Source organism: Sphingomonas sp. H160509 (genome assembly GCF_024124765.2).
Classification (GTDB): domain Bacteria; phylum Pseudomonadota; class Alphaproteobacteria; order Sphingomonadales; family Sphingomonadaceae; genus Sphingomonas.
Map to the genome: position 1 here is coordinate 1,747,989 of NZ_JAMXSR020000002.1, position 57,671 is coordinate 1,805,659.

A 57,671-nucleotide genomic window follows, 5' to 3' on the forward strand; every position below is an offset into this window, starting at 1 on the left:
GGACAGCCGCGTCACCGCCGGCCTGCTCCGCCATATCGGCACCACGACGCCAATGGTGCCGTATCACGACCACAGCGCGGAAGGCGTGCGCCCCGCGTTGATCGCGCGGATGGCGACGCAGGCGGTGGCGCTGGTGTCGGATGCGGGGACGCCGTTGATTTCCGATCCCGGGTTCAAACTGGTGCGCGACGCGCGCGCGGCCGGGCATCTGGTGGTGACGATCCCGGGGCCGTGTGCGGCGGTGGCGGCGCTGACGCTGGCGGGGTTGCCGACCGACCGGTTCCTGTTCGTCGGATTCCTGCCGTCGAAGCTGCACGCGCGGGCGGAGGCGATCGCCGAAGTCGCGACGATCCGCGCGACTCTGGTGATGTATGAGTCCGGGCCGCGGTTGGGGGCGTGTCTGGCGGCGCTGCTCGAAGGGCTCGGCGACCGAGAGGCGGCGGTGACGCGCGAGATCAGCAAGAAGTTCGAGGAGGCGGTGACCGGCACGCTCTCGACCCTAGCGGCGCGTTATGCGGATGCGCCGCCGCGGGGAGAGATCGTGATCGTCGTCGCACCGCCGGGCGAGGCGCCGCCGGCGAGTGCGGAGGACGGGGATGCGGCATTGGTCGAAGCGCTAACGCGATTGTCGACCGGGCAGGCTGCGAGTGAGGTGGCGAAGAAGCTCGGCCTAGACCGCAAGGCGCTCTACGCTCGGGCACTGGAGTTGAAGCCCAAGCCCTGATCTCCCCTCGCGCTTGCGGAGGCGCGCCATTCTCCCCTCCCGCTTGCGGGAGGGGTCGGGGAAGGGCATGCCATGGACGTGCCGCCCCCCGCCCTCCCTAGCCCCCTCCCGCAAGCGGAAGGGGAACACGCTCGACCGCCAGGTTGCGGAAGCGACGGGTCGGCGCGGCGAGCGCTTGGCCGGCTGGTGGCTGCGCCTCAAGGGCTGGAGCATCCTCGATCGCCGGGTGAGGACTCCTGCCGGCGAGGTCGACCTCGTCGCCCGGAAAGGCAATCTGATCGCGTTCGTCGAAGTGAAAACCCGCGCGACCGCCGCCGAACTCGACTTCGCGATCGACGAGCGCCGCCTCGCCCGCGTCGCCGCGGCGGCGGAATACCTGATGCCGCGCTATGCCGGACCCGGCGACGATATCCGCGTCGATGTGATCCTGCTCGCCCCCGGCACGCGCCCGCGCCATATCGAGAATGCCTGGATCGGGTGACGCCGCCCGGTGACTTCGCGCCCGCCCGCGCCTACATGCGCTCGACCGAACAGAAGGAAGACGCATGAGCCTCACCGTCGCCGTCCAGATGGACCCGCTCGACAGCATCAACATCGCCGGCGATTCGACCTTCGCGCTGATGTTGTCGGCGCAGGACCGTGGCCATACGCTCTTCCATTACTCGGCCGAGGACCTGAACTACCGCGATGGCAAGGTCTGGGCGAAGGCACACCCTGTCACCGTGCAGCGCGTGGTCGGCGATCACTTCAGCGTCGGCGAGCCCGTGAACCTCGACCTCGGCGACGAGGCAGATGTGGTCCTGATGCGGCAGGATCCGCCGTTCGACCTCGGCTACATCACCGCGACGCACCTGCTCGAGCGGATCGCCGACAAGACGCTCGTCGTGAACGACCCGGCTCAGGTGCGGAACGCGCCCGAGAAGGTGTTCGTCCTCGATTATCCGCAGTTCATGCCGCCGACGCTCGTCACCCGCTCGCTCGACGAAGCACGCAAATTCCTCGCGGAGCACGGCGCGATCGTCATCAAGCCGCTGCACGGCAATGGCGGCAAGGCGATCTTCAAGGTCGAGTCGGACGGCGCGAACCTGTCGGCCCTGATGGAGGTCTTCAACATGACGTGGCGCGAGCCGCACATGGTCCAGGCGTTCCTCCCCGACGTCGCGAAGGGCGACAAGCGGATCGTGCTGATCGACGGCGAGGTCGCGGGCGCGATCAACCGCCTGCCGGGCGAAGGCGAGATCCGCTCGAACCTCGCGGTCGGCGGCTCGGCGGAGAAGTCGGTGCTGACCGACAAGGAGCGCGAGATCTGCGCGGTGTTGGGGCCGGAACTGAAGAAGCGCGGGTTGCTGTTCGTCGGGATCGACGTGATCGGCGGGACGTGGCTGACCGAGATCAACGTGACCTCGCCGACCGGGATCGTCGCGATCTCGAACTTCGATGGGACGGATTTGGCCGGCATGATCTGGGATGCGATCGAAGCGAAAGTCGCGGCGCGGTAGTTTCGGCGCGCGTTGGAACTGGTACGCCCAACCGCCAGAAGGCCACCACCCCGGCGGAGGCCGGGGCCCAGTTGGCAAGGTTCCAGTAACGGAGCGTTGCCCTTCGTTATCGACGTTTCCCAACTGGGCCCCGGCCTCCGCCGGGGTGGGGCACCCGTTCGTTCGCTTGCTGAATAGAAGCCTCGCGGAACACATCCGGCATCCCGGCAGTATGTGATACCCATGACCGAATTCATCCTCGATCTCATCGCCTGGGGCGGATATTTCGGTATCTTCCTGCTGATGGCGCTCGAGAATATCGTCCCCCCGGTGCCATCCGAAGTCATCATGGGCCTGGGCGGCATGGCGGTCGCGCGCGGCGACATGAGCGTCGTGCCGCTGATCGCCTGGGGTACCGCGGGCTCGATCGTCGGCAACTACTTTTGGTATTATATCGGTTGCAACATCGGCTACGAGCGCTTCCGCCCGTTCATCGAGCGCAACGGCCGCTGGCTGACGATGGAATGGTCGGACGTCGAGAAGATCCACCGTTTCTTCATGAAGCGCGGCGGCTGGGTGATCTTCGTGTTCCGGTTCATGCCGACCTTCCGCACGGTCATCTCGCTGCCCGCGGGCATGACGCGCATGCCGATCTGGCAGTTCGTGATCTGGACCGCGGCGGGCAGCGCGATCTGGAACACCGTGCTCACCTATGCGGGTATCCTGCTCGGCTCGCATTTCGAGGAACTCGACCGCTATGTCGGGCCGGTCGCAGTGGCGACGTTCGTGGTGATTATCATCGGCTATGGCTGGCGCGTGCTGACCTGGAAGCCGAAGGGCTGAGACGCCGCCATGCGGGTGGGCGTTGCGATAGACGTCCATCAAATGCGCCGCATCGACTTGCGTATAGACTTGCGTCGAACTCAGGCTCGCATGACCGAGCAACTCCTGTAGCGCGCGCAGGTCCGCCCCCCCGCCCCAGCAGATGCGTCGCGAAACTGTGACGCAGCGCATGCGGCGTCGTCCGATCGCCCAGCCCCAACCGCGCCCGCGCCGACTGCACCGCCCGGCGGATCATCACCGGCGACAATGCCCCGCCCTTCGCCCCACGGAACAACGGTTCGTCGCGCGCGACAGGCCAAGGCGTTTGCGCGACATACGCGTCGATCGCCGTGCGAACCTGCGGCAGCAAAGGCACCACGCGCGTCTTGGCACGCTTGCCCGTCACCCGAATCGTCTCGCCCAGCGGCAGGATATCACCCCGCAACGTCAGCGCCTCGCCTATGCGCAGACCTGCGCCGTACAGCAGCATCAACACTGCCCAGTCGCGCGCGCCGATCCACGGCTCGGCGGCATCGTCGGCCACCTCCTCAGCCAGCGCGACCGCTTCGGCCGGCGAGATCGGTCGCGGCACGCCCGCCTTCACGCGCGGCCCCCGCATCCGCGGCTGCTCCGCACCTTCGTTCGCCCAGGCGAGAAACCCGCGCACCGCGGACAGTTCCCGCGCCGCCGACGCGTTACCCAACCCGGCTTCTCGGCGTTGCGCCAGATACGCTCGCAGGTCCGTCGCCGTCACCCGCGCCAGCGCCCCACGCGTGATCCGCTCGCCCCAATGCCCGACCAGGAACGCCGTCAGCCGCTCCGCCGATGCCTGGTAGGCACGCACCGTGTGCACCGATCGCCGGCGATCGCGCTCGAGATGCTCCGCCCAGAGCATCGACGGCGGCAGAATTTCCAGCGTCTGGTCTTTATCGGTGGGCATGTGTGGACAGTAACGCCCCGAACAGGCAAAAGAAAATTAACCCAGCCGCTATATTCGAGTTTCATGTCGCCTGTCGATCTCATCACAGACAACTTTTCAGACGAAGCACGACGCGTGGCTGCGCTTCAGGCCTTGGCGTTGCTCGATAGCGAACCCGAGCGCGAATTCGACGCATTGGTGGCATTGGCCGCAGAAATGCTGGGTTGCCCTAACGCCTTGCTAACACTCGTCGACAGCAATCGGCTCTGGATCAAGGCTGCGAGCGACGGCGAACGCGGTGAGATCTCCCGCGAAATCGGCATGTGCAATTACACGATCCTCGGCAAAGAACCGATGGTCATCGAAGACGTGTCGAGCGATTTACGATTCGTGTCCAATCCTCGGACGCAACCGCCTGACGGTATTCGATTTTACGCTGGCGCGCCGGTCAATGCGCGCGACGCGAGCGGTGAATATTATGCGATCGGCTCGATCTGCGTCGTCGATACTGTACCGCGCTCGCTGAACGACGCCGGGCGCAAGGCGCTGACCCATCTCGCGACCCTGGCCGAGGCGATGATCGCCGCGCGGTCCGCTGCACGCGAGGCCATCGCGATTGCGACGACTGCGGATCGCCAAGCGGCTGCGCTGGCCCGTCAGGACCGCGTCTTCCGACAGGCGGAACGGATGGCGGCGATCGGATCGTGGCGCGTGTCGCTGGCCGACGACAAGCTGCAATGGTCGGACGGCGTCTATCACATTCACGGCCTGCCGATCGGCGACCTGCCCGAGATGCCGGTGGCGATGGAATTCTATCCGCCGCATGCTCGCGACGAGATGAACGCATCGCTTCGGCGGACGATCGAAACCGGTGCGCCGTTCGATATCGAGGTCGATTTCAAGAACGCGCAAGGTGAACAGCGCCGTGTCCGCGTGCTGGGCGAGTGCGAGACCGTCGACGGCGAGACCATAGCGTTGGTCGGCGTCTTCCAGGACGTGACGGAACGCCACGCGCTTGAGGTCAATTTGCGGCGCTCGGCGAATACCGACTCGCTGACCGGCATCGCCAATCGGGCTGCGTTCGACCGTACGCTCGATGCAGCAATGACGCGGTCGCATGCCGACGGCACGCCGTTGTTGCTCGCGCTGGTCGATCTCGACGGCTTCAAGGCGATCAACGACACACTTGGCCATACCGCGGGCGACGACGTGTTGCGCGGCGTCGGCCGGATTCTGAAAGCGCCCTGGCTCAAGAACAGCTTTGCCGCCCGCGTCGGTGGTGACGAATTCGCGATCCTGATCGAGGACCCGGGCATGGCCGCGAACCCCGGCTATATCTCTGCCCGGCTGGAGGAAGCGTTGCGCTTTCCGATCGCGCTGAACGGCCTCGCGATGGTCAGCGCAGGCACGGTCGGCATCACCGCACTCGACCGCGACTGCCTTTCGGTGCGCGATTTCATCCACCGCGCCGATACGATCCTGTACCAGGCGAAGCGCGCGCGCGTCGGCGAGCGACGCCGTCCGAACCGCGACGCCGCGTAAGGCGGCATCGACCAACCCGACGTAAGCGGTTCACGCGGAGTCGATCTGTCCCCATATACGAACACGATGTCGTCCCGTGCCCGTGTCCTGATCCTCAACGCCGCCCTCGGGCCGCTCGACTACCGCGTGCCCGCCGGCATGGAGGTCGGACCGGGCTCGATCGTGGTCGCGCCGCTGGGGCCCCGGCAGTTGCTCGGCGTGGTGTGGGAGGCGGAGCGGATGCCGTCCGATGCGGAGGTGGGCGACAACCGGTTGCGCAATCTGCTCGCGGTCGCCGACGTGCCGCCGCTGGGGGCGCCGTTGCGGCGGCTGGTCGAGTGGACCGCGGACTATTACCTCGCGCCCGCGGCGTCGGTGTTGCGGATGACGCTGGCATCGACGTCTGCATTGGAGGGCGCGCGAACCGCTGTCGAGTATCGTTCTACCGGGGTCGTGCCACCGCGGCTCACCCCCAGCGCGAGCAGGCGCTGGAGCGGATCGGTGACCGCCAAGGCCTCATCCGCGAACTGGCAACGCTGGCAGAGGTCAGCGACGCGGTGATCCGCGGGTTGGTGAAGGTCGGCGCGATCGAGGCGGTCGAGGTCAGCATCGACGTCCCCTACCCCGTGCCCGATCCGCAGCATCATGAGCCGACTTTGTCAGAGGACCAGCGGGCAGCAGCCGATGTCCTGGTCGCTGGCGTCGCAGAGCACGCGTTCCACCCGACGTTGCTCGACGGCGTTACGGGCTCGGGAAGACCGAGGTGTATTTCGAGGCGGTGGCCCAGGCGATCCGCGACGGCCGCCAGACGCTCGTCCTGCTCCCCGAAATCGCGCTGACCGAGCCGTTCCTGAAGCGCTTTCACGACCGCTTCGGCTGCGAGCCGATCGCGTGGCATTCGGGATTGCGCTCGACCCAGCGGCGGCGCGCGTGGCGCGCGATCGCGAGCGGCGAGGCGCTGGTGACGGTCGGCGCGCGCTCGGCCTTGTTCCTGCCCTACCGCGACCTGGGCCTGATCGTCGTCGACGAGGCGCACGAGACCAGCTTTAAGCAGGAAGAGGGCGTACATTATCACGCCCGCGACGTGGCGGTGATGCGCGGCAAGTTCGAGGGATGTCCGGTCATCCTCGCCTCCGCCACGCCGGCGATCGAGACCAGGCAACAAGTCGCGACCGGGCGCTACGCAGAGCTGAAGCTGCCCGGCCGGTTCGGTGCGGCGGAGATGCCGACGATCGAGCCGATCGACCTGATCAAGGAACCGCCTGAACGCGGCCGCTGGCTGTCCCCGCGCCTCGTCAAGGCGATGCAGGAGACGCTGGAACGGCGCGAGCAGTCGCTGCTGTTCCTCAACCGGCGGGGCTATGCGCCGCTGACCCTGTGCCGGACGTGCGGGCACCGGTTTCAATGTCCGAACTGCACCGCCTGGATGGTCGAGCACCGCCTCACGCGCCGCTTGGCGTGCCACCATTGCGGCCATGCCGAACCAACGCCGCGCGTCTGCCCCGAGTGCAAGGGCGAGGACACGCTGGTCGCCTGCGGGCCGGGGGTCGAACGCATCGCCGACGAGGTGACGGCGTTGTTCCCCGAGGCGAAAACGGCCGTCGTCACGTCCGACACGATCTGGTCCCCGGCCAAGGCGGCAGAGTTCGTCGGACGGATGGAGGCCGGCGATATCGACATCGTCGTCGGCACGCAGCTGGTGACCAAGGGCTATCACTTTCCGAACCTCACCCTGGTCGGTGTGGTCGATGCGGATCTGGGGCTAGACGGCGGCGATCTGCGGGCTGCGGAGCGTACGTTCCAGCAGATCCGGCAGGTGTCGGGACGCGCCGGGCGTGGCGAAAAGCCGGGGCACGTGTTCATCCAGACGCATAGCCCCGGCGCACAGGTGATGCAGGCGCTCATCACCGGCGATGCCGACGCGTTCTACGCCGCGGAGACGGACGCGCGAAAGGATGCAGGTGCGCCGCCGTTCGGTCGGTACGCGGCGATCGTCGTGTCGTCGGAGGACCAGTCCTGCGCGCACGAGACCGCCAAACTCGTCGGCCGTAGTGCGCCCCGAAGTCGACGGCATGCACGTCTACGGCCCCGCCCCCCGCCCCGCTGGCGATGCTGCGCGGCCGGCATCGCTACCGACTGCTCGTCCATGCGCGGCGCGCGCTGGACGTGCAGGACGTTATACGGGACTGGCTGGGAAAGCTGGAATGGCCATCCAAGGCGCGGGTGACGGTGGACGTCGACCCGTATAATTTCCTCTGATCGTGCGGGCAACGCGGCCTTAACGCTCGGCCCGGTATGCGTGCCGGATGACGCCGTCCCGCATCGCACCCATCCAGTGGCTTCGCGCACTCGCAGCCACGCTCGTGTTGCTGATGCACGCGTCCGACATGATCGATTCCGGACCGGTCGCGCTGACCGGCAAGTTCGTACCGTCTGTCCCCAATCTCTCGATGTTCGGTGCGAGCGGGGTCGACCTGTTCTTCGTCATCAGCGGGTTCGTCATGGCGCAGTCGCTGGCGACCACGGACGCTGAATCGTGGCGGTTCCTGGCGAAGCGATGGTTGCGGATCGTACCGTTGTTCGCGTGCGTCAGCGCAGTCTACATGCTGATCATGCACGACCCTTTGACCGTTCCGGCAGCGTGGATGTCTATTACTGTGCTGCCCGTTCTCGACGGAGCGGGCTATCATGTTCCCGCGCTGTATCCGGGCTGGACGCTCGGGTTCGAATTCGCGTTCTATGTCATCGTGGCGGTTGCCATGCGGGCGCCGCAGCGCCGTGTCGAAACGCTGCTGGCCCTCACGGTGGCGGTGGCGCTGATCGGCAGCGTTGTTCATCCCGGCTGGGCGCCTTTGAGGCTGCTGCTGAACCCGCTCCTGCTCGAATTTGCGCTCGGCGTGGGCGTGTGGATGGCTTGGCGCAGCGGGATCAGCGCACGCTATGCGACGCCTGCGCTCGTCATCGGGACCGTGCTGCTGGTGGTCGGGATCGCCTTCGGACTGGGCGTGCCGCTATCGCTTCAGATCGAGGTTGCCGTTGCCGGTACCTCGGGCCTCGCGCGGACCTGGACGTGGGGCATTCCCTGGGCACTGGTGGTAGTCGGGGTGATCGACACATCGGCGGACGGACGGTTCGAACGGATCGTCGCGCGCGTGGGCGATGCGTCCTATTCGACGTACCTGACCCATCCCCTGCCTGATCGCGCTGCTGTGGATGGTCGGAGGCTATGCCCCAACCATGTCACCCTATCTGTTCGCGCTGGCGTTCATCGTCGCATCGACGATGCTGGGATTGGCGGTGCATCGGTGGATCGAGCGGCCGCTGCTGGCGCGGTTGCAGCGTCGGCCGTCGGTATCGATCGGGCGAGCACCGGCGCTCGCCTGACAGGCGTTACTCGCCAGCGTGTTCGGCGAGGACGGTCAGGCCCTTGGCGTTGACCTCGGCGAAACCGCCCTTGATCGCGATGATCTCGGGGGTGCCATTCTGCGTGCGGAAGATCTGGACACCGCCGTCGCGGACCGTCGACATGAAGGGGGCGTGGCCTTCGAGGACGCCGAAATCGCCTTCGGTGCCGGGGACGACGACCATGTAGACCTCCTCCGAGCGGACGAGCTTTTCTGGCGTGACGAGTTCGAAATGCAGCATCTTGTTCGCCTTCTCCCTCTCTCCCCTGCGGGGGAGAGGGTCGGGGTGAGGGGCAGTACCGGGCGAAGGCGCTTGTGGCGGCCCCTCACCCCAACCCTCTCCCCGGGGGGAGGGAGAGGGAGCTAGAAAGGCTTAAGCTTCCGCGGCCATCTTCTCGGCCTTGGCGACGGCTTCGTCGATGCCGCCGACCATGTAGAACGCCGCCTCTGGCAAGTGGTCATACTCGCCCTCGACCACGGCCTTGAACGACCGGACCGTATCCTCGAGCTGGACGAACTTGCCGCTGATGCCGGTGAAGACCTCGGCCACGTGGAACGGCTGGCTCAGGAACTTCTGGATCTTCCGCGCACGCTGGACGGTGAGCTTATCCTCTTCGCTCAGCTCGTCCATGCCGAGAATCGCGATGATGTCCTGCAACGACTTGTACTTCTGCAGCGTCGACTGGACGGCACGTGCGGTGTCGTAATGCTCCTGGCCGACGACGCGGGGCTCGAGCAGACGCGAGGTCGAGATCGAGCGGATCGACCGCCGGGTAGATGCCCAGCTCCGAGATCGCACGGTTGAGGTTGGTCGTCGCGTCGAGATGCGCGAACGACGTCGCCGGTGCCGGATCGGTAAGATCGTCTGCGGGAACGTACACGGCCTGCACCGAGGTGATCGACCCCTTGTTGGTCGACGTGATGCGCTCCTGCAGCGCGCCCATGTCGGTCGACAGCGTCGGCTGATAGCCCACCGCCGACGGGATACGGCCGAGCAGTGCCGAAACCTCTGCGCCCGCCTGCGTGAAGCGGAAGATGTTGTCGACGAAGAACAGCACGTCCTGGCCTTCGACATCGCGGAAATACTCGGCGATCGTCAGGCCCGACAGCGCGACGCGGGCACGCGCGCCTGGCGGCTCGTTCATCTGCCCGAACACCAGCGCGACCTTCGAGCCCTCCGACTGCGGATTGCCGTCGGCATCCTTGGCGATGACGCCCGCGTCGAGGAACTCGTGGTACAGATCGTTACCCTCGCGGGTACGCTCGCCGACGCCGGCGAACACCGAGGTGCCGCCGTGGCCCTTGGCGATGTTGTTGATCAGCTCCTGGATCAGCACGGTCTTGCCGACGCCGGCGCCGCCGAACAGGCCGATCTTGCCGCCCTTCGCATAGGGTGCGAGCAGATCGATGACCTTGATGCCGGTGACCAGGATCGCGCTCTCGGTCGACTGGTCGACGAACAAAGGCGCCGACGCGTGGATCGGGGCGGTCGTCTCTGCGCCGACCGGACCACGCTCGTCGATCGGCTCGCCGATGACGTTGAGGATGCGGCCGAGCGTCTTCGGGCCGACCGGCACGCGGATCTGCGAGCCGGTGTCGGTGACGGTCTGGCCGCGGGTCAGACCCTCGGTAGCGTCCATCGCGATCGTGCGGACGGTGTTCTCGCCGAGATGCTGCGCGACTTCGAGGACGAGCCGGTTGCCGTTATTGTCGGTTTCGAGCGCCGACAGAATGGCGGGCAAATTGTCGGGGAAGTGCACGTCGACGACCGCACCGATGACCTGCGAGATGCGGCCGGTGTTGTTGGTGGCCTTGGGGGCGAGCGTGGTTCCGAGGGTCTCTGGGGCGGTTGCCATTGTCTGCTTCCTTGGTACTTCGAGCGCTTCGGCGCCCGAGATGATTTCGACCAGCTCGGTCGTGATCGCGGCTTGGCGGGTACGGTTATACTGGATCGAGAGACGCGTGATCATGTCGCCGGCATTACGCGTGGCGTTGTCCATCGCGTTCATGCGCGAGCCCTGCTCCGACGCCGCATTTTCGAGCAGCGCACGGAAAATCTGGATCGCGACGTTGCGCGGCAGGAGATCGGCGAGGATCGCTTCCTCGTCGGGCTCGTACTCGACCACGGCTTCGGCGGGAGCACCCGGCTTTGCTTCCGCGCCCGGGATCGCCGACAGGGGAATCGGGATGATCTGGATGCCGGTCGGGACCTGCACCAGCGCCGAGACGAACTTCGCGTAGAACAGATGCGCGACATCGAACTGGCCTTCGCCGAAGCGCTTGATCAGGTCTTCGGAGATCTCCTGCGCGTCGCTGAATGCGAGCCGCTTGATCTGGCCCATCTCGTGATCGGCGAGGATGTCGTTCGGGAAGAAGCGCTTGATCACGCGCCCCTTCTTGCCAGCGACGTAGAACTTCACGGTCTTGCCCGCCGCGATAAGCTCCTCCGCCTTGCGGCGTGCCGCGCGGACGATGTTGGTGTTGAACGCACCCGCGAGGCCGCGCTCCGACGTCGCGATGACGATCAGGTGGACCTGGTCCTTGCCAGTGCCCGCGAGCAGCGGCGACGCGCCCGGCGCGATGCCGACGCGCCCCGCGAGGCTCGCCATCACCGCTTCGAGACGCTCGGCATACGGACGCCCGGCAACCGCCGCGTCCTGCGCACGGCGCAGCTTCGCAGCGGCGACCATCTTCATCGCCTTGGTGATCTTCTGCGTCGACTTCACCGAGCCGATGCGGATCTTGAGGGCCTTAAGTGATGCCATTCTAGTTCGTCACCGTCCCTAAACCGTCATGCCGGACTTGTTCCGGCATCCACTCCTCCACCAGTCCTACGGGATCTGAGGCACGGTGGACCCCGGAACAAGTCCGGGGTGACGGTGTGTGTATGTCGTTTTCTACGCAGCTCAGGCGAAAGTCTTCGCGAACGCTTCGAGCGCTGCCTTCAGCTTGTCCTTCGCCTCGTTACCCAGGTCGCGGGTATCGCGGATCAGCTTCAGCACGTCGGCATGGTTCGCACGCATGTCGGCCAGCAGCGCCTGCTCGTAGCGGGTCACGTCGGCGACCGGCACCTTGTCGAGATAGCCGCTGGTACCGGCGAAGATCGACACCGTCTGCTCTTCGAACGGCAACGGCGAGAACTGGGCCTGCTTGAGCAGCTCGGTCAGTCGCGCACCACGGTTGAGCAGCTTCTGCGTCGACGCATCGAGATCCGACCCGAACTGCGCGAACGCCGCCATCTCGCGGTACTGCGCCAGCTCGAGCTTGATCGAGCCCGACACCTTCTTCATCGCCTTGGTCTGTGCCGCCGAACCGACGCGCGACACCGACAGGCCGACGTTGATCGCCGGGCGCACGCCCGAGAAGAACAGGTCGGTCTCGAGGAAGATCTGGCCGTCGGTGATCGAGATCACGTTGGTCGGGATGTACGCCGAAACGTCGCCCGCCTGCGTCTCGATGATCGGCAGTGCGGTCAGCGAGCCGCCGCCATTCGCGTCCGACATCTTCGCCGCACGCTCGAGCAGGCGGCTGTGGAGATAGAACACGTCGCCCGGATACGCCTCACGGCCCGGAGGACGACGCAGCAGCAGCGACATCTGGCGATACGCGACCGCCTGCTTCGACAGATCGTCGTAGCAGATCAGTGCGTGCATGCCGCGATCGCGGAAATACTCTCCCATCGCGACGCCGGTGTACGGCGCGAGATACTGGAGCGGTGCGGGGTCCGACGCGGTCGCGGCGATGACGATGGTGTATTCCATCGCGCCGTTCTCTTCGAGCGTCTTGACGAGCTGTGCGACGGTCGAGCGCTTCTGGCCGATCGCGACATAGACGCAATACAGCTTCTTCGACTCGTCGTCGCCGGCGTTGGCGATCTTCTGGTTGATGAACGCGTCGATCGCGACGGCGGACTTGCCGGTCTGGCGATCGCCGATGATCAGCTCGCGCTGGCCACGGCCGACCGGGACGAGTGCGTCGATCGCCTTGAGGCCGGTCTGGACCGGCTCGCTGACCGACTGGCGCGGAATGATGCCCGGTGCCTTCACTTCGACGCGGCTGCGTTCGGTGGTGTGGATCGGGCCCTTGCCGTCGATCGGGTTGCCGAGACCATCGACCACGCGGCCGAGCAGCTCCTTGCCGATCGGCACGTCGACGATCGTGCCGGTGCGCTTGACGACGTCGCCTTCCTTGATCTCGGAATCGCTTCCGAAGATCACGACGCCGACGTTATCGGCCTCGAGGTTGAGCGCCATGCCCTGCACGCCGTTCGAGAATTCGACCATCTCGCCGGCCTGGACGTTGTCGAGGCCGAAGATGCGCGCGATGCCGTCGCCGACGCTCAACACCTGGCCGGTCTCGCTGACCTGGGCCTCGGTGCCGAAATTGGCGATCTGATCCTTGATGATCTTCGAGATTTCTGCGGCGCGGATATCCATTAGCTTAGCCCTTCATCGCGTGCGCGAGAGTGTTGAGACGCGTCTTGATCGACGAATCGATCATCTGGCTGCCGACGCGGACGACGAGTCCACCTAGCAACGATGGGTCGACGCTGAGGTCGACGGAAACTTCACGGCCGACGCGCTGGCGGAGCTGATGCTTCAGCTCGATCACCTGCTCGTCGGTCAGCGGATGCGCGGACGTCACCTCGGCCGCGATCTCGCCGCGATGCTGCGCGGCAAGTGTCCGGAATGCCTTGATGATCTTCGGCAGCGCGCCGAGCCGGTGGTTCTCGGCGAGGACGCCGAGGAAGCTCTTGGTGGTCGCATCGACGCCGAGTTCGTCGGCCACCGCTGAGACCGCCTTCACGGCCGCGCCACGCGACACCATCGGGCTGGACGTCAGCGTGCGGAAGTCCTCCGACTGCGCGAGTGCGTCGCGCACGTTCGCCAGGCTCGACTCGACCGCGTCGATCGTCTTGGCGTCACGGGCGAGTTCGAACAGGGCCAGCGCATAACGCCCGCCCAAGCTCGCCTGAATGGCGCCGCCGACATTACCGGGGGATGTCTCCACGGACCTTTGAATCCTCGCCTGAAACCGAAAATAGTGCCGCCCCATGGGGGAAGAGGGCGCGAAAGCACCTCTCATGGGACGCGGCGCGGGTAGCATCGGGATCGCGGATTGGCAACCCGGCCGGAGGGTCGTGGCGGCGGGTTTGTGACTGTTTTGTCATTGATCGAAGGTTGGAAAGGTTACGATTCCGCCCCTCCCCGTCATCCCCGCGCAGGCGGGGATCCATATCCTCCGGACCCAGCGCTTTCACCGCACGGCCTGCCACTATGGGTTCCCGCCTCCGCGGGAATGACGGTATTGGGCAGACGTTACGACCAATCGACGAGGACGAGAGAATGACCGGCACGATGGAAACGATGACGATGTCCGACGGCGCGAGCGTCGCGGTTTATCACGCGCAGCCGACCGGCGAACGCCGCGGCGGCCTCGTGCTGGTGCAGGAGATCTTCGGCGTAACCGACCACATCCGCGACCTTTGCGACGAGTATGCCGCCGACGGTTATGAGGTGCTGGCCCCCGCGCTGTTCGACCGCGAACACCCCGGCTTCGAGGCAGACTATTCGGGCGAGGGCCTCGCGCGCGGCGTCGAACTGGCGCGGCAGCTCCACCCGTTCGAGCTGTCGCTGAAGGACGTCCAGACCTGCATCGATACGCTCGCCCCCGCCGGGCCGGTGTTTGTGGTCGGCTATTGCTATGGCGGTTCGGTCGCGTGGTTCGCCTCGACCAAGCTGCACGGCGTCGCGGCGGCGAGCGGCTATTACGGCAGTATGATCCCGGCCGCGGCGGACGAGGAGCCCAAGGTGCCGGTGATCCTCCACTTCGGTCGTCACGACCACGGCATCCCGATGGAGGGCGTCGAGCAGGTGATCGCGAAGGATTGGCCCAACGCGACGGTGTATGTCTACGAGGCGGGCCACGGGTTCAATTCGGACCGGCGGAAGGATTACCATGAGCCGAGTGCGGACTTGGCGAAGCAGCGCACGCTGGACCTGTTCCGCGCTAACGGCGGCTGAGCCAACCTTTCCTACTAACTGGTAACGCCACCCCGGCGAAGGCCGGGGCCCAGTTGGGGGACGTTGCTAAAGGAAGACGGCCCTTCGTTATTGCCACCTTTCCAACTGGGCCCCGGCCTTCGCCGGGGTGGTGGCTATGGTAAAGGGCCTTGGCGCAGGCTGGCGCTACAGAAGTAAAGGTAGCGCTTACTTCCTTGTTCTCCCGCGAAGGCGGGAGCCCAGTCTGGGTCCCCGCCTTCGCGGGGGAAACAACTCTCTTTCGCTCCTGAGAGATCACTCCCCCGGGAAATCCGCCCCCAGACTATCAGCCTTATGCGCCTCGATCTCCTTCAACCGCTCCGCCAGCTTCGTCGTAACCGCATCATACCCCCCAAGCCCCCAGCACCAGGTGCCGCGGAGGGTTCGCATCCTCGGTCAGCGCAATCATCGCCTCGCCGGCTCGCACCGGATCGCCTGCTTGAGTCCCGCTAACCTCCCGCGTACCGTCCAAGCGCTTCCCAGCCGTCTCCGCATAGTCGGCAATCTTCACCGGCGTCTGCTTCAGCGACCGCCCGGCCCAATCCGTCCGGAACGGCCCCGGCTCGACGCACGTCACGTTGATCCCAAGAGGCTTCACCTCGGCAAGCAACGCATCCGACCATCCCTCGACCGCATGCTTCGACGCGGCGTAATAGCCCGACCCCGGGAATCCGACCTGACCGGCGACCGAGGTGATGTTGATTACATGCCCGCTCTTCTGCCCCCGCATGATCGGCAGCACCGCGCGAGTCAGCGCGAACAACCCGAACACGTTCGCATCGAACTGCGCGCGAATTTCGGCCTCCTCGCCCCTCCTCGACCGATGCCTGATAGCCGTAGCCCGCATTGTTCACGAGCACGTCGATCCGCCCGAACTTGGCCTTGGCCTGCGCCAGGGCATCGTCGATCTGCGCCTGCTCCGTCACGTCGAGCGACAGCGCGAGTGCATGATCCCCCCGCACCTTCCGCCAGATCGGCGACACGATCAGCATTGCGCGCGGTCACCACCGCACGCCAACCGCGCGCGAGCACGAGCTTGGCGAGTTCGCGACCGAAACCGGTCGAGCAGCCGGAAATGAACCAGACGGGCGTGTCGGAGGCCATGAGACATCTTTCGTTAGGGGGTATGCACGGAAGAACGGCCGGGCCACCGATTGGCTCCGCTTTGAGCGCAAGCCACGGGATGCACGCGCCGCGCGACCGGCTATACCGATCCAATGAGCACCGCCGCCGACACCGACACCGCCTGGACCGCGTTCGAGCGCCGCGACCGAGCGTGGGACGGGCGATTCGTCGTCGGCGTGAAGACCACCGGCATCTACTGCAAGCCAAGCTGCCCCGCACGCCACCCCAAGCGCGAGAACGTCACTTTTCACCCAGACCCGCCAAGCGCCCGCGCCGCCGGCTTCCGCGCGTGCCTGCGCTGCACCCCTGACGAAGTCGGCCGCGACCGAGTCGCCGTCGCCGCGGCCGTCGCGCTGCTAGAAGCCGCCGAAGACCGCCTTTCGCTGGACGAGGTCGCCGCAAAAGTCGGCTACGCCCCCCATCATTTCCATCGCCTGTTCAAGCGCGCCACCGGCGTTACCCCCCGCCGCCTATGCCCGCGCTTTGCGCACCGGGCGGGCGCGCGACGCCTTATCGGAGGACTCGACCGTGACCGAAGCAATCTATGACGCCGGCTATTCCGCCCCTAGCCGCTTCTACGAGGCGGACGCGAAACGGCTCGGCATGGCGCCCAGCGCCTGGGCGCGCGGCGGCGAAGGCGTCACGATCCGCTGGACAGCCGCCGACACGAGCCTCGGCGCACTGTTCGTCGCCGCGACCGACAAGGGCCTGTGTCGCGTGTCGTTCGACGAAGACGCCGACGAACTCCGCCGCCGCTTCCCAAACGCAACGATCGAGCCGGGCGACGAAGCCCTCGCGGACCTGGCAGCGCACGTCGTCGCGGCCGTCGAGTCCCCCGACCGCGACCAAGACCTCCCGCTCGACGTCCGCGGCACAGCGTTCCAAGAAGCGATCTGGCAAGCCCTGCGCACCATCCCGATCGGCGAAACCCGCACCTACAGTGAACTCGCAGCGCTCGCCGGCCGCCCCGCCGCGGTCCGCGCCGCCGGCACCGCGTGCGGCCAGAACCCGGTCTCGATCGTCATCCCCTGCCACCGCGCACAGCGGATCGGCGGCGCGCTCGGCGGCTATGCCTACGGGCTGGACCGCAAGCGCGCACTACTCGCCTCCGAAGCTCAGCGCGCAGACTTGCAGGAATAGACCAGCTTCTCGTTCGGCAACGGCGGCAACACCGCACGCACCGCAGCCTGCTGCCCTGCAAGCCGACCCAACGCCGCCTCATCCATGTTGCACACGTTCGGCACGACGCCGCGCGCGGTCCGCGCTGCCTCCATCCCCGCCGCCGACATCAGATAGCGCGTGTTCGAATAGACGCGCGTCGCCGGATCGAACGACAGCACGGACACGGTCTGCTCGGCATCGGGCACCAGCACGCGGTCCCACCGGCCATTCGCGGCGACATATTGCGTCTTGCCGTTCACACACCCCTTCGCGCCCCAGTCGATCGACACGTCCTCGCTCGACGAGATCGTGATCCGGCTGCGCTCCGGGATCAGCGTGCACATCAGCTTGCCGAGCGCCGCATCTGGCGTCGATATCCGCGTCTTGGGCAGCGCGGACAGCGGCACGTCGACCTCACCCGAAGGCCGCAGCACGAATACGACGATCGCGACCAGCACGCTCAGCCCGCCGATACCCAGCGCCCACACCGCCTGCCGCCGCTGCCCGCGCGATTCGAGCAGCCCTGCGCTTCCGATCACCAGCGCCCCTGCCACCAGTAGCAGCCCGGCAAGCGCCATGACGTTCTCCCGCGCCCGCCCGGCTTCGGTCCGCGCCTTTTCCAGCGCGACCTCACGAGTCATCGCATCCTGCGTCGCGGCGTCGCGCTTGGCCGACGCCGCATCGGCGGTCGCCTTCGCATCCGCGTCGGCGTCCTGCCGCAACCGATCTTCGATCGAGGTGCACCCCGTCCCGATCGACGCGTAAGGTTGTTTCGCATCGTGGAGGAAGCCCGCCAGTTCGGTATCCGCAATCGCGAAACCGAACGTCGAATCGCCCTCCTCGCCGCGCGTGATCGCCGAGTTCACCCCGATCACCCGCCCGCACCGATCGAGCAGAGGACCACCCGAATTACCACGCGCAATACTCGCCGTGTGCAGCAACACTTCGACGCTGCTCAGTACGCGGCGCCCGGAAAGCACGCCCTCCGACCGCACCGGCGTCATGGGCCGGATGTAATCCGCCGCTGATCGCGCCGTCGCCAAGTCGACGTTACCGGGGAAGCCGAGCGACACCACCGGATCGCCCTCGGTCATCGGCCCGGTATAGAGTGCGCTCGGCGGCAGGCGCGCGCCGGTGAACTCGATCAGCGCCAGGTCGCGCTGTGAGTCGTACGCGATCACCTTGCCCTGGTAGGATTTGCTGCCCTCGGTCGGGACGATGCCGACGACGACGTTGTCAGGGTAGCGCTCGGCGAGATCGACGACGTGCGCGTTGGTGACGATCCGGTTGGGCGCGATCGCGAAACCGCTGCCGTGGCCGAAGCCGACCACCTGGTCGTCGACCACCGCGATCGTCACGACGCGCACGACGCCGCGCCCGGTGGCGGCGATGTCGTCCGCAGACGCGGAGCTCGCCAACCCGAAGATGAGCGCGAGAAGAAGCAGCAGGCGGATCATGTGCCTGCCTTCGGGGGAGTTCGCAGCGGCGATCAACCCTGACCATCGCACCGCGGGCACCGCCGCTTTCACCAGCCTGTTTTGGTTAGCAAATTATCAAGCCTTCGCGCCTAACCCGGTCGGCATTCATCCAGGGATACAGGCATGAGCGCATTCGGGCGTCGTAATGGCATCAGCGGGGGGCAGTCGGCCCGTCCCGCATTCGGCGTCGCGCGTCCGATGCAGGGAAGCTCGGGCAGCAATCCCGTGGCGCGCGCGGAACCCGAGGGCGGTGCCCAATTCCCGCCGATCGATTCGCTGCCGATGCCGGGGGAGACCGACGGGTTCAGCTCGGGCATGATGCCCGCTGGACAGCTGGACGCGATGCAGCGCCTGTCCGATCGCCAGAATGCGAGCGGGGAAGCGGGCAACAGCCGGACCGAGGGCTTCGAACAGTCGATCCACAAGATCAAGGAACAGGTGCTGCCGCGCCTGCTCGAACGCGTCGATCCGGAGGCCGCGGCGACGCTCAACAAGGACGAGCTGGCCGAGGAATTCCGCCCGATCATCGGCGAAGTGCTCGCCGAGCTGAAGCTGACGCTCAATCGCCGCGAACAGTTCGCACTGGAAAAAGTGCTGGTCGACGAGCTGCTCGGGCTCGGACCGTTGGAGGAGCTGCTGGCCGATCCGAACATCACCGACATCATGGTGAACGGGCCCGACCAGACCTATGTCGAGCGCAAGGGGCAAGCTCGAACTCGCGCCGATCCAGTTCCGTGACGAGGAGCATCTGTTCCAGATCGCGCAGCGGATCGTCAATTCGGTCGGCCGCCGCGTCGACCAGACCTCGCCGCTCGCCGATGCGCGCCTGAAGGACGGCTCGCGCGTCAACGTTATCGTCCCGCCGCTGAGCTTGCGCGGCACCGCGATCTCGATTCGTAAATTCTCGGCAAAACCGATCACGCTCGACATGATGGCGGGGTTCGGCTCGATGTCGCCGAAGATGGCGACCGCACTGAAAATCGCCGGCGCCTCGCGGTTCAACGTCGTCATCTCGGGCGGCACCGGCTCGGGCAAGACGACGATGCTCAACGCGCTGTCCAAGATGATCGACCCCGGCGAGCGCGTGCTGACGATCGAGGATGCCGCCGAGCTTCGCCTGCAACAGCCGCACTGGCTCCCGCTCGAAACGCGTCCGGCCAATCTGGAGGGCCAGGGCGAAATCTCGATCCGCGATCTCGTCAAGAACGCGCTGCGTATGCGGCCGGACCGGATCATCCTGGGCGAAATTCGTGGCTCCGAGTGTTTCGACATGCTGGCGGCGATGAACACGGGTCACGACGGCTCGATGTGCACGCTCCACGCCAACTCTCCGCGCGAAGCGCTGGCGCGTATGGAGAACATGGTGATGATGTCCGACATCAAGGTGCCCAAGGAAGCGATCTCGCGCCAGATCGCCGATTCGGTCGAGCTGATCATCCAGGTGAAGCGCCTCCGCGACGGCTCGCGCCGCGTGACCAACATCACCGAGGTGATCGGCATGGAGGGGCCGGTGATCGTCACGCAGGAGCTGTTCAAGTTCGAGTATATGGACGAGTCGGCGGACGGGAAGATCCTGGGCGAGTACCGGTCGATGGGCTTGCGGCCGTATACGCTGGAGAAGGCGAAGCAGTTCGGGTTCGACCAAGCGTATCTGGAGGCGTGCCTGTAGGGTTAACTCTCGCGTCGCCGACCACCCAATGCCACCCCGGCGAAGGCCGGGGCCCAGTTGGAAAGGTGGCAATGACGGAGCACCGTCCGCTGTCATCACCGTCCCCCAACTGGGCCCCGGCCTCCGCCGGGGTGGTGGCCGTTGCGAACGTTTAGTGCGTCCCGAACTGTTCGCTAGGCTGGTCTTGGCACGCTAGTTCGCCGAGCTAATTGCAAGACTGGCGCAGGCAACGAACGCCCCTTCTACCGTTCCCTCGCGAACGCGGGGGGCCAAGAGTCACGAACGCCGCCGTTTGTGACCCTGGACTCCCGCGTTCGCGGGCGAGCAATTATTGTTTCGCCAGACCAGGCTTAACTGGATCAAGATAAAGCGCGCCGTGCCAAGCGGATACTGTCTCGCAGGCAAGCACGCCGCATCGCTATCCACCCCGTCTCCGTCCCGCCCCGGCGAAGCCCCCGCTTGTACCCGTCCCCCGACTCGCTAGGGGACAGCGCCACATGCGTCGTGCCTTGCTCACCCTCGTCCCGCTGATCGCGGTCCTCATCGTCTCGGCGCGCGAGCCCTCGAAATCCGCTCCGGCAACCGCGACCTCCCCCGCCGCACGCGACCGCGGCGTCTACCATCTCGCGGCGGACGCCGAAGCCCGCTGGATCGCGTTCGACCTCACCCCCCGGCAACCAGATCCGCTTCAAGATGCAGCTCGACGGCCGCGACGTGACCGCGATCCTCGACACCGGCGTCAGCTACACGCTGCTCGCCAAGGCCTCTCCCGCGGTCGATCCCGCCAAGCTGGTCGCCGGCGGCAGCGCGACCGCGATTGGCGGATCGGTCGCACTCGGCTGGATGCCGACGCGCTCGGTCGCGCTCGGTGGCCTTGCGCGGACCGGTGGCGGCGTGACCGTCGCCGATCTGCCCGCGATCGCCACCGGCAGCGCCTCCGCGGTCGACCTGCTGGTCGGTGCCGACATGCTCGCCGGCCATGCGCTCGACATCGATTACGCCGCCAAGCGCTTCCGCCTGCTCCACTCCGGCCGCCTGCCGTTCAAGGGCGAGAGCGCACCGCTGCGCGTCTCCACCGAGCGTAGCGTGTATGAAAGCGCGCTCACGCTGGGCGACCGGCGCCTCGCGCCGATCGTAGTCGATACCGGCGACGGCTCGTCGATCACCGTCACGGCGGCGGGATGGCAGGCGGCAAACCTGAAGGCGTTGCGCACCACCAGCGCGATCGCGTTCGGGCTCGCCGGCCCGGCAGTCAGCGGCCTTGCGATCGTTCCCGAGATCCGCGTTGGCGAGATGATCGCGCGCGAGGCCGAGGTCCGGATCGAACCCGCAGACGGCTTCTCGCAGGCGATCGGCACCGCCGGGCGGATCGGCTCCGGCTTCCTTCAGAACTACCGCGTCCTGCTCGATCCGGGCGCACGGCGGATGGTGCTCAGCCGAGGTCCCAAGGCCGACCTGCCGCCGCCGCGTTCGACCAGTGGCCTGCTCATCGGCATCGAGAAGGACCGGTTGAAAGTCCTTCACGTGATGCGTGGCGGCCCGGCGGCGGCATCGGGCTGGAAGGACGGCGACCTGATCTGCACGATCGACGGCACACCCGTCACCAGCAGCTATTCGACGAGCCCGATCGCGTCATGGACGGCGGGCATGCCCGGCCGGGTCGTGACGCTCGGACTGTGCGACGGCACCATACGCAAGCTCGAATTGACGCATTTTTATTAGGACTGCCCATGTTTAGCCTGCGTCACCGATCGGGGCAGGCAATCTTGCTGCTCCTCGTCGCCATCGCGCTCCGTAGTCCGTTCTTCGGCAATCCGGTGATCCATAGCGACGAGCAATTTTACCTGCTGGTCGGCGATCGCCTTCTGCACGGCGCATGGCCGTTCGTAGACATTTTCGATCGCAAGCCGGTCGGCCTGTTCCTGATCTTCGCCGGCATCCGCAGCGTCGGCGGCGATGGCGTGCTGATGTACCAGCTTGCCGCGACGCTCGTCGCCACCGCCACGGCATTCCTGGTCGCGCGGATCGTCAGCCGCTTGTCCTCCGATGATGCGAACCCGTTGGCGAGCGTCGGCGCGGCGCTGATCTATCTCGTCTGGATCATCGTGTTCGACGGTGCGGGCGGGCAGTCGGCAATATGGGGCAATGCCTTGATGGCGGCCGCCGCGCTGCTGGTGCTCGATACGACCCGCGGCCACCGGCATATCTCCTTGCGCGGTGCCGGGGCGATGCTGCTGATCGGCCTGGCGATGCAGATCAAATACACCGCGATGTTCGAAGGGATATTCTTCGGCCTGACGCTGGTGTGGGCCGCGTATCGAGATGGGCGATCGATTGGTCGCCTGACGGCCGATGCCGCCTTGTGGATCGGCGCAGCGCTGTTCCCGACCGCGCTTGCCTGGATCGTCTATGCCGCGGCAGGCCACGGCGACGCCTTCGTCTTTGCCAATTTCCTGTCGATCTTCGGTCAGCAGGACGACGATACGCTCAGCTCAAACCTGCTGAAGCTGCTGGGCGGCGTGGGCATGAGCCTGCCGCTCGCCTGGCTTGCATGGCGTGGCCGTCGGACGGGAAGCTTCGCGCTCGGATGGCTCGCGGCGGCGGTGATCGCGATCCTCATCATGCACACGTTCGAGCTGCTCTACCTGCTGCCCCTCGCGCTGCCGCTGTCGGTCGCGGCCGGCACGGGGCTGAGCGGCCCGACCGTTCGCACGACCATGGTCCGCCTTGCCGCCGTGCTGGTGTTCGGCGCGCTGGCGGCGACCATCATGACCAGCGTCCGCATCGGACGACGCGGCAATGCGCACCAGATCGCGCAACTCGTCCAGATGATCGGCCAGCAACCACGCGGCTGCATGTTCGCCTATGGCAGCGAACCGATCCCTCTATTTCCTGACCCGGTCCTGCCTGCCGACGCCCTATATCTTCCGCAGTCACCTGGGCCAGACGGCCGAATCGCACGGCACGGGGATCGATCCGGTCGTGGAAGTCGCGCGGTTGCTCGCGGCTGGGCCCGGCGTGATCGTCGTACGCGCGCCCAAGCCCACCACGAACCTCGCGACCCAGGCGCTGGTACTGCGCGCGATCGCCAAGCGGTATCGATTGGTCGGCTCAGTGAAGATCGGCGGGTTGCCGCAGAGCGTCTATCGCCTGCGTACCGACGCTCCCCGATGACGAGGCGCGGTTACCTCAAGTCTTGAACGCGAGGCCGATCGTCACCGCGAGTCCGATCAGCGCCAGCATCTGGACGGTCGGCCAGTCGACCCAGCCCACCGAATCCGGATCGCGCCGACGGCGGCGTCTACGTTCGCCTAGCCCCGCCACAACAGCAAGCGCGGCGAGACCTCCGCTCAAACTCCACAGAACCGGGGCCATCGTTCAGCCGAGCTTCTCGACCTTTTCCTGCAACTTGGCGAGTTCGTTGCGCAGCGCAGCGATCTCGTCGTCCTTGCTGGCGGCGGGTGCAGGCGCAGGTGCGGGCGGCGTCATCGCCTGTGTCGCGGCGTCGAACATTTCAAGGTTGCGCTTGGCAATGTCCGCGAAGGGCGAGTTCGCGAACGCGCCTTCGACCGCGGACTTGAACTGGTCGTGGTTGCGACGGAAGCTGTCCATCGACGCCTCAAGATACCCCGGCACCATCGTCTGCATCGAATCGCCGTACATCGAGATCAGCTGGCGCAGGAAGTTCACCGGCATCATCGTCTCGCCGCGGCTCTCCTCCTCCATGATGATCTGCGTCAGGACGTTGTGCGTGATGTCCTCATCGGTCTTTGCATCGACCACCTTGAAGTCGCGCCCCCTCGCGGGTCATCGTCGCGAGATGATCCAGCGTGATGTAGGATGACGACTCGGTGTTATAGAGCCGCCGGTTGGCGTACTTCTTGATGATGACGATTCCGTCGGCAGCCTTTTTGCTTCTTCATGGATCCCCCGTCTTATGTTTGAAACGGAGGCTACAGTCTTTGATGACGCACCGCAACAAGGTCCGAGGCCCTTACCCTTGTTCCTTTCCGTGCTGCGCAACGAGACTGCAGCATCGCCGGAACGCATGACCCGCGCGCTAGCGGGATTGCGCGCTTATCAGAGCGCACCGCGAGAGGAACGCCCCGTTTCGCGGCCTGCGATCCACCGCGTTGGCCGGGTCGCGTTGCGCGATTATGGCGGCGAGGGGCGTCCCGTCGTGTTCGTCCCATCATTGATAAACCCGCCCGACATCCTCGATCATTCGCTCGAGTCTTCGCTGGTGCAATGGATCGCCAAGGAAGGATTCCACGTTTGGCTGGTCGACTGGGGATCACCCGGCAACGCGGACCGCGACCTCGATCTGGCGGCGCATGTCGAGCGGTTGCTCGTCCCGCTGCTCCAGGCACTCCCCGCGCCTCCGGTGCTGGTCGGCTATTGCCTCGGCGGCACGCTCGCGCTGGGCGCCGCTGCGATCACGCCCACCGCTGGTGTCGCGACGATCGCCGCCCCCTGGCACTTCGCGGGTTATGGCGAGGGCCGCCCCACGCTCGCCGCGACCTGGGCTGCGGTCCAGCCCGCCGCCGCGATGCTCGGCCTCCTCCCGATGGAAGTGCTCCAGGCCGGCTTCTGGCAACTCGACCCTGCGCGCACGATCGCCAAATACGAAGCCTTCGCCGACCTTCCCCCGACAGCGACGCGGCCCGCGCATTCGTCCGACTCGAGGACTGGGCAAACGCCGGCGCGCCCCCCCCCTATGCCGCCGCCGCATCACTGTTCGAGGACTGCATCGCCAACGACCTCCCCGGCAAAGGCCGCTGGGACATCGCCGGCGCCCCGGTCGATCCGCTCACACTAGCCTGCCCCACAGTCGAATTTGTCTCGCTGAGCGATCGCATCGTCCCTGCCGCCACCGCGATCGGCCTCGCCGACCGCCGCGACCTCGGCGCAGGCCATGTCGGCATGATCGTCGGCCGCTCCGCACGCGCGCGCCTATGGGAACCGCTCGCCAACTGGATCGCCGCACTCGACTGACCTACATGGGGTCCAAACAAAGAGGACCCTGACATGACCGACCAGAACCCGAACGACGTCGTCATCACCGCCGCCAAGCGCACCCCCGTCGGCAGCTTCCTCGGCGCGTTCGCGAGCGTACCCGCGCACGAACTCGGCCGCATCGCGATCGAAGCCGCGCTCGAACAGGCGGGCGTGGCTGGCGAAGACGTCTCCGAGGTGATCCTCGGCCAAGTCCTCACCGCGGCCCAAGGCCAGAACCCCGCCCGCCAAGCCTCGATGGCCGCTGGCGTGCCAAAGGAAATCCCCGCCTGGGGCGTCAACCAGGTCTGCGGCTCCGGCCTGCGCGCGGTCGCGCTCGCCGCGCAGGCGATCCAGACTGGCGACGCGACCATCGTCGTCGCGGGCGGCCAGGAATCGATGTCGCTCTCCGCGCACGCGCAGTCGATCCGTGGCGGCCAGAAGATGGGCAACCTCAGCCTCGTCGACACGATGGTCAGCGACGGCCTGACCGACGTTTTCAACGGCTATCACATGGGCATCACCGCCGAGAACCTCGCCGAGCAATACCAGGTCACGCGCGGCGAACAGGACGCCTTCTCGGTCGCCTCGCAGAACAAGGCCGAGGCCGCGCGCGGCTCAGGCCGCTTCAAGGACGAGATCGCACCCGTCACGATCAAGGGCCGCAAGGGCGACACGGTGGTGGCCGACGACGAATACATCCGCGCCGGCGCGACGATCGAGAGCGCCTCCAGCGTAAAGCCCGCCTTCAAGAAGGACGGCACCGTCACCGCCGCCAACGCCAGCGGCCTAAACGACGGTGCCGCCGCGCTCGTCATGATGCGCCGCGACGAAGCCGAACGCCGCGGCTCGACGATCCTCGCGACGATCAAGAGCTGGGCGTCGGCCGGCGTCGACCCCTCGATCATGGGCATCGGTCCCGTCCCCGCCACCAGGCGCGCCTTGGAAAAGGCAGGCTGGACGCTCGCCGACCTCGACCTGATCGAAGCCAACGAAGCCTTCGCCGCTCAGGCGCTGTCGGTCGGCAAGGAACTCGGCTGGGACGCGAGCAAGGTCAACGTCAACGGCGGCGCGATCGCGATTGGCCACCCGATTGGCGCGAGCGGCGCGCGCGTCCTGACCACGCTGATCTACGAGATGCAGAAGCGCGACGCGAAGAAAGGCTTGGCAACGCTGTGCATCGGTGGCGGCATGGGAATTGCCATGTGCCTGGAAAGGTAGGAAAACTGACCTTATGTTGCGGATATGTTACAGAAACATATTAAAGTGACAAAAAGTTTAATAACTTGCCATTAAGCATTGCGTGCCCGCAAGGTTTGGCGGCACCGTGGTTCCGTTCAGCGTCATAAAGACCTGTAAACGGGGGGTTATTAATGGTGATTTCTCGCTTAGCGAGCGCAACTGCGCTGGCCGGTACCTTGTTTTTCCTGCCGGCCTTCGCGGCCGCGCAAACGCAGACGAACGGCGTCGGAACACCCTATGGTCCGGTACAACCCGGCGCCGCGACAACGCCGCCGCCGTCTACGGTCGGCCAGCAAGAATCGTCCGATGCCACGGACCAGACCGCGGCTGTCGATGACGAAATTACGGTCACCGGATCGCGTATCCGCGTGAGCCGCAAGATCGATGCGGCGGTACCCGTTACGACGATCACGGCAGCACAGTTGTTGGGAACGCGTGGTGACGTTTCCCTCGGTGACGCCCTCAACCAATTGCCGCAGCTTCGTTCGACGTTCAGCCAGGCAAACTCGACGGGTAACATCGGTACTGCAGGTCTCAACCTCCTCGATCTGCGCGGGCTAGGCACGGCGCGTACGCTGACCCTGGTCAACGGACGTCGCATCGTAACCGCCGTCCCCGGCAGCTATACGCCCGACGTCAACACGATCCCCTACGATCTCGTGGAATCGGTCGATCTCGTTACCGGTGGCAACTCGGCAATTTACGGATCGGACGCTATCGCCGGCGTCGTCAACTTCCGCCTGCGCAAGGATTACCAAGGCCTGAAACTTCGCGGACAGGGTGGCGTGACGTCGTACGGCGACCGCGGCACCTATCTCGTCAGCGGCGTTGCCGGCCACAATTTCTTCGACGGGAAGATCAATCTTACCGCGTCGGGCGAGTATTCCCGCGCAAACTCGGTCTTCTACAAGGATCGCGACTATCTTGGCGCATTAAGCGGGACCCCGGCTTTTATCACGTCACAGAGCACGGCTGCCCCTAACCGCAATTTCGACGGCGTACCGAACTCGGTGTTCGTTCCGCGCGGCAGCGTATTCAGCAATCGCTCGACCGGTGGCAGCGTCATCACGTCATGCCCCGCAACGGCGACCGCGGCAAACCTTGCTCAGCGGACCAATGTCTGCACCGGACAATTGTCGCCTACCGGTGGTCCGATCGCCTATACCTATGTCTTCCAGCCCGATGGCTCACTCGCTCGCGACAGCAACATCACCGACCTTCGCTCGATCGGCGGCGGCGTGCTGGGCGGCTTCGGCGCCACGGGTGTCGAGGATGCGATGCTGCTGCCTAAGAACGAACGGTATGTCGCCAACATCAATTTGAGCGGCAACTTCTCGCCAGCCTTCAAGCCATTCATCGAAGCGACCTACGTTAAGGTAGATGTCGAGCAGCAGTCGACCCAGCCGACCTTTACCGGCGGTACGCTGTCGTCGACGTTCAGCGTCAACAACCCGTTCCTGTCCGCCGCGAACCGTGCAACGCTGAGCTCGATCCTGGCACCGGGCGCGACGAGCTTTACGCTGAACCGATTCAACAACGACTTCGGCACGCGTTCGGAATTTCACAACCGCGAGACCTATCGTGGCGTGATCGGCGTCGAGGGTGACATCAGCAAGACCGGCAACCTTCACTACGAAGTCGCCGGAAACTATGGTCGCACCGAAAACCGATATCGGACGGGCGGTAACGTCCTGCTCGCCAACTACGGGCGCGCCATCAATGCCGTCGTCGCGCCCGCTAACTATGCCGGCAGCAACTTCGTGCAGAACGCAGCGGGCCAACGCGTCGTCTGCAGCGTCAATGCCGACGCCAACACGGCGAACGACGATGCCAACTGCGTTCCGCTGAACCTGTTCGGCGCCAACCGCTACGACAGCCGCGCGCTCGGCTACACTCTCTACACGTCGACCCGCGATCAATGGGCCGAGGAAATCGACGTGACGGCTTCGCTGTCCGGCGACTCGTCCGGTTTGTTCAGCCTGCCTGGCGGCCCCGTCGGCTTCGCCTTCGGTGGCGAATATCGCCGCGAGGATGCATTCTCGGGACAGGATCCGGTCACGGCATCGGGCGCGACCTTCCTCAACCCCGCCTCGACGTTCGATCCACCATCGGTCAACATCAAGGAGTTGTTCGGCGAGCTTCGCGTGCCGTTGCTCGCGAACATTCCGTTCATTCACGAACTGACGATCGAGGGCGCCGGACGCGTTTCCGACTACGGCGGCAACACCGGTTCGGTCGTCGCATGGAACGCGGGGGGTATCTGGGCGCCATTCCGCGACCTGCGTTTCCGTGGCACATTGGCACGGTCGGTCCGGGCGCCGAACCTGTCCAACCTCTACGCAACCGCGGCTACAACGTTCGTCAACGGCCTGACTGATCCCTGCGATCAGCCCGGCGGCACCAACTCGGGAAACAACATCACCGCCAATCCCAACCGCACAGCAAACTGCGCCGCGGCCGGGATCCCAACGACGATTACGTTTGCCGACCCGCAGTCCGGCGCGCAGCTGGTTCGTCCCTGGACGAACCAGTCGGCATCGGGTGTCGCTGGCGTCAATCAGGGCAATCTCGGCCTGACCCCTGAAATCGGCTACAGCTTTACGGTCGGCACGATCTACACCCCGCATCAGGTTCCGGGTCTGAGCCTCAAGGTCGAATATTATAACATCCGGGTGAAGAACGTTATCTCTGGCCTGACCGGACAGGCGATCATCAACCGCTGCTATGACGATACGAACGGCATCGACAATACGTTCTGCGCTGCCGTCTTCCGTCGCGCGACGGGGGATCCCACGACCAACCTGACCTTCAACGGCCAGACCACGCGGACGATCGACCAGGCGCAGTTCACCTTCCCGACTGCGGGCACCGGCATCGGCTTCATCAACCAGCCGTTCAACTTCGCGCAGCTCAAAACGCGGGGTATCGATTTCGACGCCAGCTATGCGCGGGACTTCGGCGAAAACTGGGGCGTGAACGTCCGGTTCCAGGTCAGCTATGTCATGGATCGGCTGAACTACGCGTACATCACCGAACCGAACCGGTACGATCGTCTGGACAGCACGCTGGGTGATCCGCGTTGGCAGGGTGCCTTCAATGCTGCGGTTCATTCGGGACCGATCGAACTGTCCTACAATGCGCGGTATGTCGGCAAGCAGATCGTTTCAGGTCTGGTGTACGAAACCTTCTTCGCATCGCAGGGGCGCCCTGCGCTCAATCCCGATGCGCGTCCGTTCGTGTATTATGATCCGATCGTCTATCACAATGCACGCATCAACGTTCGGGCGAACGACAAGTACCGCTTCTTCTTCGGCGTCGACAATCTCACCAACGAGTTGCCGCCGTACGAATTGACGGGGACTGGCAGCGATGCAATCTATCCGAACACGGGTCGATTCTTCTATGCGGGTGCGGAATTCAAGTTCTGAACTTTAGGCTTTGAGATATCCTTGGGGCTGCCTCTCAGGCGGCCCCTTTTTGTTCAAGCCCAATGACGATCGAAACGCGCACCAAGACCTGTCAACAATTCATACTGCGAGCGCCCCGACTGATCGGCCGCGACGACCAATGCATAATCAAGCCCTATCCAATCACCCTCTTGCAGACCGGGGGTGGAATCGACGTCGATCGCCAGAAGGTCCATCGACACGCGACCCAGCACCGGCAGGTCGATGTCCCCCGTACGGGCAACACCCCGTCCAGAAAATGATCGGCCATATCCGTCAGCATAGCCCAGGTTGATTATCGCGACTTGCGTGCGTCGGGGTGCAGTCCAGGTCGCGTTGTAGCCCACGGTCGCCCCTGCAGCGACACTGCGAACCTGGAGTATCTGCGCTTCGGGCCAGACGACCTGTCCGATCGTATCGCTAAACTCACCTCGCGGGATGCCCCCATACAGCGCCAGCCCAGGCCGGGTCAGGTCGAACGCATAGCCCTGGAGCGCAATCCCCGCAGAGTTGGCGAGACTCATGTGCTTTGCAGTCGTCGCGCCTGCCAATGCAGCGAACCGGTCGCGCTGCACTACGTTCATCGGCGAGTCCTCGTCAGCGCAGGCCAGGTGGCTCATCAGCGTTTCGATCTGGAGGCCATCGAGCAGACCGGCCGCGATATCGTCCGCCGACACGCCGAGGCGGTTGATGCCGGTGTCGACCATGACGTCGCATGCGCCACCGCCGGCCGCTTTCCAGCGCGCAACTTGTGTCGGGGTGTTGAGGACCGGGCGGGCGAAGCCCGCGGCCGCGGCGGGCATGTCTTCTTCGCGGACGCCGTGGAGGACGGAGACGGTCAGGCCCAGCGGCGCGAGTTCGGCGGCTTCCTGCCAGTTCGAGACGAAGAAGTCGCGGCAGCCTGCGTGTGCCAGGCGGCTTGCGACTTCGATCGCGCCGAGGCCGTAGCCGTTCGCCTTCACCGCGGCGCCGCACGCTGCGGTGCCACTCATGCGGTCGAGTGTGCGCCAGTTCTGAACGAGAGCGTCGCCGTCTAGGCGCAGGCGGAGGGGGGGCAGGAATATCGATCACCCGGCGCGGGATAGTGCCACGGGCGCGGCGCGTCGACCGTCTATGCTGGTTCGCCATTGAATGAGCCGGCGCGTCCGACCGGCACGAGCAGGCGGCGATTGCCGTCGTCCAACGCGGCCACCCGGACTCCGAATACATGGCCGAGCGTTTCCGCGCTCATGACCTGGGCCACGGGACCAAACGCGACGACGCGGCCATCGGCGAGCAGCAACGCATCGTCGGCCGCGCGCTGTGCCTGGACGAGGTCGTGGAGGACGATCGCGACCCCCTGCCCCGCCGAGCGCATAGCCGCGCAGGCGGGCGAGCAGGTCGATCTGGTGCGAAGGGTCGAGGCTCGCGAGTGGTTCGTCGGCGAGCAGCCAACGCGGTTCGCCCGCCAGCATGCGCGCGAGCAGGACACGCGCGCGCTCGCCGCCGGAGAGTTCGCCGACCGGGCGATCCGCGAGATGTTCGGTTTCGGTATCGTGCATCGCGCGGTCGACGGCGGCATGATCTTCGAGCGATGGAGCAGCATGCGCGCCGAGGTGCGGCAGGCGGCCTAGCGCAACAACGTCGCGGGCGACGATGTTCCAATGCACCGTCGCATCCTGCGGGAGATAGCCGATCGCGCGGGCTCGGGCGCGTGGGTCCATCGTCGCGACGTCCTGTGCGTCAAGCCTGACGTAGCCGGTGCTGCGTTCGACGAGCGCGGCGGCCGCCTTGACGAGCGTGCTCTTGCCGGCGCCATTGGGGCCGAGGATCGCGGTGACGCGGCCGGGACTCAGGTGCGCGGACACGTCGCTGAGGACAATGCGCTTGCCGAGCTTCACGCCAAGCGAGTCGATGATCAGATCCATGCGCGGCCTCGTTCCCTGACCAGCAATCCGAGGAAGAACGGCGCGCCAATCATTGCCATGGCCACGCCGAGCCTGACTTCGCCAGCGCCGGGGGCGAGGCGGACGAGGCTGTCGGCGGCGAGCACCAGCGTTGCGCCGCCGAGCGCCGAGGGCAACAGCAAGGCGCTGGGACGGTGGCCGAATATCGGGCGCAGAAGATGCGGAACGACAAGCCCGACGAAGCCGATCACGCCGGTCACCGCGACGCCTGCGCCGACGACTAGGCCGGTTCCGAGCACGACCAGCAACCGGACCCGGCCCATCCGTGTCCCAAGCGACCGCGCCGCCGCCTCGCCCAGCGCCAGCGCATCGAGCGACCGGCCGGTGAGCAGCAGCAACACAGCACCGACCGCCATCGGCGGCAGCGCGAACGTCACGTCGTCCCAGCCGCGATCGGTCAGCGCGCCCATGATCCAGTCGATCACTTCGGCGACCGCATAGGGGTTCGGCGCGATCGAGATCAGGAACGCGGTCAGCGCGCCGGCGAGGCTCGACAGCACCGTGCCCGCGAGGATGAAGGTGATCGCGCTCGGCGACCGCCATGTCAGTGCGGCCAGCAGCGCGACCGCGCCGCCTGCGCCCAGCATCGCGGCGGCGAAGATCGCGGGGCCCGAGCCGAGCCCAAACACGATCGCCGCAACCGCCGCGAGCGCTGCGACCGATGATACCCCGACGACGGCCGGGTCGGCGAGCGGGTTGCGGAGATAGCCTTGCAGCACCGCCCCCGACAGTCCGAGCGTCGCGCCGAGCGCGAGCCCGAGTACCGCGCGCGGCAGGCGGAGTTCGAGGATGATCCACCAGCGCAGGTCGCTCGAGAACCAAGCGTCGAGCGGTACCCAGACTTTCCCGCAGCCGAGCGACAGGCCGAACAGCACGACCACCAGCAGGACCAGCGCGACGAGTTTGAGCGTGCGGGTCATCGAAGCGCCTTCTCGCCCATACCAACCACCGCCACCACCCCGGCGAAGGCCGGGGCCCAAATGGGGGGACGATTGTGACGGCGCGCGGCACTCCGTTACTTCGGTCATTCCAACTGGGCCCCGGCCTGCGCCGGGGTGGTTTTGATATGGGTGTCGCATCACAGCCCCGCCCGTATCGCGGCGAGACGTTCGAGCGCCGGTGGAATGGTCGGGCCGCCGCAATTGATCAGGACACGGGGGAAGACGGCTTGTGGCGTGTTCGGCAACAAGCGGTGGCGGAGCGCAGTCCCACGGCTCGCTCGCTCGGAGGCGATCACGACGGCGGGCGGCTGCGTCACGATCGTCTCGGCGGACAGTGTGCCGGTATGCGTCAGGCCGTAGGTCGCGGCGGCGTTGCGGAAGCCGACGCGGGTCATCATGTCGTTCAGCAACGTGCTCCCCCCGGTGGCGAGATCGCCGCTGATATAGAGCAACGCGCTCGGCGATGGGCCATCCTTGCGGCTCCAGCGCGTCACTGCGCGGTCGATCTCGGCGTTGATCCGCGCGCCGCCCATCGGTGCTCCCGCGGCTTCGGCGATCTGCGTGACCTGCGCCTGGCTCTCGGCGATCGAGTCGGGAATGCCGACCAGCAGCGTCTTCAGCCCGGCGCGCGCGTAGGCCGCTTGCGTCGCGGGCGGCGTGTAGGTGCTGGCGATGACCAGATCGGGGTGGAGCGCGATCACCTCCTCTGCGGTCCCGGCGATCCCGCGAAACCGCCGCGCGACGGCGATCGGGATCGAGGTCGCGGAGGGATCTTGCGAATAATGGCTGATCGCGGCGATCCGTGCGGGCGGCAGGATGCGGACGAGTACCGAATCCACGCACGGATTGGTCGAGACGATCCCCCCCGCCTACTCCCGCGCCAGAGGGTTTTGCGCAGCCCCCGAGCAGGAGGGCGAGGAGGATCGCCCCGCGCGTCACTTCAGGCGCAACCGCACGCCGCCATAGGCCGCCCGGCCGTAATTGCCGTAGCCGGCGATCGTCTCGTACCGTGTGTCGGTCAAATTATCGACGCGGCCATAGACCGCGAACCGCTCGCCGATCGGCAGCTCCGCACGGACGCCGGCGAGCGCATAGCCATCGAGACGCGTGGTGTTGGCGGCGTCGTCGAAGCTGTCGCCGACCATCGTCACGGTGCCGCCGACGGACAGCCCGAACGCGAACCGGTAATCGGCATCGACACTCGCGGTCTGCTTGGGCCGGCGCGCGAGATCATTGCCGAAATTGTCCCCGATCGAGCGGTTCTCGGTATCGATATAGCTGTAGTTCGCCGTCAGCGTCAGCGCATCGACCGGGCGCAGCGCGAGCGCGAATTCGACGCCATCAGCTTCGGCACGCGCGACGTTGTCGTAGACGCCGAACGGGCGGTTGGCGCAGATCGAATTAGGCGTCTCCAGCTCGGTCGGGCTGCAATCGCGGAAGTCGATCTGGTTGCGCGTGCGGCGATTGAAATAGGTGACGCCGACGCGGGCACGATTACCAAGGAAAGCCTGTTCGACGCCAATATCGAAATTGCGCGCTGTCTCTGGAGCGAGGAAGCCGTTCCCGTATTCGGAGAAGAGCTGGTACAAGGTCGGTGCCTTGAAGCCCCTCGCCGTAACTCGCGCGGACGGTGGTGCCGGTGCGCAACGCCAGTGCGGCGTTCGCCCCGAACGTCGTGTGGCTGCCGAAATCGTCGTGATCGTCGTTGCGGACGCCGCCGGTGATCGTGAGGATGTCGATCGGCTTGACGATCAGCTGGCCGTAAACGCTGGTGATGCCGGTATCGGCGAAGGTGACGCCGTCGTTGAAGCGGCTGTTCTCGCGCTCGACGCCTGCAACGATGCGAACCTGATCGAGCGGACGGAAGTCGCCTTGGTACTCATAGCGCTCGCTGCGGCCGCGACCGATGAACGTCACGTCCCCGCCGGGCTGCGAGTAATTGTCGCGGTTGATGTCGGCGATCGTAAACGCCACGCGGTTGTTGAACCGGCCGTCCGCGAGGTTCGCATGCAGCCCCGCATAGCCGTACAGCTCCTGCGTAGTGGAGTAAGCGGGGCTGTCCGCGACCACGAACGTATTCGGGTCGAAGCCGTCGTCGATGTCGACCTTGCTGTCCGCGAAATAGCCGCGCAGGTCGAGGCCGATGCCCGGCGCGAACTCGACGCCGACCCGACCGGTCGCACCATATTGGCGATAGCCGTCGCGCTCGGTGCCGCTGGCCGCCGACGATATGCCATCGGTGCGCAAATATCCGCCGGTCAGCGATCCGGATACCGGACCAGATTTCCCCGAAACGCCCGCGCTCGCGAACACGCTGTCGGCATAGCCATATTCGGCGTTGGCGCGCGCCTGCACGCCTTCGGTCGGCGCGGCGGTGATAATGTTGACGACGCCGCCGATCGCCTGGCTGCCCCACGGCACCGAATTCGGCCCGCGTAACACTTCGATCCGCTCGACCGAACTCGACAGGAGGTTGCCGAAGTTGAAGCCGCCGCCGGTCGACGAGGGATCGTTGACGCGCACGCCGTCGATCACGACGAGCGTCTGGTCCGCCTCGGCACCGCGGATGCGGACGCTGGTCAGCGCGCCGACCGTGCCGTTGCGCGTCACCGTAACGCCCGGAGTGGTCGCGAGCAGATCGGACACCACAGTGGTCTGGCGGCGCTCGATCTCGGCGCGGTCGATCACGGTCACGGCCTGGCCGATCTCGCTCAGCGGTTGTGCGGCGCGGGTTGCGGTGACGACGACTTCGGGAGCGTCGGGGTCGGGAATGTCCTGCGCGTAGGCGGGCGATGCGATCGCCGCGGCGCTCAGGAGAAGGAAGAATTTCGTCATCGGCTGCGTCCTAAACGGAACCGCCAGCGACCATTCGCCGGGCGGCCAGACGTCTCTCGCTCGAGGAAACCCGGAAGGACCGGAGCACTCGTCCGCGCCGGACACCCGCCCGCGCAGTGGATCGACCGTGAGAGGCAGGTCTCCTGGCTTCCGGGTCGCCGCGCCCACCCCGCCTTCCCAGGTCGAAACCCAGTGGCATATCGGGGTGGCCGCTATCCGGTCACAGTTGCGGGTACAGCGCCGGTCTTGCGGATTTGGATCGTGACGACCCGGCCCGCGCACCGACTTCCCTTTTGATCCCGTCGCCGGGAACCCATCACGGGGGGTGGCATTAGTCGCGCGCCAGACACGGGTCAACGCGGGGGCTGCTGATCCTCCCCCTGGCGGGGGAGGATCGTAAGCTCCCTCACCGTCCACCGCACCACCCCGGCGGAGGCCGGGGCCCAGTTGGGAAACGTCGCTAACTGAGCGCGGTCCGTCGTTACTTCGACCTTGCCAACTGGGCCCCGGCCTCCGCCGGGGTGGTGGCGTGTTAGTCGGAACGTCGCTTTCCCTCCCTTGTTCTCCCGCGAAGGCGGGAGCCCAGACTGGGTCCCCGCCTTCGCGGGGAAACATGCTGTCTTTCTTTCCCTGGCTGCGGGCGGATTGACTCTTACCGAAGCCCGTAGCGCAGCCCGACCCAGATCGTCCGCGGCGTAGCGCGCTCGACGATGTTCGCGCCGCTGATCCCTGCCTCGACGCGCTCGTTGAACAAATTCTCCCCGCGAACCTCGGCGACCAGCGAGCGCATGATCGGCAACGCCGCATAGGCATCCAGCGTCGTCGCCGGATCGAGCACCCGCGTATTCTGGTCGTCGTCGAACTGCCGGCCGATGTGCCGCACCGTCAGCGACAGCGCAGCCGCGTCGTGTCGCCAGTCGACCGTCCCCGACACCTGATCGCGCGGAGTCTGCGCCGGCCGCAAACCGTCGAGAGCAGCCGTAATACCCGATCCCTTGACCTTCGAATTCGTATGCGACCACGACGCCTGAACGCCGAACGGCCCCGGCCGATACGACGCATCCAGCTCGAACCCATGCGCGCGGATCGCGTCGAGGTTCTGGCGAACCCTGTAGGTCGTCACCCCCCGGCAACACCTGCGGCGGCGTGGTCGTCGTGACGTTCGCCACAGCATCCTTCAACCGGTTGTAGAAATAGGTCGCGGCGATGCTCACGCCCGGCGCTGGCGTCAGCGTCACTCCGCCCTCGACCCCCGTCAGCCGCTCCGGCGACAGCAGCGCGTTCGCCGCGGTCGCATCGTTGCCGACGCGGAACGGCCGATACAGTTCGTTGAGCGTCGGCAATCGCCACCCGCGATACCCGGCCGCCCGCAACGTGATCGCCTCGACTGGCTGATACGCTACGCCCCCGCGCCCGGTCGTCTCGCTGCCGTCGCGGTCCGCATAGCGCAGGTTGGTCAACGCAGCTCCGCCCGCCAGCGGTCGCTCGGACAGATAGCCACCGTCGATCGACCACCAGTCGACCCGGCCACCCAGGCTGAACGTGAAGTCGCCCGCGACAAGGCTTCCATCCGCGAACATACCCGTCGTCGTCGTGCTCCCGCCGGCCTCGCGCCGCCGCGTCGGCACCGTGTTGACGAACGTATACAGCTCCTGCGTCTTCCCGCTGACGTCGCGAACGTCCGCCCCCAGCCGCAGCGTGATGCTCTCGCCCAGCGGCGGAGCGATCTCGATCCGTCCGCCGAGCCCGGTGGCGGGCGTATTATACTGGTTCAACGACTGGATCGCGGTCGTCCGCGCGGCATTGATGCTGTTGAAGCTGCTCGCGAACGCCCGCGTCTGCAGATACGCCAGCGCTGAATACCCCCAGCGGCCGCGCCCGACCAGCCGGACGCTCGCATCCGCGCCTTCGCTCTTGTTGTCGGTGAAGTCGCTCCCTCGGTCGCGCCGATCGGTGAACGCGCTCGCGTTCATCTGCAATTCGGTCTTCGCACCGATCCCGACGACGGTCCGCAGCGCCCCCGACGCCTGCTCGTACGGCGCGGCGCGATCGACGATCCCCCGACTCTCCTCGACGGTCGGCGTGAAGCCATCCCCCCGCGTGTAAACGCCGGACAGGGTCGCAAACCCCGATCCGCGTACCAGTGCAGCCGACCCCTGAGCATCGACCGAATCCCGGCTGCCATACGCGACACTGCCCTGGAAAGGCGCCGCCTGATCCGGCGTCGCACTTTCGAGCTCGACCGTCCCCGCCAGCGCCCCCGGCCCCTGATACCCGCTCCCGCCACCACGCGTCACGCGAATGCCCCCGAACCGCCCCGTCGCGTACGCAGGGAACGCGACCCAGCCGCCGAACGGATCCGCCTGCGGCACACCGTCGAAGATCAGCAGCGCGCGACTGGACGCATTGCCGCCGATCCCGCGCAACGAAATGCCTTGGCTAGTCGGGTTGGCACTGCGCGAATCAGATCGGCGAAACTGCTGGAGCCCCGCGACGTCGGCCAGCACGCTCTCCAGCCGATTGCTCGCATTCGCCTGGATCCGGTCGCGATCGATCGTGACGATGTCGTACGCACGATCGCCGGGCGCATCGGCAAGCCCGCGCCCGGTGACGACGATGTCAGCCTGCTGGTCGGCGGGCGCGACCATCGTCTGCGCGACCGCGCCACCGGACGAAATCAACACGAAGGCGAGCGTAGAGAGCGAGATACGGATCATCGTCGCCGCATGGCAGCTTTTCCGCCCGCCCGGAATACGCCTCCGACGTCAGGCCGCGCCTAGCTTCGCCGCGTTGCGCACAATCGCCGCCGCACCCACCAGAACCGCCGCATCCTCGACGAACCCCGTCGGCGTCTGGCCGTACTGCGACATCGCCGCCATCCGCGCACGCCAGCCCGGATAGGACGCGGCCACCGCCGTCAGTCCGCCGACCGCGGCACCGATCCACCGCTGCCGTCGCGGGACGAGCGACGCGCCCGCGATCGCCGACGTGACGAACCGCGCGGCCAGGCCGATCGTGACGATCCGGTCGGGCGCGGTCTTCTGCTTGTCCCCCGCCATCTCGCCGATCGCGAGCGCCAGCGCACCCGCCGCGACGATGGGATGCGCCAACAGCTTCGGCGCACCATTGTCGGCGGGCAGTTCGTCGCGAGCGGCGGCGATGGCGACCGCGGCGAGCGGCGTCATCGCGCGCTGGCCACCGACGAGGCCCATCAGGAAGGATGCGAGCATGATGATCTCCGAAAAACAGGTTCGAACGCATTAACGCGCGCGAGACCAGCCGGGGTCCGCCAATGGGGAGAACGGGCGATCTCCTTGATTCAGCAAGGAAACCCGTACGCATGTCGGTCGTTCATCGCGGTATCTCCCCAACGCTTCAGGACATAGATCGATGAGATTCGATGGTAAGATCATAGTGATCACCGGCGCCGCCTCCGGCATCGGCGAAGGCGCCGCACGCCGTTTTGCCGCGGAAGGCGCAACGCTCGTACTAGGCGACAAGGACACGGACGGCCTCGCGAAGGTCGCCGCCAGCCTCGATGGCACGACCGTCGAAACGGTCGAAACCGACGTTTCCGACATGGCCGCCTGCGAGGCGCTGGTCGCCCGCGCGGTCGACAAGTTCGGCCGCATCGACGTGCTCGTCAACGATGCCGGCGTCGACCATCTCGGCAAGCTCGACGAGGGCGACCTCGCCGAATTCACCAAGGTCATCGAGACCGACCTCTACGGCGTCGTCCAAATGAGCCGCGCCGCGATCGGCACCTTGCGCGCGAACAAGGGCTGCATCGTCAACGTCTCGTCCGTATCGGGCCTCGGCGGCGACTGGAACCACAGCTTCTACTGCGCCGCCAAGGGCGCCGTCACCAACTTCACCCGCGCGCTCGCGATGGACGAGGCGAAGCACGGCGTCCGCGTCAACGCGGTCAATCCGTCGCTCACCTACACGGCGCTGACAGCGGGCATGAAGGACCAGCCCGACCTGATCGCGAAGTTCGAGGAGCGCATCCCGATGGCACGCGGCGCACAGCCCGAAGACATCGCCGGTGCGATCGCGTTTTTGGCTAGCGCCGACGCGCACTATATAACCGGGGTCAACCTGCCGGTCGACGGCGGCCTGTCCGCCTCGAACGGCCAACCGGCGCTCTCCTGAGCGCGAGAGGATCACCATGACCGACTATAAGAAAACCGACGAAGCGATCGCCAAGCTCACCCCCGAGCAGTTCCACGTCACGCAGCAGAGCGGCACCGAGCGGCCCGGCACCGGCGAGTATCTCAACACGCGCGAGCCCGGTCTCTACGTCGACATCGTCTCGGGCGAGCCGCTGTTCGCATCCGCCGACAAGTTCGATTCGCATTGCGGCTGGCCGAGCTTCACCAAGCCGATCACGCCCGAGCACGTCGCCGAACTCCACGATCGCAGCCACGGCATGGTCCGCACCGAGATCCGTTCGGCGGGTGCCGACAGCCATCTCGGCCACGTGTTCGAGGATGGCCCGCAGGACAAGGGCGGCCTGCGCTACTGCATCAACTCGGCGTCGCTGCGGTTCGTCCCGCGCGCCGAGATGGAAGCCAACGGGTATGCCGCTTACCTGCCGCAGGTCGACGCGGCAGGCTGACGATGGCGCGTGACGGTGTGCCGCACGGACACACCGTCACGTCTTGACGAGACTTCTCTTCAGCGCCGGGTCGCGAGCTTCGCACCCAGCGCCGTGATCAGCCCGAACACCGCGTGGTTCACGCTGTGCATGCCGATCGTCTTCGCATCGGCCTGCCACTCCGGCGGTTTTACGCCAAGCAACGGCCCCGTGATCCAATGCATCGCCGCATAGAACGCCGCGCCGAACATCAGGCCCGATCCAACGACCGACGCTTCCTCGTCGACGGTCGCGGCATAGACCGCACCCGCCGCCGCAGACAGCAAGAGGTGACCACCCTGCGTTACGGCCTGCTCGCGCGACGACGGCAGGGCATCCGCGGCCGGCGTATCGATGCCCATCTTTTCCGCGGTCTTGCGTTCCAGCGTCACGATCTCGGACGGTTCGCCGCTCTTGCGCTCGCCCGCCATCAACAGCGCGGTGATGCCCAGCCCGGCCACCAGGCCACCTGCGACCGCGCCGGCCATACGTCGCGAATCCGCCCTACTTAAATCCATCGTCGTGCTCCTGAAGTTCTGCCGTCCACAACGCGCGGATCGCAAATCGGCCCACCACGTCGCGCCGCCCGATCGCCTTTGCGAATCATTGGCTTAGCCGCCGGAACAGCAGCCTCCCGAGACTGTTTCGATACCAGGACCCTTTCGCGTCGGCTCGCTCCACCATGAGCGTCCACCACAATCCCGACGCCCCGATCCGACGAGGACCATCATGCCAATCCAGACCACCGACGATCTTCAAATCACCTATGCCGATACCGGGCCGCGCGACGGCCAGCCCGTCCTGCTGATCCACGGCTGGCCCGACGATGCATCGACCTGGGACGACGTCGTCCCCGCGCTAAATGCGGCCGGGTTGCGGACCATCGTGCCGACCTTGCGCGGCTTCGGCGAAACCCGGTTCGTCGGGAATGCACCGCGCGCCGGCAACAGCGCGATCCTGGCGATGGATATGATCGCACTGATGGATGGGCTAGGGATCGGGCGTTTCATGGTCGCCGGGCACGACTGGGGCTCGAACACCGCGGAGGCACTCGCAGTCGGCTGGCCCGACCGCGTCGAGCGGATGGCGATGCTCGCGACGCCGCCCCGTCTCGGCGGCATGCCGACGCCGCCGTTCGAGCAGGCGCAGCGCCAATGGTATCACTGGTTCATGGCCACCGCGCGCGGTGCGCAGGCCGTTCGCGACGACCACAAGGGCTTTGCACACATCCACTGGGTCAATTGGTCGCCCCCCGGCTGGTTCGACGAGGCGACCTTCGCCCGCGTCGCACGATCGTTCGAGAACCCCGACTGGGCCGACGTCACGCTGCACAGCTACCGAGCGCGCTGGAACGAAGTCGAGCCCGATCCGCGCAGCCAGTGGCTCGAGGACAAGGTGAAGGCGACCAAGACGCTCTCGCTGCCGACGATGTATTTCCAGGGGGCGGTCGACGGCGTGAACCCGCCATCGGCGAGCACCACGGTACCCGCCAAGTTCACCGGCCCGTTCGCGTTCGTGACGCTCAACGGCGTCGGCCATTTCATCCAGCGCGAAGCCCCCGACGCGGTCGCGCGCCATCTCATCCAGCTTTTCACCGGCAATCCCGCCGACCTGTCCGACACCACCGACCGGAGCCTTATCATGTCCAAGACCAAGCCCTTCCTCGCTGGCGCTGCCGCGATCGCCGTCGTCGCCGCCGCGGCGATCGGCGTCGCCAGCGCGCAGACCGCATCGCAGACCAGCGGTCGACCGCTCACCCAGGTCGCGCAGTTCGATCATCAGGCAACCGGCGTCGCCGTCACCGCCGACGGCCGCCGCTTCGTCAACTTCCCCCGCTGGACCGACGACGCGCCGATCTCGGTCGCCGAGGTGATGAAGGACGGTTCGCTCAAGGCCTATCCGGACGCCAAGTGGAACAGCTGGCGCAACGCCAAGTCGGCGGAGATGCCGGTCGGCGACTATTTCGTCTGCGTGCAGTCGATCGTCCCCGACGGCCACGGCAACCTCTGGGTGCTCGATCCCGGCGCGCCCGGTAACGAGAAGATCCTCGAAGGCGCACCCAAGCTGGTCAAGGTCGACCTCGCCACCAACCGCGTGACAAAGGTCATCAGGGTGCCGCTCGACGTCGCGTTGCAGGGCACCTACCTCAACGACATCCGCTTCTCGCCCGACGGCAAGACCGGCTACATCACCGATTCCGGTACGCGTGGCGCGATCATCGTCATCGATCTCGAAACCGGCAAGGGCTTCCGCGCGCTCGACGGCCACGGCTCGACGCAGATCGACAAGACCGTGAAGGTGATGACCGACGGCAAGCCGCTCGTTCGCCCCGACGGTCGCCAGCCCGCGTTCGCCGCGGATGGCATCGCGATCTCTAACGACGGCAAGACGCTCTATTACCAGGCACTCACCGGCAAGACGCTCTACTCGATCGACACCACGCTGCTGCGTGACGGCGTCAGCGAGGCGACGCGGGCCGCGGGCGTGAAGACCGTCGCGCAGACCCACGTCGCCGACGGCCTGTGGATGAGCAAGGCGGGTACGCTCTACCTGACGTCGCCGGTGAACAACGGCATCACCCGGCTGGTCGGCGATCATGTCGAGCCGGTACTGACCGACGCTCGCCTGCGCTGGCCCGATACGTTCTCGGAAGGTCCGGATGGCCGCATCTACGTCACCGCCAGCCACATCCAGGACACCAACTGGTTCAAGCCCGGTGCGCCCGCGTCGCTCAAGACCGAGCTGTTCTCGTTCGCCCCCCGCAAAGTGAGGCCCGACATGACCTATCTCCGCTATAACGACGACATCGAGACGACCCAGCCCGACGAGCAGGAGTCGATCGACGGCATCATCCAGGGCATGTCGCAGCAGACGCAAACCGTCGAGAAGCGCGAGGGGCCATGCGGTCCGCGCGAGCCACGCGAAGAGTTCGGCGTGCGTGATCGGCGAACTGACGATCGCGCCCGGCCTGCCGCCCGAACTCGCGCAAGGCATGTTCGCGACGCCCGGCATGCACCCCGTCGCGATCCGCTTCGCGCAAGGGCCGGGCGAGACGCTCGGTGACCGCGTCTCGACGCACCGCGGCATGGCGATCAAGATCTTCGACGTACCCGGCGACAAGCTGTCGGGCCACGATGCCGACACGCAGGATTTCGTGTTCGCGACGGGCACGACGTTTCCGTCCGGCACTGCGCAGGGGTTCCTGAGCGATGCCAAGAAGATCGGTGCGGCAGTGCCACTGCCGGAGGGCTTCAAGAGCGCGGTGTCCAGCCTCGCACGCAACGTGAACAAGGCGCTGCACGCGGTCGGCACCGAGAGCCCCAAGGCGGACTTTTTCGGCCACCCGTTCAGCCATCCGCTCGCCGAACCGTATTTCAGCCAATGTCCGATCCGCTACGGCGATTACGTCGCCAAGCTAGGCGCCTTCCCCGCCTCGCCCGAACAGGCTGCACTGGAGGACTGGGAACTCGACCCGAAGCAGGATGAGGACGGTTTCCGTCATGCCGCCGTCCGCTATTTTGGCGAACACGCCGCGGTCTTCGAACTGCGCGTACAGCTCTGGGCGAACGCCGAGACGCAGCCGATCGAGGATACGTCGGTCGACTGGCCCGAGGAGGACAGCCGCTACCTGACGGTCGGAACGATCCGCATCCCCCGGCAGGAAGCCTATAGCGCCGCCCGCGTCCGGTATTTCGACGACGTGATGACGTTCCGCCCCGCGCACGCACTCGCGGCGCATCGTCCGCTGGGTTCGGTGATGCGCGCGCGCCTACAGGTCTATCAGGCGCTGTCGAAGCTGCGGCACGGCGAGAACGGCATCAAGGCCGAAAACACCGCGAAAATCGACCAGATACCCGCCTAAGACGAGGGTCCCTTCGGGGACCCCGCTTGCGCTCCGGGCAAATAAAAACCCCGCTAGTCCATGGGACTAGCGGGGTTTTCAATGGTGGGCGTGGCAAGGATTGAACTTGCGACCCCTGCGATGTCAACACAGTGCTCTACCACTGAGCTACACGCCCGCCGGAGGGCTCCACTAGCCGCGCTCTTCGCGGCGTGCAAGCCCCTCAATGCATGCCCGTGACATTATCCATCTCGAACAGCCGATCGACCTCGGCGACCAGGTCGCGCAGGTGGAACGGCTTGGACAGCACGCGCGCCTGCGGCATCGCCCGCCCGGCCTTCAACGTGACCGCCGCAAAGCCGGTGATGAACATCACGCGCAGGTCCGCGCACATCTCGCCCGCCTTTTGCGCCAGTTCGATGCCGTCCATCTCGGGCATGACGATATCGGTCAGCAGCAGATCGAACGTCTCGGTTTCGAGCAACGGAATCGCCGCCGTCCCGCGGTCGACCGCAGTCACGGCATAGCCGGAGCGTTCGAGCGCCCGGAGTCAGATACTCGCGCATGACCTGATCGTCCTCGGCCAGCAGAATTCGTAACATCGATCTAAAGTCCCGTTTTCACACGCACATTCCGCGGCCGCCCTACCCTGAAAATGGTTAACATATCCAGGTCGATTGCCCATGCCAGGTGCTGGCCCCTAGCGTGGTGCGATGCAGTCTTCTTCCTTCGAGCGCCTGGGCGCAATGCCGCCCGTGAGCCCGGTAGTGGTGTCCGTCCCGCACGCAGGCCGGGACTATCCGCTCGCGCTCAAGACGGCGTTGCGCGTGCCGCTTGCCGGGCTGCTGCCGCTTGAGGACCGGCTCGTCGACGCGGTGGCGCGCGCCGCACGGACCGATCAAACGACGATCGTCCAGACCCGCGCGCGCGCCTGGATCGATCTCAACCGGCGCGAGGACGAACGCGATCCGCTGCTCGACGAGGGTGCGCAGTCGATGCCGCTTGCCCAGCAATCCGCCAAGCTGCGCAGCGGGCTCGGGCTCGTCCCGCGCCGCGCATCGGGGGGCAGGCGACCTCTGGGCGCGCCGGTTCACCGATGCCGACGTCACCGCGCGGATCGCCAACGATCACCGTCCTTATCATGCGGCACTCGCGTCGGCGTTGAAGGCCGCGCACGATCGATTCGGCGTGGCGGTGTTGCTCGACGTGCATTCGATGCCGCCGCTCGGGCCGGGTGGATCGCGGATCGTGATCGGCGACCGGTTCGGGCATTCCGCCGAGCCACGCTTCATCGCGCGAATCGAAGCCGAGTGCGTCGCGCGCGGTTTCTCTACAGCGATCAACGCGCCCTATGCGGGGGGCCATATCCTCGAACGCCATGCGTGCCCGGCCGCGAACGTTCATGCGATCCAGTTCGAACTGGACCGCACGCTGTATCTCGATCGCAAGCTCCACGCGCCCGGCGCCGGCTTCGCGCGCGTGGTCGATCTGGTCCGCGCGATCTTGGCGGCGCTCACCGACGAGGCCTTGCCCGTACCGCTCGCCGCGGCCGCCGAATGACCGAACGCGCCTAGCCGATCAGCGCGTCCAGCAGTTCCTCGATCCGCCCTGCCCGCGTGATCGGGTCGGCAATGCCCTCGGCGGCGATCCAGCGCCCGTTCTTCTCGACCAGATCGTCGAGCGGTTTCGCCGCAGTCCGATCGTGCGGCGTGAACGCGATCGCCGCGGGACCGGCGTCGATCTGTCGTACGCCCGCCTCACGCGCCATCATCCGGATACGCGCCACCTGCAACAGTCGCAGTGCCGCCTCGGGCGCCTTGCCGAACCGATCGTCGAGCTCCGCCTCGAACAGGTCGAGCGCCGAGACGTCCTCCAGCCGCGCAAGGCGACCGTAGAGCGACATCCGCACCTCCATTTCGGGGATCCACGCTTCGGGAAGACTGCCGCCCAGTTCGAGGTGGAGCTCGGGAATCCAGTCGTCGATCGGCGCACCGCCCTCGCGGTCGATCCGCGCCAGCCGCAACGCGCGACCGAACAGATGCTGGTACAGGTCGATCCCGATCAGCTTCATGTGACCGGCCTGTGCCTCGCCGACCAGATCGCCCGCACCACGGAGATCGAGATCGCGCGCACTGATCGCAAACCCAGCGCCCAGGCGGTCGAACGCCTGGAGCGTGCGCAACCGCTTGAGCGTCGCCTCGGCGATCGTCGCCTCGCCGTCGGTCAGCAGCATCACCTGCCCCCCGCCGTCCACTGCGACCGACGCGTCCACGCAACTGATGCAGCTGCGACAGCCCGAACCGGTCCGCATGATGCACGATCATCGTGTTCGCGCGCGGCACGTCGAGCCCGGCCTCGATGATGTTGGTCGCGAGCAGCACGTCGCCGTCGCCCGCCGCGAACGCGACCATCGCCTCGTCGATCTCCCCCGCCGGCATTTTCCCGTGCGCCTGCACCAACCCGAGTTCGGGCACGAGCTTGGCCAGCTTGGCGGCAAGCGGCGCCATGTCGTCGATCCGCGGCACGACGACGAAGCTCTGTCCGCCTCGCGCACGTTCGCGACGCAGCGCCGCGCGCACCGTCGCGTCGTCGAACTGCGCCACCGACGTACGGATCGGCTGGCGACGTGCCGGCGGGGTGGCGATGACCGACAAGCCCCTGCAGCCCGATCATCGCGGATTGCAGCGTCCGCGGGATCGGCGTCGCGCTGAGCGTCAGGACATGCCCCGCCCCCAACGCGTGCATCTTGGCCTTGTCGGCCGCACCGAACCTTTGCTCTTCATCGATCACGACGAGCGCGAGATCCTTGTATGCGACGCCCTTGCCGGCGATCGCCCCCGTGCCGATCACGACGCCGATCGATCCGTCCGAAAGCCCCGCCCGAACCCGTGCCTTCTCCGCAGTGCTCGACAGCCGCGACAGGCCGGCGACGGCCACGCCGGTCCCTTCGAACCGCTTCGAGAACGTCTCGATATGCTGGCGGACCAGCACCGTCGTCGGCGCGGCGATCGCCACCTGGCGCCCGGCCAGTGCGACGGCAGCAGCGGCACGCAACGCGACCTCGGTCTTGCCGTAGCCGACATCGCCGATGATCAGCCGGTCCATCGGCTGGCCGCTCGCAAGGTCCGCCAGCGTCGTCGCGATCGCCCTCGCTTGGTCCGGTGTCTCAGTGAACGCGAAGCCGGCGGCAAATTTCTCGTACCGGGCACGGTCGGGCTCGATCGGATCGGTCGTCCGTGCGTCGCGTTCCGCAGCGATCGCGGCCAGATCCCGCGCGCTTTCGGCGATCGCGGCATCGATCGCGCCACGCCGCTTCTGCCACGACGCGCCGTCGAGCGAATCGAGCGTGACCGCGTCGATCTCCGCGCCATACCGCCAGATCCGGTCGGCCTCGCGCACCGGCACCAGGCGGCGGCCTTCCTTGGCATATTCCAGGACGATCGCGTCGCCGTCGGTCCCCGGCAGCATCTCGAGCCCGCGGACGACGCCGATCCCGAACTCCTCGTGGACGATCACGTCGCCGCATCGCAGTTCGCTCGTCAGTCCCGGCAACATGCCCGCGCTGCCGCCCGCGATCTCGTCTCCACGCGCGCGCCCACCGAGCAGGTCCGCGCCGGCAACGACCGCGGTCCCGCTTGCGACGAACCCGCGATCGATCGGGGCGACCAGCAACATCGCGGTGCCGGGCCTGGCCGACACGACGTCCGTCCAGCGATCGACCGACGTGAAGGTGATCTTCGCCGCTCGTTCGAGCCTGGGCTGGAGGAACCGCAGGTCGCGCGGCGATCCCACGACGAGCAGACGCCCATCCGCGAGCGCGTCCTTGGCAAACCGGGCGAACGCACGCGCCGGATCGCGCCGTTCGATGAATCGCGGGGGCATATCGTCGCCGACGTCGAACGCGGCCGTTTCACGTTTCGCGATTTCGGTTGCCCAGACTTTGTCGAGGACCAGATCGGCGGAGGCACGACGTCGGGGTAGGCCATCCGCGGCGATGGCAAGAAACCGATCGCGCCGCTTTTCCGCATCCCGGTCGAACGCGATCGCCGCATCCGGTAGGTGCGCGAGGATCGACACGCCCTTCTCGACCACAGGCTCGGTCGCGCGACCTATCTCGACGACGTCGACGTCGCCCAAGCCGAGCTGAGACACCGGATCGTAATCACGCAACCCCGTGATGCGGCCATCGGCGAATTCGATCCGGACCGGGGTCTCGCGATCGGCGGGGAACACGTCGATCACGCCACCACGAACCGCGATCTCGCCGGGTTCGTCGATCCGATCGTCGGTGAGGTAGCCGACCTCCTCGGCGATTTCGGCAAACGCCTCGATATCGATCGGATCGCCGACCTGTAGCCGCGGTGGCGCCACGTCGAACATCGGCGGCGGCGGATAGCGTACCGCAGTCGCCTCGGCAGTCGTGACGACCAGGATCGGTGCGGCCTTACTCTCGGATCCCGCGCGCAGCCGTCGCAACGCCGCAACCCGACGTCCGACATTGGCAGGCGATGCCGGCGCGTCGTCGCCCGGCAGCGCATCGCTCGACGGCACGTGGACGACCAACGCATCTGGCGCGAGCGCCGCCGCGATGGTCGCGATCTCCGTCGCTCGCTGATCGTCCGCCGCGACGTAGACGAGGTTCCCGCCGGACAAGCGCTCGACGATCGCCGCCGCCAGCGGCGCTACCGCGCTAGTTTTCGCCGCTATCGCTGGCGCGATATCCGCATTCTCGACGTCTTGACTGACCTGAAGCACCGATACGCATCCTTCTTTCGAAGATGAACGTGGTGTCGGCAGCGTGCGTTCCGGCGATACTATCCTCGATCAGGGTATTCGATCACCATTCGAAGGCAGGAACGATCGTGCGCCGTCCGACCAGGAACGCGTCAGCCACGAGCCGCAGCGGTGTTACGTCCACGTCGCGGGAGCGCGAACCGACGAGCGCCGCGAACTTGGCATAGAGCCCGGGATATTCGGCATCCGTGGCCTCGGTGACCGTGCCGTCGATGTCCAGGATCGCGCCGCCCATGCTCAGCTTGAGCGTACCGTCATCGGTTTCGACGACGATGTCCCATTGCTGCGGCCCTTCGTGGAGGAAGTCGAACGCCGCCGTCACGGGGATGTCGCCGCAGGTGAGATCGATATCGGCAGCCAGCGGCGACATCCGGCCTTCCGGCACGTGCAGGTCCGCACGGTGCACGACCCAGTCGCCGGGGAGGATCTCGGTCACGATCGACAGCGCGTTGATGCCGGGATCGAACACGCCGAACCCGCCCGCTTCCAGGATCCAGTCCTGAGCAGGGTGCCAGCGCCGGATATCCTCGCGCCATGCGATCGTGACGCGCTCGACCGTGCGATCGGCGAGCCACGCGCGCGCCGGCGCGACGCCGGCCGCTTCGCGCGAATGCCAGGTCGCGAACAGCGAACGACCAGCGGCAACCGCATGCGCCTCGATCCGCGCGACCTCGGACAGCGTCGCGGCAGGGGGGCTTCTCCATCATGACGTCCAGTCCGGCGTCGAGCGCCGCCATCGCGATCGCGGACCGTCCGACCGGCGGCGTGCAGATCGACACGGCATCCAGGTCATGCCCGGCCGCGAGCAGTTCGGCGATGTCGTGGTAGTTATCGACGCCGTCGACCACCGCATTACGGCTGACCGCCGCGACCAGTTCAAATCGCGGATCGTTCGCGATCGCCGGCAGATGCTGGTCGCGTGCGATCTTGCCAACGCCAATGATCGCCAGCCGGATCGGCTTTGCGGACTTTGCCTCGGTCGCCATTAAAACCCTCTCAGTTACAGTATAACGGTGCTTACTCGTCGCCGATCAGCGTCAGCACGTCGCCGATGATCCGCGTCATCGCGATCCGTGCCGCAGCCGGGTCACGTGCGATGATCGCGTCCGCCACCGCGGCGTGATCGGGAATATTGGCGGAACGGCCCTTGATCCGGTTGGTGAAGCGGATCGACGTCCGCAACGCGGTCGAGACCACCGATTGGAACTGCGCGTAGAACGGGTTCTTCGACGCCCGGAGGATCGCCATGTGAAACGCGATGTCGGCCTCGAGCGGATCGGTCGTTCCCGCCTCGCCCGCTTCCATCTGCGCCAGTCCGTTGCGGATCGCCGCCTCATCCGCGGCGTCGCCGAACCGCGCCGCCAATGCCGCGGCCTCCGGCTCGATCGCGACGCGCAACTGGTTGAAGTGCCGCAACAACTCGACCGAGAACTTGCGCTCCAGCGTCCAGCGCAGCACGTCGGTATCGAACAGGTTCCAGGAACTTGCGGGTTGCACGACGGTCCCCTGCCGCGGCCGCGCGCTGACCAGGCCCTTCGCAGTCAGCATCTTGACCGCCTCGCGCGTCACCGATCGGCTCACGCCATGCGTCTTGGCGATCTCCGCTTCGGTCGGGAACGGACGGTTTTCATAGCGTCCGGTGACGATCGCCCGCCCGAGCGTATCGAGCATCCCATGCGTCAGATTACGGCCCAAGATCGCGGTGGCCGGAAGAACGTCGGTGTCTGTCGTATCGGTCGCCATCGGCCGGGTTTTGGCGCAACGCGCTCCTGGTGTCACGCGTCTTGCAACGCGTCGGAACGTTATCCGGTGGAAGGCATGCCGCATTCATCGTACAAATGGCGATAGCGCGGACCGCGGGCATGCCAAACCAGGGCCTGCGACGACGTCGAGGTAGAGTTATGCAGCCTTTCATTGCAGTCGACTGGGGCACCACAAATCGGCGTGCGTTCCGGATCGAGGACGGTGCCGTCGTTGCGACAGAGCGCGACGACCGCGGCGCCGCGGCCGTAGCGGCCGACGAGTACGACGCCGAGGTCGCGGGTATCCGCGAACGGCTGGGCGACCTGCCGATGCTGCTCGCGGGGATGGTCGGATCGAACATCGGCTGGCGTAGCGTGCCCTACGTCGCCGCCCCCCGCAGGACTTGCAGAGGTTGCCGCCGCGCTCGACCGGATCGATGACCGGACCGCGATCGTGCCCGGCTTGTCATACCGCGACGGGTTGCACGCCGACGTGATGCGCGGCGAGGAAGTGCAATTGCTCGGCGCGGTCGCCGCCGGGCTGGTGCCGCCCGGCGCACTGCTCTGCCAGCCGGGCACGCATTGCAAATGGGCGACCTTGGACAAGGGGCGGATCACGCGGTTCACCACGGCGATGACCGGCGAGCTGTTCGCCCTGCTCCGCGCACACGGCGTCCTGTCGCGCCAGCTCGGCCATCCGGTCGAGCCGGGCGCGGCGTTCCTTGAAGGCGTCGCGGAGGGCGCGAAACGCGATCTTGCCGCGAGCCTGTTCGCGATCCGCGCGCGCGGCGTACTCGGGATCGCCGACGATGCGCACGCTGCCTCGTTCGCGAGCGGGCTGCTGATCGGCGCCGATACCGCGGCGCGGATCGAGCCAGGCACGACCGTCCACATCCTTGCCGACGCCGCCCTCGGCACGCTGTACGCCAGCGCGATCGATGCGCTCGGCGGCCACTCGCACCATATAGACAGTCAGGCCGCGTTCGTCGCCGGCATCACTCGCATCCAGGATCTTGCAGCATGACCAACCGCCAAGCCTTTGACGACGCCTTCGCGAAATGCCCGCTGATCGCGATCCTCCGCGGGGTGAAGCCGGACGAGGTCGAGGCGATCGGCGAGGCTTTGGTCGAGGCGGGCTTCACGATCCTCGAAGTGCCAATGAACTCGCCCGATCCGCTCGACAGCATCGCCCGGCTGGCGCGCAAGCTGGAGGGACGGGCGATCGTCGGCGCAGGCACGGTCTTGCGGGTCGAGGACGTCGAGGCCGTCGGTGCGGCGGGCGGCACGCTGATCATCGCCCCCAACGCCAATGTGCACGTGATCGCGGCGGCGGCGGAGCGCGGCTATGTCGCGCTCCCCGGCATCGCCACCCCGACCGAGGCGTTCGCCGCGCTTGAGGCCGGCGCCGCCGCGCTGAAGCTGTTCCCCGCCGAGGCCGCGAGCCCGGCAGTGCTCAAGGCGATGCGCGCGGTTCTCCCCAAGGGTACGCGCGTGTTGCCGGTCGGCGGGATAACGCCCGAACGCATGGCGGAATGGCGCACCGCCGGCGCTGCAGGATTCGGTCTGGGCTCGGCACTGTATGCGCCGGGCATGACCGCAGACGACGTCAGCGCGCGGGCGGCCGGATTCATCACGGCGTTGAACGCAGGGTAACGCGATCACATGGCGGGGATCGTCTTCGCCGCGCGTTGCGGTTAGGGCGTCGCGATGATGTTCGCCGCTCAGGAACGAGACCTCGCCGCACTGACCGCAGCGGACCGGTACCGATCGCTTCGCCCGCGACAGGGCGTGGACTTCGCCTCGAACGACTATCTCGGGCTGGCCGGGTCGGACCGACTGCGCGGCGCCATGGTCGATGCCCTGCGACGCGGCGTGCCGGTCGGCTCCGGGGGGCGCGCGATTGCTCCGTGGCAATGCACCCGAGCACGAGGCGCTCGAAGCGGACGCCGCCACCTTCTTCGGCACCGCGACGGCGTTGTTCTTCGCCAGCGGTTACGTCGCGAACACGATATTGTTCGCGACGCTACCGCAACGCGGCGACCTGATCGTCCACGACGCGCTGATCCACGCCAGCGCGCATGAGGGCATGCGTCTCACGCGAGCGACCTTCGCCGCCGCTGCGCATAACGATGCAAACGCATTCGAGGATGCGATCGTCGACTGGCGCAGATCGGGTGGCACCGGCCGCGCCTGGATCGCGGTCGAGAGCCTCTACAGCATGGACGGCGACCGCGCGCCGCTGGCGGCCTTGGCCGAGATTGCCGATCGACACGATGCGATCTTGCTGATCGACGAAGCGCATGCCACGGGCGTGTTCGGCACCGATGGCCGCGGACTGGCCGAGGGACTCGACGGGCGCGAGAACGTCATCAGCTTGCGAACCTGCGGCAAGGCACTGGGATGCGAGGGAGCGCTGTTGTGCGGCCCCACGACGATGCGCGAGTTCATCGTCAATCGCGGGCGCGGGTTCATCTTCTCGACCGCGCCATCGCCGCTGATGGCGCTAGCGGTCGGCGAGGCACTTCGGATCGTTGCGGACGAACCGGCGCGCCGGGAGAGGCTCTGGGCGTCGGTCGCCACGGCGGAGCGCGTGCTTGCACCATACGGCGTCGTGGCGACGGGTTCTCAGATCCTGCCGCTTGCGTTGGGAGACGCCGCGCGAACGATGCGGGTCGCCAGCGCGATCCAGGCGGCGGGGTTCGACGTGCGCGGGATACGGCCGCCGACCGTGCCCGAAGGCGGATCGCGGTTGCGGATATCGTTGACGCTCAACGCGACGATCGCGGATATCGAAGCTCTGGGAGCTGTCATGGAAGAGGCATTGCGATGACGATCGTCGTTACCGGGACGGACACCGATATCGGCAAAACCGTGTTCGCCGCCGGGCTCACCTCGGCACTCGGCGGACGCTACTGGAAGCCGGTGCAGGCCGGGCTGGCAGATGGCAGCGACGCAGCATCGGTCGTGACGCTCGGCGTTCCTCCGGACCATGTTTTGCCCGAAGCCTACCGGTTGACGACGCCGTGCTCGCCGCATCTCGCTGCCGAGATCGACGGTGTGACGATCGATCCGGACCGGCTTGCGCTGCCAGAGGTCAATGGCCCTCTGGTGGTCGAGGGCGCGGGCGGCGTGATGGTGCCCGTCACACGAAACCTGATCTTCGCAGACCTGTTCGCGCGGTGGAACACGCCGGTCGTGCTCGTCGCGCGCACCGGGCTCGGCACGATCAACCACAGCTTGCTCTCGATCGAGGCACTGCGCAGCCGCGGCGTACCGATCTTCGGCATCGCGTTCGTCGGCGATCCGGTCGAGGATAGCGAGGCGACGATCGCCGCGCTCGGCAAGGTCAGGAGGCTAGGTCGCCTGCCCCGCCTCGATCTGCTGAACGCGGCGACCTTGGCCGAGGCGTTCGCTGCGAACTTCGACCTGGAGGCGTTCCGGTGAAGGACTCCCCCGTCTGGCACCCGTTCACGCAGCACGGCCTGCGCGAACCGATACCGCTCGTCACGCATGCCGAGGGCGCCGCGCTCTACACGTCGGACGGACGGCGGATCGTCGATGCGATCTCGTCCTGGTGGGTCACGACGCATGGCCACGCCAACCCGAAGATCATGGCCGCCATAGCCGAACAGGCGGGCAAGCTCGACCAGATCATCTTCGCCGGCTGGACGCACCAGCCCGCCGAAGACCTCGCGCGCGGCCTGACCGCGATCATGCCGCCGGACCTTACGCGAGTCTTCTTCTCGGACTCAGGCTCGACCAGCGTCGAGTGTGCACTGAAGATGGCGCTCGGTTACTGGCTCGATCGCGGCGAGGATCGCCACCGCATCCTGGTGCTCGAACACGGCTATCACGGCGACACGATCGGCGCGATGTCGGTCGGCGCGCGCGGCGTGTACAACTGCGCCTATGCGCCGTTGCTGTTCGACGTCGGCACGATCCCCTTCCCCGCCGCCGGGCACGAACAGGCGACGCTCGACGCGCTGGACGCCGCCTGTGCTCAGCATCCCGCCGCGTTCATTGTCGAGCCACTGCTGCTCGGCGCCGGCGGAATGCACATCTACGCGCCGCACATCCTCGCCGAGATGCGACGGATCTGCGCAGCGCACGACGTCCTGTTCATCGCCGACGAGGTGATGACGGGCTGGGGTCGCACCGGCACCTTGCTCGCCTGCGAACAGGCGGGCGTCGTGCCCGATATCCTGTGCCTGTCGAAGGGCTTGACCGGCGGCGCGATCCCGCTCGCGGTGACGATGGCGACCGAGGCGATCTACCAGGCGCATTACGGCACCGACCGGGCGCGGATGTTCTTCCACTCGTCGAGCTACACCGCCAACCCGATCGCCTGCGCCGCCGCCAATGCGAACCTAGCGATCTGGCGTGACGAACCGGTGCGCGAGCGGGTCGCTGACCTGGCCGCGCGCCAAGCCTCGCGTCTGGAGGCCCTCGCCCGGCACCCCCGCATCGCCAACGCGCGCCAGATCGGCACGATCACCGCGGTCGAACTCCGCGGCGAGGACGGCTATTTGTCGCAGATCGGCCCGCGCTTGCTCGCGTTCTTCGGCGAGCGCGACCTGCTGCTCCGCCCGCTCGGCAACACCGTCTACGTCATGCCGCCCCTATTGCATCGATGACGCCGATCTAGACCGGATCTACGCCGCGATCGCCGAAGCATGCGACACGATCGGGCATTGACACTGACGTTCTTGCTGCACTGCAGCAACAAATGATGTACTTGCGACGTTGAGATTAGATCGCGGCCGAGTACGCTGGCGACGAAAGGCTCGATTACCGTGAGAAACATCGCTGATACCCTTGCCCGCATGGCGCACGCCGGAGCTCCGACGCCGCGCGAGACCGCGTCGAGCCGCCTGACGCCGCTGACCGAGTTCGGGACCAACCCAGGTGCGCTGCTCGGCTTCAGCTACATTCCCTCCGACCTGCCGGCGAACGCACCACTGGTCGTCGTCCTCCACGGCTGCACGCAGACCGCAGCCGGGTATGACCACGGTTCAGGCTGGTCGAAGCTCGCCGATCGCGCGGGCTTCGCGCTGGTCTTCCCGAGCAGACGCGTGCGAACAATCCCAACCGCTGCTTCAACTGGTTCGCCTCGGAGGACACTGCGCAGGCCGGCGGCGAGGCGGAATCGATCGCGCAGATGACCGAGACGATGATCGCCCGCCACGGCCTCGACCGCAGCCGCGTGTACGTCACCGGCCTGTCTGCGGGTGGCGCGATGACGATGGCGATGCTGGTCACGCGCCCGGACCTGTTCGCGGGTGGCGCAGTGATCGGCGGGCTCGCCTACGGCACCGCGACCGGCGTCTCGCAGGCGCTCGACCGGATGCGCGGGCATGGCGACACCAGCGATACCGCGCTGGTCGACATGGTCCGCAGCGGCGCTCGTGGCCACGACGGACGCTGGCCGACGCTCGCGATCTGGCACGGCGGCGCGGACGCGACGGTGAGCGTGGCGAACGCGGACACGATCGCGCGGCAATGGCGCGGCGTTCACGGCGTCGACGCCAAAGCGATGCGCACGGAGCGGGTAGGCACCGCCGTCCACCGGATCTGGTCGGACGCGGAAGGGCGCGATGTCGTCGAGGACTGGACCGTCCCGGGCATGGGCCACGGCACGCCGATCGATCCATTGCGTGGTGAGCGCTTGGGGGTTGCGGGACCGTTCATGCTCGATGTCGGACTTTCGAGCACGGCGGTGATCGCGAAGTCCTGGGGCCTGCTAGCGGCGGCGAGGGGTGGAAACTGCGGCCAAGCCGGCCTCGGTCGAACGCGTCGCCAAGATCGCCATTCCCGTCTCGCCGAAACCTGCGGCAAAGCCCCGCACCGAAGCCCCCCGCCGGTATCCAGGCGACGATCGAGAACGCCCTCCGCGCTGCCGGGTTGATGCAGTAGAATAGAGACCAGCGTGGGGTCGGACGTCAGCGTGCGCCAAACTGCACCCGTCATCCTGACGAAAGTCAGGACCCAGAGCCAAACCGGACGACGTTCGTTACCCTGGATCCTGACTTTCGTCAGGATGACGGAGTGGTTGGGAAGCGTTGGGCAATTCGACTCGTGCCGTTCGCACCGAATTTGTGCCTATCGATCCTCTTCCGCCAGGGGGAGGTGGCAGGCACTCGCCTGACGGAGGGGGCGGCATGGATGACATCCGTTGCGTTTCCTCCCCCCTCCGTCGTCTCGAACGCCCCCGCTCCCGGGGGAGGATCGACGGGAGCAATCGACAAGCCGCCCAACCCGGCTAAAGCCACCGCATGACGTCCACCCCGCCCCGCCCCTGGCGCACCGAGTTCGCCGCCACGCTCAAACTCGCCTGGCCACTCGTTGCGACCAACCTCGCCCAGGCGCTGGTCGGCGCAACCGACGTGGCGATGCTCGGGCGGCTCGGGTCGGACACGCTGGCGGCGGCGACGCTAGGCCTCAACCTCTACCTCGTCTTCCTGATCTTCGGGATGGGCCTCACTACCGCCGCCGTCCCGATGATCGCACGCGAGCGCGGCGCACGGCCCCACGCGGTACGGGATATCCGCCGAACGGTGCGCCAGACGATCTGGGTCGCCGCCACGCTCTGCATCCCCTCGTGGATCGTGCTGTGGAACGCCGAGCCGATCCTAGTCCACCTGCTCGACCAGGATCCGCTGCTCGCGCACGAAGCCGCAAGGTTCGTCCGCGCGGTGATGTGGGGAATGCTGCCCAGCCTCTGCTTCCTCGTCCTACGCGCATTCGTCGCCGCACTCGAGAAGCCAGCCTGGTCGCTGGTGGTGATGGTCGGGCTGCTGGTCGTCAACGCCGGGCTCAACTGGCTGTTGATCTTCGGCCACGCCGGTCTCCCCGCGCTCGGCTTGCTCGGCTCGGGGATGGCGAGCAGCATCGCCAACGGCCTCAGCTTCGTC

Annotated in this window: 37 protein-coding genes, 1 tRNA gene, 17 pseudogenes and 1 riboswitch (2 of these 56 cut by a window edge); of the genes and pseudogenes, 28 read left to right on the forward strand and 27 right to left on the reverse strand. The window is 66.6% G+C overall.

What is annotated here, in order from left to right:
* From rsmI to NHF48_RS10225, 4 genes are all read left to right on the forward strand, one after another.
* Window positions 1-724, forward strand: partial view of a 16S rRNA (cytidine(1402)-2'-O)-methyltransferase gene (rsmI, locus tag NHF48_RS10210; RefSeq protein ID WP_446741211.1) — the 3' portion only. Its footprint begins 122 nt before the window's first position; 724 of the gene's 846 nt are visible here — the last part of the coding sequence; the start codon falls outside the window, past its left edge; its stop codon occupies window positions 722-724.
* 67 nt (window positions 725-791) lie between these two features.
* Entirely contained in the window at window positions 792-1,205 is a 414-nt protein-coding gene (locus tag NHF48_RS10215) for a YraN family protein (protein WP_263816834.1), read from the forward strand.
* Between the two features lie 64 nt (window positions 1,206-1,269).
* Window positions 1,270-2,223: a glutathione synthase gene (gene gshB / locus NHF48_RS10220; protein ID WP_253071045.1), complete on the forward strand. Its 954-nt coding sequence runs from the start codon at window positions 1,270-1,272 to the stop codon at window positions 2,221-2,223.
* 222 nt (window positions 2,224-2,445) lie between these two features.
* On the forward strand, window positions 2,446-3,045 hold the full coding sequence (locus tag NHF48_RS10225; RefSeq protein WP_253071046.1) for a DedA family protein: 600 nt from the start codon (window positions 2,446-2,448) through the stop codon (window positions 3,043-3,045).
* Window positions 3,046-3,057: 12 nt separating this feature from the next.
* On the opposite strand, the pseudogene NHF48_RS10230 reads toward NHF48_RS10225, so the two are convergent.
* A pseudogene (locus NHF48_RS10230) lies at window positions 3,058-3,919 on the reverse strand (tyrosine recombinase XerC); the annotation flags it as partial.
* 159 nt (window positions 3,920-4,078) lie between these two features.
* Here NHF48_RS10230 and NHF48_RS10235 point away from each other — a divergent pair.
* The 3 genes and pseudogenes from NHF48_RS10235 (at window position 4,079) to NHF48_RS10245 (ending at window position 8,901) form a co-directional block, all read left to right on the forward strand.
* Window positions 4,079-5,485: a sensor domain-containing diguanylate cyclase gene (locus tag NHF48_RS10235; protein WP_253072395.1), complete on the forward strand. Its 1,407-nt coding sequence runs from the start codon at window positions 4,079-4,081 to the stop codon at window positions 5,483-5,485.
* Between the two features lie 66 nt (window positions 5,486-5,551).
* Window positions 5,552-7,723 (forward strand): annotated as a pseudogene (locus NHF48_RS10240) (primosomal protein N').
* Between the two features lie 47 nt (window positions 7,724-7,770).
* Window positions 7,771-8,901 (forward strand): acyltransferase family protein, encoded by a 1,131-nt coding sequence (locus NHF48_RS10245; protein ID WP_253071047.1) that lies wholly within the window; start codon window positions 7,771-7,773, stop codon window positions 8,899-8,901.
* Here NHF48_RS10245 and NHF48_RS10250 read toward each other — a convergent pair.
* The 5 genes and pseudogenes from NHF48_RS10250 to NHF48_RS10270 all read right to left on the reverse strand — a co-directional run bounded on the left by NHF48_RS10250 (window position 8,855) and on the right by NHF48_RS10270 (window position 13,878).
* Window positions 8,855-9,109 carry an ATP synthase F1 subunit epsilon gene (locus NHF48_RS10250; RefSeq protein WP_056488477.1) on the reverse strand — a complete coding sequence of 85 codons (255 nt, stop codon included), beginning with the start codon at window positions 9,107-9,109 and terminating at the stop codon, window positions 8,855-8,857. The genes NHF48_RS10245 and NHF48_RS10250 overlap by 47 nt on opposite strands.
* Window positions 9,110-9,241: 132 nt before the next feature.
* Window positions 9,242-10,724 (reverse strand): annotated as a pseudogene (gene atpD / locus NHF48_RS10255) (F0F1 ATP synthase subunit beta).
* A gap of 21 nt (window positions 10,725-10,745) precedes the next feature.
* Window positions 10,746-11,633, reverse strand: a pseudogene (locus NHF48_RS10260) (F0F1 ATP synthase subunit gamma); the annotation flags it as partial.
* A 141-nt stretch (window positions 11,634-11,774) separates the two neighbouring features.
* Entirely contained in the window at window positions 11,775-13,304 is a 1,530-nt protein-coding gene (gene atpA, locus NHF48_RS10265) for a F0F1 ATP synthase subunit alpha (RefSeq protein ID WP_253071048.1), read from the reverse strand.
* A 4-nt stretch (window positions 13,305-13,308) separates the two neighbouring features.
* Window positions 13,309-13,878, reverse strand: a complete 570-nt coding sequence (locus tag NHF48_RS10270; RefSeq protein WP_056065179.1) for a F0F1 ATP synthase subunit delta — start codon at window positions 13,876-13,878, stop codon at window positions 13,309-13,311.
* A gap of 335 nt (window positions 13,879-14,213) precedes the next feature.
* On the opposite strand from NHF48_RS10270, the gene NHF48_RS10275 reads away from it, so the two are divergent.
* Complete coding sequence (locus NHF48_RS10275) at window positions 14,214-14,891, forward strand: dienelactone hydrolase family protein (RefSeq protein ID WP_253071049.1); 678 nt, start codon at window positions 14,214-14,216, stop codon at window positions 14,889-14,891.
* Window positions 14,892-15,252: 361 nt separating this feature from the next.
* Here the strand turns inward: NHF48_RS10275 and NHF48_RS10280 are convergent, their stop codons facing one another.
* Window positions 15,253-15,681, reverse strand: coding sequence for an SDR family NAD(P)-dependent oxidoreductase (locus tag NHF48_RS10280; protein ID WP_253071050.1), 429 nt, complete (start codon window positions 15,679-15,681; stop codon window positions 15,253-15,255).
* Between the two features lie 109 nt (window positions 15,682-15,790).
* Window positions 15,791-15,901, reverse strand: a pseudogene (locus tag NHF48_RS10285) (hypothetical protein); the annotation flags it as partial.
* Window positions 15,902-16,126: 225 nt separating this feature from the next.
* On the opposite strand from NHF48_RS10285, the pseudogene ada reads away from it, so the two are divergent.
* Window positions 16,127-17,174, forward strand: a pseudogene (ada, locus tag NHF48_RS10290) (bifunctional DNA-binding transcriptional regulator/O6-methylguanine-DNA methyltransferase Ada).
* Here the strand turns inward: ada and NHF48_RS10295 are convergent.
* Window positions 17,150-18,652, reverse strand: coding sequence for a S1C family serine protease (locus tag NHF48_RS10295; protein ID WP_253071051.1), 1,503 nt, complete (start codon window positions 18,650-18,652; stop codon window positions 17,150-17,152). The pseudogene ada and the gene NHF48_RS10295 overlap by 25 nt on opposite strands.
* 144 nt (window positions 18,653-18,796) lie before the next feature.
* On the opposite strand from NHF48_RS10295, the pseudogene NHF48_RS10300 reads away from it, so the two are divergent.
* From NHF48_RS10300 to NHF48_RS10310, 3 genes and pseudogenes are all read left to right on the forward strand, one after another.
* Window positions 18,797-20,342 (forward strand): annotated as a pseudogene (locus NHF48_RS10300) (CpaF family protein).
* Between the two features lie 693 nt (window positions 20,343-21,035).
* Window positions 21,036-22,064 carry a hypothetical protein gene (locus NHF48_RS10305; RefSeq protein ID WP_253071052.1) on the forward strand — a complete coding sequence of 343 codons (1,029 nt, stop codon included), beginning with the start codon at window positions 21,036-21,038 and terminating at the stop codon, window positions 22,062-22,064.
* Between the two features lie 8 nt (window positions 22,065-22,072).
* Window positions 22,073-23,542 (forward strand): hypothetical protein, encoded by a 1,470-nt coding sequence (locus tag NHF48_RS10310; protein WP_253071053.1) that lies wholly within the window; start codon window positions 22,073-22,075, stop codon window positions 23,540-23,542.
* On the opposite strand, the gene NHF48_RS10315 is transcribed toward NHF48_RS10310, so the two are convergent.
* Window positions 23,532-23,717 (reverse strand): hypothetical protein, encoded by a 186-nt coding sequence (locus NHF48_RS10315; protein ID WP_056488446.1) that lies wholly within the window; start codon window positions 23,715-23,717, stop codon window positions 23,532-23,534. The genes NHF48_RS10310 and NHF48_RS10315 overlap by 11 nt on opposite strands.
* Window positions 23,718-23,720: 3 nt before the next feature.
* A pseudogene (phaR, locus tag NHF48_RS10320) lies at window positions 23,721-24,237 on the reverse strand (polyhydroxyalkanoate synthesis repressor PhaR).
* 105 nt (window positions 24,238-24,342) lie between these two features.
* On the opposite strand from phaR, the gene NHF48_RS10325 reads away from it, so the two are divergent.
* From NHF48_RS10325 to NHF48_RS10335, 3 genes are all read left to right on the forward strand, one after another.
* Window positions 24,343-25,161 carry an alpha/beta fold hydrolase gene (locus NHF48_RS10325; RefSeq protein ID WP_253071054.1) on the forward strand — a complete coding sequence of 273 codons (819 nt, stop codon included), beginning with the start codon at window positions 24,343-24,345 and terminating at the stop codon, window positions 25,159-25,161.
* Window positions 25,162-25,370: 209 nt separating this feature from the next.
* Window positions 25,371-26,558, forward strand: a complete 1,188-nt coding sequence (locus NHF48_RS10330) for an acetyl-CoA C-acetyltransferase (RefSeq protein ID WP_253071055.1) — start codon at window positions 25,371-25,373, stop codon at window positions 26,556-26,558.
* Window positions 26,559-26,710: 152 nt separating this feature from the next.
* On the forward strand, window positions 26,711-30,007 hold the full coding sequence (locus NHF48_RS10335; RefSeq protein WP_263816835.1) for a TonB-dependent receptor domain-containing protein: 3,297 nt from the start codon (window positions 26,711-26,713) through the stop codon (window positions 30,005-30,007).
* A 53-nt stretch (window positions 30,008-30,060) separates the two neighbouring features.
* Here the strand turns inward: NHF48_RS10335 and NHF48_RS10340 are convergent, their stop codons facing one another.
* The 8 genes and pseudogenes from NHF48_RS10340 to NHF48_RS10375 form a co-directional block, all read right to left on the reverse strand.
* Window positions 30,061-31,089 (reverse strand): alanine racemase, encoded by a 1,029-nt coding sequence (locus NHF48_RS10340; protein ID WP_263817029.1) that lies wholly within the window; start codon window positions 31,087-31,089, stop codon window positions 30,061-30,063.
* A 3-nt stretch (window positions 31,090-31,092) separates the two neighbouring features.
* Window positions 31,093-31,932 (reverse strand): ABC transporter ATP-binding protein, encoded by an 840-nt coding sequence (locus tag NHF48_RS10345; RefSeq protein WP_253071058.1) that lies wholly within the window; start codon window positions 31,930-31,932, stop codon window positions 31,093-31,095.
* Window positions 31,923-32,891, reverse strand: coding sequence for a FecCD family ABC transporter permease (locus NHF48_RS10350; RefSeq protein WP_253071059.1), 969 nt, complete (start codon window positions 32,889-32,891; stop codon window positions 31,923-31,925). The genes NHF48_RS10345 and NHF48_RS10350 overlap by 10 nt, the downstream gene beginning before the upstream one ends.
* 158 nt (window positions 32,892-33,049) lie before the next feature.
* Entirely contained in the window at window positions 33,050-33,751 is a 702-nt protein-coding gene (locus tag NHF48_RS10355; protein WP_253071060.1) for an ABC transporter substrate-binding protein, read from the reverse strand.
* A 96-nt stretch (window positions 33,752-33,847) separates the two neighbouring features.
* On the reverse strand, window positions 33,848-34,501 hold the full coding sequence (locus NHF48_RS24960) for a TonB-dependent receptor domain-containing protein (protein WP_342454620.1): 654 nt from the start codon (window positions 34,499-34,501) through the stop codon (window positions 33,848-33,850).
* The gene (locus NHF48_RS10360) at window positions 34,407-35,747 is read right to left on the reverse strand and encodes a TonB-dependent receptor plug domain-containing protein (RefSeq protein ID WP_342454621.1); all 1,341 of its coding nucleotides are present in this window, start codon (window positions 35,745-35,747) and stop codon (window positions 34,407-34,409) included. The genes NHF48_RS24960 and NHF48_RS10360 overlap by 95 nt, the downstream gene beginning before the upstream one ends.
* A gap of 116 nt (window positions 35,748-35,863) precedes the next feature.
* A riboswitch (cobalamin riboswitch) is annotated at window positions 35,864-36,079 on the reverse strand.
* A gap of 320 nt (window positions 36,080-36,399) precedes the next feature.
* A pseudogene (locus NHF48_RS10370) lies at window positions 36,400-38,464 on the reverse strand (TonB-dependent receptor).
* 48 nt (window positions 38,465-38,512) lie between these two features.
* Window positions 38,513-38,977, reverse strand: a complete 465-nt coding sequence (locus tag NHF48_RS10375) for a DUF4126 family protein (RefSeq protein WP_253071061.1) — start codon at window positions 38,975-38,977, stop codon at window positions 38,513-38,515.
* A 160-nt stretch (window positions 38,978-39,137) separates the two neighbouring features.
* Here NHF48_RS10375 and NHF48_RS10380 point away from each other — a divergent pair, with 160 nt between their 5' ends.
* Both NHF48_RS10380 and msrB read left to right on the forward strand, forming a co-directional pair.
* Entirely contained in the window at window positions 39,138-39,899 is a 762-nt protein-coding gene (locus NHF48_RS10380; RefSeq protein WP_253071062.1) for an SDR family NAD(P)-dependent oxidoreductase, read from the forward strand.
* Between the two features lie 16 nt (window positions 39,900-39,915).
* Window positions 39,916-40,365, forward strand: a complete 450-nt coding sequence (gene msrB, locus NHF48_RS10385) for a peptide-methionine (R)-S-oxide reductase MsrB (RefSeq protein ID WP_107961427.1) — start codon at window positions 39,916-39,918, stop codon at window positions 40,363-40,365.
* A 59-nt stretch (window positions 40,366-40,424) separates the two neighbouring features.
* On the opposite strand, the gene NHF48_RS10390 is transcribed toward msrB, so the two are convergent.
* Window positions 40,425-40,871 carry a hypothetical protein gene (locus NHF48_RS10390; protein WP_253071063.1) on the reverse strand — a complete coding sequence of 149 codons (447 nt, stop codon included), beginning with the start codon at window positions 40,869-40,871 and terminating at the stop codon, window positions 40,425-40,427.
* A 241-nt stretch (window positions 40,872-41,112) separates the two neighbouring features.
* Between NHF48_RS10390 and NHF48_RS10395 the strand changes: the two genes are divergently transcribed.
* Entirely contained in the window at window positions 41,113-43,446 is a 2,334-nt protein-coding gene (locus NHF48_RS10395; RefSeq protein WP_253071064.1) for an L-dopachrome tautomerase-related protein, read from the forward strand.
* Window positions 43,447-44,327: 881 nt separating this feature from the next.
* Here the strand turns inward: NHF48_RS10395 and NHF48_RS10400 are convergent.
* A tRNA-Val gene (locus NHF48_RS10400) sits at window positions 44,328-44,402 on the reverse strand.
* A gap of 45 nt (window positions 44,403-44,447) precedes the next feature.
* Window positions 44,448-44,826: pseudogene (gene cpdR / locus NHF48_RS10405) on the reverse strand (cell cycle two-component system response regulator CpdR).
* 144 nt (window positions 44,827-44,970) lie between these two features.
* Between cpdR and NHF48_RS24965 the strand changes: the two are divergent.
* Both NHF48_RS24965 and NHF48_RS10410 read left to right on the forward strand, forming a co-directional pair.
* Window positions 44,971-45,222: pseudogene (locus NHF48_RS24965) on the forward strand (N-formylglutamate amidohydrolase); the annotation flags it as partial.
* Window positions 45,223-45,226: 4 nt separating this feature from the next.
* On the forward strand, window positions 45,227-45,784 hold the full coding sequence (locus NHF48_RS10410; protein WP_342454622.1) for an N-formylglutamate amidohydrolase: 558 nt from the start codon (window positions 45,227-45,229) through the stop codon (window positions 45,782-45,784).
* A gap of 10 nt (window positions 45,785-45,794) precedes the next feature.
* Here the strand turns inward: NHF48_RS10410 and NHF48_RS10415 are convergent, their stop codons facing one another.
* The 5 genes and pseudogenes from NHF48_RS10415 to NHF48_RS10435 form a co-directional block, all read right to left on the reverse strand.
* Window positions 45,795-46,457, reverse strand: coding sequence for a TRCF domain-containing protein (locus NHF48_RS10415; RefSeq protein WP_253071065.1), 663 nt, complete (start codon window positions 46,455-46,457; stop codon window positions 45,795-45,797).
* 76 nt (window positions 46,458-46,533) lie between these two features.
* Window positions 46,534-46,731 (reverse strand): annotated as a pseudogene (locus NHF48_RS24970) (helicase-related protein); the annotation flags it as partial.
* Between the two features lie 232 nt (window positions 46,732-46,963).
* A pseudogene (locus NHF48_RS10425) lies at window positions 46,964-48,604 on the reverse strand (DEAD/DEAH box helicase); the annotation flags it as partial.
* Between the two features lie 457 nt (window positions 48,605-49,061).
* Window positions 49,062-50,004 (reverse strand): annotated as a pseudogene (locus NHF48_RS10430) (Gfo/Idh/MocA family protein).
* A gap of 31 nt (window positions 50,005-50,035) precedes the next feature.
* Window positions 50,036-50,761 carry a FadR/GntR family transcriptional regulator gene (locus NHF48_RS10435; RefSeq protein ID WP_107954384.1) on the reverse strand — a complete coding sequence of 242 codons (726 nt, stop codon included), beginning with the start codon at window positions 50,759-50,761 and terminating at the stop codon, window positions 50,036-50,038.
* A gap of 158 nt (window positions 50,762-50,919) precedes the next feature.
* On the opposite strand from NHF48_RS10435, the gene NHF48_RS24975 reads away from it, so the two are divergent.
* The 8 genes and pseudogenes from NHF48_RS24975 to NHF48_RS10470 form a co-directional block, all read left to right on the forward strand.
* On the forward strand, window positions 50,920-51,201 hold the full coding sequence (locus NHF48_RS24975; RefSeq protein WP_342454623.1) for a 2-dehydro-3-deoxygalactonokinase: 282 nt from the start codon (window positions 50,920-50,922) through the stop codon (window positions 51,199-51,201).
* Window positions 51,194-51,784: a 2-dehydro-3-deoxygalactonokinase gene (locus NHF48_RS10440; protein WP_342454740.1), complete on the forward strand. Its 591-nt coding sequence runs from the start codon at window positions 51,194-51,196 to the stop codon at window positions 51,782-51,784. The genes NHF48_RS24975 and NHF48_RS10440 overlap by 8 nt, the downstream gene beginning before the upstream one ends.
* The gene (locus tag NHF48_RS10445) at window positions 51,781-52,413 is read left to right on the forward strand and encodes a 2-dehydro-3-deoxy-6-phosphogalactonate aldolase (RefSeq protein ID WP_253071066.1); all 633 of its coding nucleotides are present in this window, start codon (window positions 51,781-51,783) and stop codon (window positions 52,411-52,413) included. Before NHF48_RS10440 ends, NHF48_RS10445 begins: the two co-directional genes overlap by 4 nt.
* A gap of 54 nt (window positions 52,414-52,467) precedes the next feature.
* Window positions 52,468-53,590, forward strand: a pseudogene (locus tag NHF48_RS10450) (8-amino-7-oxononanoate synthase).
* Window positions 53,587-54,204 carry a dethiobiotin synthase gene (gene bioD, locus NHF48_RS10455; RefSeq protein WP_253071067.1) on the forward strand — a complete coding sequence of 206 codons (618 nt, stop codon included), beginning with the start codon at window positions 53,587-53,589 and terminating at the stop codon, window positions 54,202-54,204. Before NHF48_RS10450 ends, bioD begins: the two are co-directional and overlap by 4 nt.
* A pseudogene (locus tag NHF48_RS10460) lies at window positions 54,201-55,455 on the forward strand (adenosylmethionine--8-amino-7-oxononanoate transaminase). The gene bioD and the pseudogene NHF48_RS10460 overlap by 4 nt, the downstream one beginning before the upstream one ends.
* A 128-nt stretch (window positions 55,456-55,583) precedes the next feature.
* A pseudogene (locus tag NHF48_RS10465) lies at window positions 55,584-56,665 on the forward strand (extracellular catalytic domain type 1 short-chain-length polyhydroxyalkanoate depolymerase).
* Between the two features lie 367 nt (window positions 56,666-57,032).
* Window positions 57,033-57,671 carry the beginning of an MATE family efflux transporter gene (locus NHF48_RS10470; RefSeq protein WP_253071068.1) on the forward strand. Its footprint extends 735 nt past the window's final position, so the window shows 639 of its 1,374 coding nt (coding positions 1-639); its start codon is at window positions 57,033-57,035; its stop codon lies beyond the right edge, outside the window.

Excerpts from the sequence above, each read along its gene's own strand:
- NHF48_RS10215 (WP_263816834.1), top strand. The coding sequence starts at position 792 with ATGCCATGGACGTGCCGCCCCCCGCCCTCCCTAGCCCCCTCCCGCAAG.
- gshB (WP_253071045.1), top strand. The coding sequence starts at position 1,270 with ATGAGCCTCACCGTCGCCGTCCAGATGGACCCGCTCGACAGCATCAAC.
- NHF48_RS10225 (WP_253071046.1), top strand. The coding sequence starts at position 2,446 with ATGACCGAATTCATCCTCGATCTCATCGCCTGGGGCGGATATTTCGGT.
- NHF48_RS10245 (WP_253071047.1), top strand. The coding sequence starts at position 7,771 with ATGACGCCGTCCCGCATCGCACCCATCCAGTGGCTTCGCGCACTCGCA.
- NHF48_RS10250 (WP_056488477.1), bottom strand. The coding sequence starts at position 9,109 with ATGCTGCATTTCGAACTCGTCACGCCAGAAAAGCTCGTCCGCTCGGAG.
- atpA (WP_253071048.1), bottom strand. The coding sequence starts at position 13,304 with ATGGATATCCGCGCCGCAGAAATCTCGAAGATCATCAAGGATCAGATC.
- NHF48_RS10275 (WP_253071049.1), top strand. The coding sequence starts at position 14,214 with ATGACCGGCACGATGGAAACGATGACGATGTCCGACGGCGCGAGCGTC.
- NHF48_RS10295 (WP_253071051.1), bottom strand. The coding sequence starts at position 18,652 with ATGATCCGCCTGCTGCTTCTTCTCGCGCTCATCTTCGGGTTGGCGAGC.
- NHF48_RS10305 (WP_253071052.1), top strand. The coding sequence starts at position 21,036 with ATGCAGCTCGACGGCCGCGACGTGACCGCGATCCTCGACACCGGCGTC.
- NHF48_RS10310 (WP_253071053.1), top strand. The coding sequence starts at position 22,073 with ATGTTTAGCCTGCGTCACCGATCGGGGCAGGCAATCTTGCTGCTCCTC.
- NHF48_RS10315 (WP_056488446.1), bottom strand. The coding sequence starts at position 23,717 with ATGGCCCCGGTTCTGTGGAGTTTGAGCGGAGGTCTCGCCGCGCTTGCT.
- NHF48_RS10330 (WP_253071055.1), top strand. The coding sequence starts at position 25,371 with ATGACCGACCAGAACCCGAACGACGTCGTCATCACCGCCGCCAAGCGC.
- NHF48_RS10335 (WP_263816835.1), top strand. The coding sequence starts at position 26,711 with ATGGTGATTTCTCGCTTAGCGAGCGCAACTGCGCTGGCCGGTACCTTG.
- NHF48_RS10345 (WP_253071058.1), bottom strand. The coding sequence starts at position 31,932 with ATGGATCTGATCATCGACTCGCTTGGCGTGAAGCTCGGCAAGCGCATT.
- NHF48_RS10350 (WP_253071059.1), bottom strand. The coding sequence starts at position 32,891 with ATGACCCGCACGCTCAAACTCGTCGCGCTGGTCCTGCTGGTGGTCGTG.
- NHF48_RS10360 (WP_342454621.1), bottom strand. The coding sequence starts at position 35,747 with ATGACGAAATTCTTCCTTCTCCTGAGCGCCGCGGCGATCGCATCGCCC.
- NHF48_RS10375 (WP_253071061.1), bottom strand. The coding sequence starts at position 38,977 with ATGCTCGCATCCTTCCTGATGGGCCTCGTCGGTGGCCAGCGCGCGATG.
- NHF48_RS10380 (WP_253071062.1), top strand. The coding sequence starts at position 39,138 with ATGAGATTCGATGGTAAGATCATAGTGATCACCGGCGCCGCCTCCGGC.
- msrB (WP_107961427.1), top strand. The coding sequence starts at position 39,916 with ATGACCGACTATAAGAAAACCGACGAAGCGATCGCCAAGCTCACCCCC.
- NHF48_RS10390 (WP_253071063.1), bottom strand. The coding sequence starts at position 40,871 with ATGGCCGGCGCGGTCGCAGGTGGCCTGGTGGCCGGGCTGGGCATCACC.
- NHF48_RS10395 (WP_253071064.1), top strand. The coding sequence starts at position 41,113 with ATGCCAATCCAGACCACCGACGATCTTCAAATCACCTATGCCGATACC.
- NHF48_RS10415 (WP_253071065.1), bottom strand. The coding sequence starts at position 46,457 with ATGCTGCTGACCGACGGCGAGGCGACGATCGCCGAGGCGACGCTCAAG.
- NHF48_RS10435 (WP_107954384.1), bottom strand. The coding sequence starts at position 50,761 with ATGGCGACCGATACGACAGACACCGACGTTCTTCCGGCCACCGCGATC.
- NHF48_RS24975 (WP_342454623.1), top strand. The coding sequence starts at position 50,920 with ATGCAGCCTTTCATTGCAGTCGACTGGGGCACCACAAATCGGCGTGCG.
- NHF48_RS10445 (WP_253071066.1), top strand. The coding sequence starts at position 51,781 with ATGACCAACCGCCAAGCCTTTGACGACGCCTTCGCGAAATGCCCGCTG.
- bioD (WP_253071067.1), top strand. The coding sequence starts at position 53,587 with ATGACGATCGTCGTTACCGGGACGGACACCGATATCGGCAAAACCGTG.